Origin of the sequence: Mongoliibacter sp. (genome assembly GCF_007692705.1) — a bacterium.
Classification (GTDB): Bacteria; Bacteroidota; Bacteroidia; order Cytophagales; family Cyclobacteriaceae; genus Mongoliibacter.
Genome location: NZ_REBN01000157.1, coordinates 1 through 53,331 on the forward strand (window position 1 = coordinate 1; position 53,331 = coordinate 53,331).

Genomic DNA, 53,331 nt, shown 5'->3' on the forward strand with positions numbered 1-53,331 from the left:
GGCGACAAAAAATTCTTCCAACTGTTCCAGGCTTAATTTTCTAATGTCCTTCTTCACACTTTCCATTTTGCAAAGGTAGGGAAAACTAAGATATTCCCTGAATTGAATTTTTATTGTTCAATAAAGAAATCCTCATCAAGGTGCTTAAGCTCATATGTTGCTTTAACTTGAACACCAACTTTATATTCTAGCATCAATTCGACTAATTTATTACCATCAATTAAAATAATCTTGTGATGTGCATTTTGAGCCTTCTCTATGGCTCCTTTATCAAAAAGTGATGTTGTAACAAATACACCTTTATTGGTGTCGCCACTCATTGCACCTATAAAATTTCTAATATCTTTTTCTCTGACTTTATTTTCAGTAAATCTTTTAGCCTGAATGTAAATTTTGTCAAGTCCTAATTTATCCTCGTTTATAACTCCGTCAATCCCTCCATCTGCAGATTTGGAAGTTTCAAAAAAATCTCCGTAGCCCATCTTTTTTAGCAAAATCAAAATTACCTTCTCAAAATAATAGGGATCCATAGACTTGAGCTTTAGTAATAATTCATTTTTAACCTCAGCTTCAAACTGACCAAAACCTTTATCAATTAAGTCTTGAGGAGATGCATTTTCTATTTTTTTAAGTTCACTTTGTGGGTTTAGGTTATCGTCTTCAGCAGAATAAAAATCAAAAAAATCAGAAGAATTCTCCACCTTTTCTAAGGTTAAACTACTTTTATGTTTTAATCCCTTCTTCGTAATCTCTACGTATCCCCTTTCGGGGTACTGAATAAAGCCTCCTTTCTTTAAGTATGATTTACCCCAAGCGATTCTATTATGAATAAGTATTTCCCCTGTTTTTGTTTTTTCGTTAAGTAATTCTTTGGGTAATTCAGAATAATATTTTTCGATTACTAATCTTTGAAGCTCTCTAGTATGAATTTTTTCTCCATTACTTAGGATGTCCATAATGGGATTAAATGTCTCATGGAATTTCGGTAACTCTAAATTTTTCATGTTAACTATTTTGTTTTATGAGTATCCGCATCAATGCACATAGCCAGTTATCATTTTTAAATTATTTTTGATGCATAATTCTAACCCGAATTTAATTATAAAGCTACTTTTTCCTTAATGAAAAAGTAGCCAAAAAATCAAGAATTTCGAATCCTATCCGCGCACTTGGCCTACGCTGGCCCGGTCGAAATTCTTCCCGCCCGCAATCTCGAGTTAAAGGTTAGAGAAAAGTTGAAAGTTTGGATATTCGAATCGAGCATGCAAGATTCCGAATACACATTTATGTTTTCGAAAGTTTTTCAACGCTAATTATTTTATCTCGATATACTATCCTCATTGGCAAAGAATCCAATGCATGTTTCATTAAAATTCCCTTCTATTGATCTTATTACCTGATTTTATTAGGTTTATTGGTAGAGACAAAATAAGTTATGCAGTGAGTTTAATTTTTCAAAACCAAAATCCCAATAAATGAGCAACCATAGAAGTAGCTTTTCAAAGAAGTATGTTTTGCCTGTACTCTATTATGGGAAGCGAAATTTTTCGAAAATCAAACTTTGGATTGGCTTAAAAACCGGATTGGTAAGGACTGTAATGATACAGCCTTACAAGGGTTTTGGAAATAAAAATGAATTGTTTTTTGTTGGAAGGGTGCTCCGGGATAGGGGGATAGGGATTTCACAGATAGAAGACAGTCGCTGGAGAAATTTCACCAAGATGTATAAAAGGTTTATGACCTGGGAAATTCCCAGAGTCCGGGTGAAAGCTTCATTTCAAGGTAGGGAGGTAATTGCACTTACTGATGATGAAGGATATTTTGAAGTAAATATCAAGGCACAGGACAAATTTCAGTATGACGAGGCTTGGCAGGAAGTTGAATTGGAACTTCTGGATCAAGTGGTGAAAAATCAAGGGGTGGTCAAAACCAAAGCTGTAGTGATCCTTCCAGCTGGGAACGTAGAATACGGCGTGATATCGGATATTGATGATACCATAGTGCCCACGGGAGCTACAAGGCTATGGGAAATGTTGAAAACCACCTTCTTAGGGAACGCCCATACAAGGCTTCCTTTTTCTGGCGTGGCGGAATTTTATCAAGCTATGGCTAAAGGGACAGATGGTGTAGAAAGCAACCCTTTTTTCTATGTGTCCAGTTCTCCTTGGAATATTTATGATTTTCTAATGGAGTTTTTGGATGTACATGGCATTCCCAAAGGGCCCCTTATGCTTAGGGATATCGGTTTGTCCAGAGAGCAATTCATAGCAGGAAGCCATCAGGCACATAAGCTTTTGCAGGTAGAAAAGATTTTTGATGTTGAGACCCAATTGCGGTTTATTTTGATCGGAGATTCAGGGCAGAAAGATCCTGAAATTTATTTACAAGTAATCAGGGATTATCCCGGTCGTGTAAAGATGGTGTACATCAGGAATGTATCTGAAAGAAGGGAAAAAGAGGTTCTTGACATTGCAGCTGAAATGAAAAAACTGGGAGTGGAGCTGATTATGGTTAAGGATACACTGGAAGCTGCCAAACATGCCTTGGGTATGGGTTGGATAGTTGAGGAAGATATTAATGCTATCATCAGAGGTAAGGAAGAAGACCTTCGGAATTAGGGTACAAGATTGCCGGAATTGACAGATTTAACGCTGGCCTTTTCTTTCATCCCAAAAAGGGGCCTCATCCAGTTCCATCTTCTGATGCCAAATTCATAGATCAACCAGGAAATCCCGAATGTACCCATGACCATCACAAGAAATTTTGGCCAAAAGCCCCAAGGTAAGTGCATTAGATAAAACCCAATAGAAATCGTAATGGTCTGATGAAGAATATAAAATGGATAAACAGCCTCATTCGCATAAGAAAGTGTTTTACTTGCTTGATTGAGGTAGGCAGCAGCATAGCCAAAAAGGGTCAGAATCCAAGCCCATAGGTTGATGACTTTGAACCCTGCTTCTATGAAATGAATCAAGGTAGAATCAGCATATAAAATCCGTAAACCGATCATCAAGGAAAATCCTGCCAAGCCCAAATACAGGTATTTTCTTCTGTTTTCCAGGACGGTTTTCCAAAAGATTTCTTTGACTGAAATCAATAAAAATCCATAAAAGAACAACGTGATATAATTGACCAGGTTGAACCAGTCTCCCAAGAGTGCATGGGTAGAAGGAAAAAAAGGTTCCAAAAGGGATTCCCATAAATAAAGTGGGATAATCAGCCAAAATAATCCATATGTCTGGGATACCAATCCCCTCATTTTTCTGATTAGCCAAGCATGTTGATTTTTTCTGAGATGGAGAAATGCCGGAATCAAAATCAGGGAAAACAAAAGCAGGTAAGGCAAAAACCAAAGGTGATGCCAGGAGAAATTTCCTTCTGGATAAACTCCCATAAAGGCCTGAGAAGGCCAGAATTCAAAAAATCCACCTGTAAATTGCCCTTTATCCAAACGCTCAAAATAAACCTGTGGAGGTACAATGAAAAGCATACCTATTACCAAAGGAAGAAATAAGCGGTGGAATCTTTCTTTGGCAAACTGTCCTCCCGTCCTCCTGGAAAGCGCATAGTAAGTTCCCATCCCAGAGATCACAAAGAGAATGGGCAGTCTCCATTGATTCAAAAATAGCATTGGCCAACGAATTTCGGGGTAAATGATATCATTTTTGATATGGAACCCCCAAGGGACAAAAAACATCCCTACATGGTATAAAATCAGCAACCCAAAGACGATTACCCTAAGCCAGTCTAAGTCGTTTCTACGCATAATGTTTCTTTATTTTCACCAAAAGTACAGCATGCAAAGTTCAGAAAAAGGGCCTTGGGATCAATGTCAAGGGTTTGTGACGAAATGCAAAGTCAATTCTTTTTAAATTTTTTTTCGAATTCGTCTATCATTCCTCTTGAGACTGGAATTGGGTCTGAAAAACCCTTTATTTTCAATTGGTAACCTTGGGCATTTCCTTTTACATGTTCCACTTTTTGAAGATTCACTAAATATGAGCGCTGTGTTTTGAAACATTGAGGAAAGGATTCCAATTGATTTTCGAGTTCTTTCATTGTCATTCGTTTGATGACTTTATTGGCTTGTCCACCATTTTCAAAAAATATCTCAAGGTAATTTCCTTCTGATTTTGCTAAAAGGAAATTCTCCAAGTCCAAGTCAAAGTCATCGCTTTTTTGTTGGGTGACTATGGGCAGAAATGGGGGCTTTTGATGGGCTAGTTGAATAGGCGGGGTTTCGTTGAAAGTTTGTGCCGTTTTTAAATGAGCCTTCATCAACCGAAGGTAATTTAAGGGAACTAAAATAAGTGCGAACAGAAGCCCAACCAAAAATGTATTTCTGACCTCTTCCAGTAAGTATCCAAATGACCAATTGTTTGGGTTGGCATAGATCAGATCCCTTACAAGAAACTGGCAAATACCTATCATCAACAAAACAATTGAAATTAACGCAATTTCATTCCCAACAGTCCATTTATCTTCATTTATCCGAAGATTATTTAAACCAATTACCAGTAAAATGGAAATAAATGCATTCAAGGAATGGATTATAGAAATCCAAAAATAACTGACTTTGTGTTCCGGCTTATAGACCACGAAAGGCTCAAAAAAATAATTGAATCCCAGGCTCATAGTAAATATCACAGCAGCAAGAATCCAAAGATTTTTTCCTTTGAAATAGTAAGGGTAGGGTTGTCTAAGGAATTCTCGGACCTTTGGATGCATCTGACTTTTGTAGGTTTTGAAGACGGAAATTAATCAAAATATTTCTAGCCTGAATGATAGGTGAGTAAGCCATTTTTATCTGTTTTACCAATATCTAACCGTCAGTCCTATCACAGTCGTGTAGAAAAGTTACTTAGCCTTATCTACAACACATGAGATAATTTTTTAAATTAGATTTTGTACCAAAATTAAACTGGACTAAGCAAGTATGGAGATTACGCACAATGCCATCAATTTGAAAGGAATTATCCCTCCCACAGTCACTCCTCTGCTCTCTAGTGGAGAACTTGATAAAAAAGCTACGGAAAGGTTAACCAAACACCTGCTAGATGGAGGAGTGCATGGATTTTTTATTTTGGGAACTACAGGAGAAATATCCAGTCTCAAACCTTCCATAAAGAAAGAACTAATTAGCCTCACCTGCCGCATTGTGGATAGGGCAGTGCCCATCATTGTGGGAATTACCCATACAGCATTGGATTCCAGTCTCAAATTTGCAAAAGTGGCAAAGGACAACGGTGCTGATTATGTAGTGGCTGCACCTCCTTTTTTCTTCCCCTTGGATCAACAGGATATCACGGCCTATTACACAAGACTGGCAGATCTGAGCCCTTTACCTCTCTTTTTATATAACTTTCCGGCAATGACCAAATGCAGTATAGAACCGGATACCGTAGCAGAATTGAGCAAACATAATAATATTGTAGGAATCAAAGACAGCTCTGGTAATGGGGTTTATTTTCAAAAACTACTTTCTGTCAAAAGGTCAAACCCTGAGTTTTCTGTTTTTGTGGGTCCTGAGGAATTATTGGTACAATCGGTGTATTCAGGCGCAGATGGTGCTGTGGCCGGAGGGGCTAATATTTTCCCGAGTCTATATGTGAAACTTTACGAAGCCGCAATGGCAGGAGATCAAGAAACTATAAACAGGATTCAGCCAATCATTATGGAGATTTCCCAAAAAATTTATGGCAATAGCAGCAAAAGCTCCAGTTACCTCTGTGGTATAAAAGAAAGCCTTTATTTTTTAGGCATTTGTGAGTCAAACATCTGCCTTCCATTGGTAACGGTGGATGCAGAAACCAAAGAGAGGATCCGAAATAACCTGGAAAAGATTATTTTTAAAATAAAGTCCTTGGGTTAATAAATACCAATGAATCTTTCAAATCTAGACCTGATCGTATTCCTGCTTTATATTTTGGGGACAATCGGTTTTGGTTTGTCCTTTTATTTCCGGCAACATACTACGGCAGACTATACCACTGGTTCCGGAAAACTCCCTTCTTGGGTTTTAGGAATGTCTATTTTTGCTACTTATGTAAGCAGTATCAGTTTCCTAGCCCTGCCAGGTGCTGCTTATCTTTCTAATTGGAATGGTTTTGTCTTTAGCTTGTCTATTCCTTTGGCAGCTTGGATTGCGGTACGTTATTTCGTGCCGTTATATCGGAGAATCAATAGTCCATCTGCTTATGCTTTTTTGGAGCAAAGGTTTGGATTATGGGCTCGAATATATGCCTCCATTTGTTACCTATTGACCCAGTTGGCCCGTATGGGGGCAATTTTGTACTTGTTAGCATTGCCCATGGAAGCCTTTTTTGGGTGGAGTATTCCAATGGTTATTTCTGTTACTGGACTGGTAGTGATTTGCTATGCCATGCTGGGAGGTATCAAAGCAGTAGTCTGGACTGATGCCATACAGGGTATGGTTTTGATACTGGGAGCCTTGGGGTGTTTTTTCACAATCCTTTACCAAATACCGGAAGGGTGGACTCAGGTGCAGCGTATAGCTGTGGAACAGAATAAATTTTCTTTGGGAAGTTTGGATATAAACCTGCACGAGAGCACGTTTTGGGTGGTTTTGGTCTATGGCTTATTTATCAATCTTCAAAATTTCGGTGTGGATCAAAGTTATATTCAGCGCTATCTCGGAGCGAAAACAGAACTGGAAGCCAAAAAATCAATTTGGCTAGGGAGCCTACTTTATATTCCTATCTCCATGCTGTTTTTTCTGATAGGGACTTCGCTTTTTGTTTATTACCAAGTTTTCGATGGACTGCTTCCTTTAGAACTGGAATCAGTGGAAAGTTCGGATAAAGTCTTTCCCTTTTTTATTGTATCCGCCCTGCCTAGCGGGTTGACAGGGCTGATGATTGCCGCCATTTTCGCAGCCGGGATGAGTACACTTTCCACGAGTATAAACAGTTCTGCTACGGTAATTTTAGAAGATCATTTCAAAAAATACATTTTGAAAGAAACCAATGAAAAAACCTGTTTTCAGGTACTCTATATCTCTTCGTTTCTTATGGGAGTTTTGAGTATTGGGGTAGGGCTGGCATTCAATGGGGTAAACAGTGCTTTGGAAGCGTGGTGGGCTTTGGCTTCAGTTTTCAGTGGTGGGGTTTTAGGATTATTCCTGCTTGGAAACTACAGACCCTCGGTTTCTAAATTTCCTGCGCTTATTGGCGTATTCATAGGTGTTTTGGTGATTGCATTCATCAGTTTGGGGGAATATTTGGAAGTATTTGGATTGAAAAAACTGACAATTCATAAAAATTTAGCCATAGTACTGGGTACCATGGCTATTTTTCTTGTTGGATTTTTTGTAAGGATCATTGTAAAGGAGCCAAAGGACTCTCAGGGAAACTATCAATGACATTTCCATTTTCATCCACTGAAATGAAACTGAAATGGCTACCCTCCAGAGTCAGTAGAGTAAATGCTCTTACAGCTTGCGCTTTTTTGAGGTACCAAGTATCCTCTACTTCATGAATGTCCCTGGGTGCTACACCCCAGGATCCATCTCCTACATAAATGACGCCTGATTGGTCTATTTCCATTTCCTTGATAGGATAGGTTCTTTTATAAGCATGGTCGTGATTTTCAAAGGCTATTTTCACTCCGTTTTTTTCGAAAATAGGAGTCCATTCTTCCCTGACTAAAGTCTGTACCAAATCATCATAATTTCTTACTGAAGGATAACCTGGGACATGATAAATGGGAATCTTGTGCATCACATCTTTTCTGTCCTTGAAAGTCTTATTGAGCCATTTGGTTTGATCCCCTTTAATTGGGTTGCTATGTTCCGAATCCAGGATGATAAGGCTGAGGTATTTTCCAAAATCCAGGACATTGTATCCCGGCTGACCAGGAAATGCAAAGAGGCCATAGAAATAAGGTGCAAGCCTCCTACGAAAATCATCTGTTTGCTTGTAGCCTTCATTGTTTCTGTAATAACCCTGCACCACTTCATGATTCCCTACAGCCACGATACAAGGCAAAATTCTTTTGTCATCTGTCACCAAGGTCTTGGAATAGGCATCAAACCAGGCATAAATGCGCTCAATGTTATCTGCGAGTCCATTTTCGTATGCCATATCTCCTCCGATAATGATAAAATCGGGATCGTAGGAAGTGACAACATGATTTGTTTTTTCAAACCATTCTTTCTGATGCATGGAATCTCCACCTATTGCGATTTTGATACTGCCTGTGCTCAGGTCTTTGGGCATTGTCCTGAAATAATATACTGATTGTCCACCGTCAAAACTGATTTCATATTCTGTAGCAGGTATCAAACCTCTGACAGCCACTCTGTGAACTGTCCTTTCTGAAAATGGGTAGGGGAGCACAGCGCTTTCCAAGCTTCTCCATTCTTCATTTCCCTTTCTCCTGACCTTCAGTTGGAGAGGACTTTCTTCATCCGTGTGCCAATCTACATCTATAGAGGTGGTAGGGTCTTCAGTCCATGTCAAATAAAATGCATGCGGAGATTCTTGGCAAATGGCAGGAGAAAAGCTTAAAAATAAAAAACAAAGCCCAAGGAAAACTTTAGTCTGTATATTCATGGTTATGAGTGGGTTTTAATTTCTTTTAATTTTTCAATCATGGATAAATATACGCCATTTGTCCAGCCAAAGCCATCCTGTACTGGATATTCTCCTCCGCCGGCTTTCAAGCTAAGGTCTTCTACATTGTATTTTTCCATCATTTTGCCTGTTTCCGCAAATACTTTTTCATTGAGATTCGTCCACCTTTTGGCCAGCTCCACAGCGAGGTCTTCACGTCCATAATTCCGGAAGGCCTCAAAACCTATCCATTGTAAAGGTGCCCAACCATTTGGGGCATCCCATTGTTGACCGCTGTTGATGGTAGTCGTTACCAGCCCTCCAGCTTTGAAAAGGTTTTTTTCTACAAACGCAATCACTTTTTCAGCTTGTTCATCAGTTGCTATTTTGGCCCAAAGCGGATAAAGCATAGCCAAGGAGGGCCTGTCCATTTGTTCTTTGAATTTGATATGAAAATCTAGAAATATACCTCTTTCCTCATTCCAACAGTACCTGCTGATGGCTTCGATTCTATTTTGCCTGATTTTTTCAAATTTTCTGAAAAGCTTTTCATCGCCTTCCATTTCGAAGCCCAGAGCAATGATTCTTTCCGTTTCTGTCAAAAGCACATTGAGATCAATGGGGATCAGGGCAATGGTTTGTACACTCTTGAGGTCATCAGAATGGTAAAGCCAACGGCTACTGAAGTCCCAACCTGACTCACATGCCGCTCTTAAATTTCTAAAGAGCTTGTCCGGGTATCTCCGGGTTTTTTCGGAAAGCCCTACATCTTCGACAAATGATTCAGGCCTAGGAGTATCTTCATCATCCCAATAGCGGTTCAGGAAAGAATCTTCATCCTGCATTACCACCCTTTTGTAGCGTTTTCCAGGAAGGTGTATATCTACTTCACCCTCGGTCCAAAAGGCATATTCCATGACGATTTCTGGGAGGTATTCCTTGATGATATTCCTATTGTTTTTTACCTCAGCGAGCAATTCAACCATTTTAGCAAAAAAAGGAGGTTGAGACCTCGAGAGGAAGTAGGTCCTGTTTCCATTAGGGATATGGCCTATAGTATTGATCAGGTAGGCAAAGTTGTCTATCATGGACTCGATCAGCGCAATTTTACCACTGGTTTTCAAGCCCAACATAGTGAAATAAGAATCCCAATAGTAAATTTCGCGAAACCGACCTCCAGGCACTATGTAAGGATGGGGCAACTCCAACAAACTAGAGTGTGGGTCCTCTATGTCCGGTGCTCTGCTTAAACTATCCCAATGCTTGTGCAACCTTTCTTCCAGACTGAGAGCCTCGGGAAGTTCCACTCCATCATTATCCACCGGTATGTGGAAATTCTCTTCAACAAAAGCCTTGAGATCAAAATCCTCGTGTTCAATTAATTTGTAAAAGTCATGCATAATAAGGTCAGGATCCCGCTTGGGAATAGAATCCACGAAAGTTTTGGAATCAGAGAAAATATCGTTCAGCTGAACAGCATCGAAGAGTTCCATGAAGATCTCTTCCGGTGAATTGTATTTATGATGGAACATTTTTCTTGACTTTTCTATTGAGCAAAATTAGGACGAGGCACAGGGCTGTAATAGGGATCAATGAGAAATAAAAGGCATTCGTGCCTCCATATGCTTCAAAGATATGCCCTGTAATGATGGATCCTGTAGTACCTCCAAGTGCTGAAAATACTACAATCAAACCGGACATGGAGCTTTGCATATACCGGGGCAGTGCACTTAGCACCACGGAATTGATAGTAGGATAAATAGGGGCGAGAAATAGCCCCAAAATCGGAAACAGATAAACTACAAAAGGAGCATTGAACCACGTAATGGTTTCAGTAACTTCTGGAAGCTCAGTAGTCAGCGGCAAGGTCAATGCAACACATACTCCAACCAAGACAGTACAGCTTAGTGTAAAAGTCAACCAATGCATTCTTTTGAGAATAATTCCAGCCATAAGCCGACCAATCGCCAAGGCCCCTGCCAGCACTGCTCCGGCTTGGATCCCCATACTGGCGGGAACTTTCAGCACATCCAGGTAAAAGGTAGGCGTCCAGGTCATAAAGCTCTGTTCTATCAATACAAACAGAAAAGCAGAAGCGGCAAATACCAAGACCAGAGGTCTGATGACCAGTTTAAGCATATCCAGAAATTCATCCCAAGCTCTGGTGTTTTCTCTTTTGGATTCTGATTCGTTGATTCTTGCCCAAAATAACAGCAATGCTGCCGCTAGGGTCATGCCTCCTAAATACCAATAAATAGTCAGCCATGACTGAGAAGTCGGATCAGCATCATTGACAAATAGACTAAAAAAAACATTGCCTACCAGCACACCTACCATAAAAAACCCCTCTATAGTACTCATCAGACTGGAATGTTCTTTGGTATTGTCTGTGACCAGTCCTATCATGGCAAAAACTGAAACTTTAATCACTGCAAAGGAAACACCCACCGCAGCAAACAAAAGTTTGAAATACCAAAACTCATTGGCCATGATAGGCATTGCAAAACAAATCGCAGCTACCAAAAATAAAGCTCCGAGCATTCCTTTTTTCAAACCTACTTTAGGTAGAAAGGAAGCTACAATAAAGGAGAATATGGCTATGGGTAAGTCTTTGAACCCTTCCAGGACAGAGGCATCGGCCTTGCTTACATCAAATGTACGCTGTACCTGTAGGATGACAGCGCCAACGGAATTCAGCAAAACAGCGAAGACCATGTAATTGACGATAAGGGATAGTTTGATGAGAACCTTTGGACTCATTTGGAATTTATCTAAAGAGGTATAGAACTATAATCCAATTTGGACAAATAATCTTCAAAACGCTATCCTTTTGGTAAAATTCAATCTTCCAATGCTGCCCTCAGAGAAATCGGATAATCGGTTACCAAAACACTGGGCTTCCTTAGGTCGATAAACTCTTGGTATACTTTTACCCCATCTCTCAGAGCATCTTGATCAGGAGTACCCATGGCATCTGTTACTATCGGAAGTCCCATTTCTGTTGTTTTTTGATACAGTGTTGGAGAAGCATTTTGATTGATGTATGCGATCAAATAATAGGGCTCATCAGTTTTGCATAGGTAAAAATCAAGATCTTCCTCCTTGGTAACCAATACAGAAATAAGAAACTGTTGGGGCAATTCTAAGGCTTCCATAGCCCTTTCTTCATTGAATGTCAGTATCATAATTTGTTCCAACATTCCAAAGCTTTCAACCAAAGAAATGACCTTCTTGAGAGATGCTTCTTTGACATCCAGCATCAGGAAAATTTCATTTTCCTTGGCAAACTCCAAGACATGCTCAAATCTTGGGAGTGTTTCTTCCAAACCTTTAAGTTTGATTTTATCCAATTCCATACTATTCTTCTCAGTGAGAAAGCCCGATCCTTCGGTAGTCCTCTCTAAGGTCTTGTCATGCAAGAGGTAGAGAATACCATCTTTGCTTTCTGCCAAGTCAATTTCATGCATGTCTATTCCTGCTGCTTTTGACCTTTGCATAGAATAAAGGCTATTTTCAGGGATGTCAGGAGACATGGCCGCTCTATGACTGCAGATGATGATCTCCTCCACATCAATTTTCTTCCTGAGACTTTGGGTAAAAGCATCTGGTGTAAAGCTTAAAAGGAGAATAGAAACTAAAAATATTGTTTTTGCCATCAGTCTTTTTTCAATAAATACCAGTTTTTTGGGTCTACTTCAATTAAGGATTCACTTCTTACCAAAACAGGCTTGGAAGAAAGGACATGTCGTTCATATCCATTGGAAGTTTTGATCTCTACAGGCATCTTAAAATCAATGTTTGGAAGACTTACCTGATAGCCTTTTTTTCCTTTTTTCTTTACTTTGACTTTAGGGACATGAATTGTTTTGAGGTACATGTCAAAAAATCCTTGTAGGTCTACGCTGGAATATTTTTGTACGAAATCAGTAAAATCTGAAGTTTCAACAAGGTTTTCATACGTAAATCTTTCATCAGAGGTAAAAGCCTTGAGCATGGGAAAGAATATCTCGTCTCCCAAATAGTAGCGAAGGGAATGGATGATAAAAGCTCCTTTGGTATAAATTTCAGGATGATATGCGAAGTCAGAAGTTGAATTTCTTGGACTGACTACTGGCCTGGCATGTGCAATGGACTTTCTGACAGAGCCTACTTTTTCATGATAGGCAGCTTCGCCTCCATGCTCTAAGTAAAAAAGCCAATCTCCGTAAGCTGTCAATCCCTCGTGTATCCAAAAGTCTGCCCAATCTCGTACTGAAATTTTATTGCCAAACCATTCATGACCAAGTTCATGATGGAGCAACCAATCTGCAGTAACATCACCAATTTTTTCAAATTGGTAGTTGTTTCCATACGCATTGATGGTCTGATGTTCCATGCCTAGATAAGGAGTTTCCACAACAGCAATCTTGTCATTGGGAAAAGGATAAGGACCAAAATATTTTTCATGCGTTTTGGCGGACGTTTCCAACACATCAAGTAGGGCTTTTGCCTTGTCTTTGTTTTCCTGCAATACAAATACAAACATGGGGATTTCTGTTCCATCCCTGCTCTCAAATGTTATGGATTCCTCATGAAAAACCCCAAGGGTGAAATTGATATTGTAATTGTTGATGGGGTATTGCGTGGTCCAATGGTAAGTGATTTTACCATTATTGGATTTGCGTTCGACAAGTCTGCCGTTGGAGGCTACAAAATAAGGTTTAGGGGCTGTGAAAATTAGGTCTACCCCATTCAGCGGTTCACTGGATGGATGGTCAAGGCAAGGCATAAATATTTTTGCCCCTTCATTTTGAGAAGATAATCCCATCCAATGATTATCCAGCTGGTCCATTTCCCATGTAAACCCTCCAGTCCAAGGGGGGTTGATGGCTATCGGAGTTCTACCTCCATAGTAAACCTCTACCTCTTCACAGGTGCAGTCAATGGGGAATATATCCAAAGTGTCACCAAAATGCCGGAAAGTGATTTCCTTACCGTCCATGATTACTTTTTCAACTTGATACTCTTCTATCAGGTTGAGCCGAAGGGTATCAAGCTTTTCTTTGGCGTCAAAAGTGATCCTGTTTTTGCCATGGATTTCCTGCTTTTCCGGGAAAATTTCAAGCTCCAGCTGGTAATGCAGGACTTGGTATTTTTGCTGCAGAGGGTCAATAGGTCCTCCCCAAGCCCAGTCTTTCTGGATTTGAGAAAAAGCACTGATGGAAATCAGAAGGAATACGAGTAATAAAGAGCTAGATTTCATTGATTCAATATTACGGAATTATTTGGTAGAAGGGAATTCTTTCTAGATGATGCGGCTCACCAAAGCTTTCGATTACTCTTGTATGACTTTCAAGGCATTTTTGGCTATAACCTCATCCTCCCCAGGCTCATAAAGTACTTTATCTGCTACCTAAGGAGCCAAAATTTCTGAAGCGGATAATCATAAAAAATATAATCTAATACTTCCGACAGTATAAACTTAGACACGCATCAGGAATAAAAAATGTAAGTTTGTAATAACACCCCGAACTATTAAAACCCTGTTTTATCCTATGAATAATGGTAATCTGAACTCAGAGATATTGCACAAGCTTGAGGTTTTTTTTGATATCTCTCCGGATCTTTTTTGTATTGCAGGGTATGACGGGTACTTCAAGCGCATCAATTCAGCTGTCAGCAAACTATTGGGTTATGATGAAAGCGAACTTTTCAATTCTCCAATCAATGATTTTGTCCATCCCGAGGATAAAGAATTGACAGCCAAAGCCCGAAAAGAGCTTACCAAGAAAAACCCTTTACTCAATTTTGAAAACAGGTATTTGACAAAAACGGGGGAGGTTGTATGGTTGTCATGGACATCAATGTATCTGGAAAAAGAGGAACTGATTTTCGCCATTGCAAAAGATATTACCTACAAGAAAAAACTGGAAAAAGAGCGTAATCTTCTACTTTCAAATCTCTTTTCAATCAACAAAGAATTGGAACATCTGACTTACAGGACTACACATGACTTGAGGTCTCCTGTCAACAATTTCCTCTCGATTTTTAATCTGATTGATCTTAACAAAATTGAAGATAAGGAGAATCTTGAACTGCTTGAGCTTTTGAGGTCCTCAAGCGAAAATTTCAAGAAAACTTTAGATAACTACGTTGATTTGCTTAGCAAAAGAAGTTTGAATGAAAATAAGATAGAATTCATCCGGTTTGAGAAAACACTTGATAAAATAAAAAAATCAATTCATACCCTGATTAAAATGTCAAATGCAAGGATCGATTTTGAATTCAATGAAGCCGAGGGGGTAGTTTTCAATAATGATTATTTGGAAAGTATCTTTCTCAATCTAATTACCAATTCGATTCGGTATGCACAACCTGGTATTTCCCCTCATATTAAAATCAAAACTTTAAGAATTAATGATGATAACATCCAACTAACCGTGGAGGATAATGGGTTGGGATTTGATATGGAAAAAGTAAAGGATAAGATTTTTGGACTTAATCAAAAATTTCATTCCCATGAGGACAGCAAGGGTATAGGCTTATATCTTATCAAAAATCAAATCACCAAACTGAATGGCAGTATAGATGTTGAAAGTGAAGTGAATGTAGGAACCAAGTTTACGATTACCTTCAGGTCTTAATTCTCCACCTGTGTAAGTATTTGATTTTTAGGATAAAAAAAGCCTTCCAGTTTCCCGGAAGGCCAAATCTAAAATCTAAAATCTAAAATCTGACTTTACGCTTCCGCCTCAGCATACTCCTCTACCGGAATACAGCTACACATTAGGTTTCTATCCCCATAAGCGGAATCTATTCTCCTTACCGAAGGCCAGAATTTATTTCCTTTGACAAAAGGAAGAGGATATACTGCCTTTTCGCGGCTATAAGCAAACGCCCAGTCGTCAGCCAAAGCAAGTTGAGCTGTATGCGGTGCGTTTTTCAGAACATTATTTTCTTTATCTGCTCCACCATCATAAATTTCCTGGATTTCGGCTCTGATGGAAATCATCGCATCACAGAACCTATCCAATTCTGCTTTTGTCTCGGACTCAGTAGGTTCTACCATCAAAGTGCCAGCTACAGGGAAAGAAACTGTTGGCGCATGAAATCCATAATCCATCAACCGCTTCGCTATATCCTCAACTTCAATTCCGACTTCTTTGAAGGCTCTACAATCCAAAATCATTTCGTGAGCAGCTCTTCCACCTTTGCCAGTATATAATATCGGGTAATGATCTTCCAATCTGGCTTTGATGTAATTTGCATTTAAGATAGCAATCTTCGTAGCATTTGTCAAACCATCTCCACCCATCATTGCAATGTATGCATATGAAATAGGAAGAATACTTGCACTGCCATATGGCGCTGCTGAGATGGAAGTGATAGCAGAGGTTCCGCCAGTTTGAATCAATGGGTTACCCGGTAAAAAAGGCACCAAATGTTCCGCAACGCAGATTGGTCCCATGCCTGGACCACCACCTCCATGAGGAATACAAAATGTTTTATGCAAATTCAAGTGGCAAACATCTGCTCCGATTCTTCCAGGGCTGGTCAATCCTACCTGGGCGTTCATATTCGCTCCGTCCATATACACTTGACCACCATTATCGTGAATGATCTGGCATATTTCCTGAATTGCTTCTTCAAAAACCCCATGGGTGGATGGATAAGTAACCATCAAAGAAGCCAAATCATTTTTATGTGCCTCAGCTTTTGCCCTGAGGTCTTCTACGTCGATATTGCCACTCTCATCACATTTGACTAAGACCACTTTCATTCCAGCCATTACAGCCGATGCAGGGTTGGTACCATGTGCGGAAGTTGGGATCAACGCTATATTTCTGTGGTGATCACCCCTACTTTGGTGGTAAGCACGAATAACCATCAGGCCGGCATATTCTCCTTGAGCACCGGAATTTGGCTGTAAGGAAGTATCTGCAAACCCGGTGATCTCACTCAACCAGTTTCTAAGATTTTGGAATAATTCATAATATCCTGCGGCCTGATCTTGTGGAGCAAAAGGGTGCAATTGACCAAATTCAGGCCAGGTTACCGGAATCATTTCAGTTGTGGCATTCAATTTCATAGTACAGGAACCAAGAGAGATCATGGAGTGTACCAATGAGAGGTCTTTGTTTTCAAGACGCTTGATATACCTAAGCATTTCATGCTCTGAATGATATTGATTGAATACTGGATGGGTCAAAAATGCTGAGGTCCTGTTTAGTCCTTCAGGATAATTCAGTTCTAGTTGAGAAATCATAGATTCCCAATCAAATTCAACCCTATGGTTTACTGATTTCGAAAAGACTTCCACTACTGCCTTGACATCACTGATGGTTTTGGCCTGATCAAATGCCAATACCACTGCGCCTTCTTCATACCTGAAGTTCATTTCAGCCGATAAGGCAAAAGCCTTGATCTTGGATTGTTGAACAGGGTCAGTCTTGATTTTTATTGTATCAAAAAAGACTTTGTTTTCTTGCTCATAACCTATCAATTTCAGGGCTTGAGCTGTTAGTTGAGCCAAACCATGAGTTCTTGCTGCAATTTCTTTCAGGCTTTTTGGTCCGTGATAAACGGCATACATTCCGGCCATCACTGCCAATAATACCTGAGCTGTACAAATATTTGAAGTTGCTTTTTCTCTCCTGATATGCTGCTCACGGGTTTGAAGTGCCATTCGGTAGGCTTTGTTACCTTCCTTGTCCAATGAGACTCCGATAATTCTTCCTGGAATTAGCCTTTTATAAGCCTCTTTGGTAGCAAAGAAGGCAGCATGAGGGCCTCCATAACCCATAGGAACTCCAAATCTTTGTGATGTGCCCACTACCACATCTGCACCCATTTCCCCTGGCGAAGTCAATAGGGTCAGCGCTAGAAGGTCAGATGCGAAGGCTGTTAATACATTGTTCTCTTTTGCAGAGGCGACCAATTGCCTATGGTCAATTACTTCTCCCTCCAGGTTAGGGTATTGAAGCAAAATACCAAACAATTCGGGATCGGTAAGGTCCAATTCAGAGAGTGGGGCTATGACCAACTCTATTCCAATAGGAGCTGCCCGGGTGACGAGTAGGTCTATGGTTTGGGGGAATGTTTTTTCATCCACAAAAAATTTAGTCGCATTCTTTTTTTCTCGTGGTTTGGAAGCAAAAAGCATGGACATGGCTTCCGCAGCTGCAGTAGCCTCATCCAAGAGAGATGCATTGGCCATTTCCATTCCTGTCAACTCCATGACGGTAGTCTGAAAATTAATCAAAGCCTCTAGTCTTCCTTGTGCAATCTCAGCTTGATAGGGTGTGTAGGCTGTGTACCATCCTGGGTTTTCAAGAATATTTCTCAAAATCACTCCTGGCACAATAGTGTCATAATAACCCAATCCGATAAAGGATTTGAAAATTTTATTTTTTGAAGCCAGCTTCTTGAACTCTTTCAGAAAGGAGGCCTCAGTCTTCGAATGGGGAAGATTTAAAGGCTTTTGGAGCTGAATAGCTTTTGGGATAGTTTGGTCAATAAGTTCTTCCAAAGAGGTTGCGTCGATTCTGTCCAGCATTTCCTGGATTTCTTTTTGTGACGGGCCATTATGCCTTTGTTCAAACTTTGTAGATGGGGTCAGATTAATCTTCATTTCTTAACGTGGATAAAAGACTGATTTGGGTTATATTCTCACCTTTTTATTTGGTTGTGCAAATGTATGAATTATTGGATGATATCATTTTTATAACCCAAAGAAATATACCATCGTAACATTCAAATTTACAAACGGTTCAAATTGAATTGGAATAATTTTTTAAGTTTGCGAACAGTTTTTAAAACCTAAATAATAATTTATGAGAAAGATAACTTGGTTAGCAGGTTTATTTGCCTTAGTACTTACCTGGCAAGTCAATGCTCAAGATGCAACTGCTATCAAATATGCTTCAACAATTACGGCTGAAGATTTAGAAGAATACCTGACTTTTCTGGCGTCTGACGAAATGGAGGGTAGGGATACAGGTGAAAAAGGCCAAAAATTGGCTGCGGAATATTTGGCAAATTTTTATGAAGGACTGGGCCTTGTAGGCCCTGTCGATGGAAGCTATCTCCAGAAGTTCAATCTTTCTTCCGTTTCCTATCCCCAAGTAAGTCTCAATGTTGGAAAGCAGAAACTGATAAACAACGAAGACTTTATATTCATCGGAGATGCAGATATGTCCAAATCAAAAAAGACAGAATTGGTGTTTCTTGGTTTGGCCAATGAAGAAAATATTGCAAAAGTAGACTTGAAGGATAAATTGGTCGGACTTTGGGCCATAGGCTCCCGAGCACAAACCGTAGTACCCGAAGTAATGGAGGCCGGTGCAGCTGGTATTATTATAGTGACTATGGAAGGACAGGCAAATTTTGACCGCATGGCAAATTGGTACAAGTCTTTGAGTGGTAGAGGCAGGCTAGGTTTTGAGCAAGACACAAAGCAGGAGCCGATATTTTTGGTAAGTTCTGACATGATGTCAAAACTGTTTGATACTCCGGTGGAAATTCTAAAGGAAGCAGCTAAAAATAATCCAGAATCCATCAAGTCTCAGAAGGTCAATTATCAGGTGAAGAAAAACAATAAACTGGTTCCTACTGAGAACGTACTTGCATTCCTTGAAGGAACTGATAAAAAGGAAGAAGTTCTTGTTATTTCTTCTCACTATGACCACACAGGGATAGACAGCCAAGGCAGAGTCAACAACGGTGCTGATGATGATGGTTCAGGTACTGTGGCAGTGATGGAGATCGCTCAGGCTTTTGCAAAAGCTGCTCAAGATGGCCATAGGCCTAAAAGAAGCGTACTTTTCCTTAATGTTACAGGGGAGGAAAAAGGCTTGTTGGGTTCTGAGTATTATTCCGACAACCCGATTTTTCCATTGGAAAATACAGTCAATAACCTCAACATTGACATGGTTGGTAGGATTGATTATGAATACCAAGACGCTGAGGACCAAGATTATATTTATGTGATCGGCTCGGAAATGCTTTCTTCCCACTTAAAAATAATCAATGAGTATAATAACATAACCTACACAAATCTGAAATTGGATTACAGGTATGATGCAGAAGATGATCCAAACAGGTTCTATTACAGATCAGACCATTACAATTTTGCCAAGCATAATATTCCGGTAATCTTTTTCTTTAATGGGGTTCATGATGATTACCATCAGCACACAGATACTGTAGATAAGATTGAGTTTCCTCTGATGACCAAAAGAACCAAGTTGATTTTCCATACCGCTTGGGACTTGGCAAATAGGGAAAACAGAACTCCTGTAGATGGAAGTAATACCAGAGGGGAAAGGTAAGAGAAGCGCGAGATTAGAGGCGAGAAGCGGGAGGCAAGAACCAAGAGAGAAGACGAGAGGCTAGATTGACTCTCAAGCAGTGTATTTATAAGCATTTAGCTTCATAAAACTTAAAGATTGATTTTATGAAAACCCTGCCAGATGATTCATCTAGCAGGGTTTTTTTGCTTGGGTTAAAAAATAATCTCAAAAGAAATAGATTTAAAATTTGCGATTTGCGACAAGTGACAGTTTAAAACATAAACTTCAAAGCAAGGCTTGGAGCCAAAAGTTGGAAGGCAGCATTACGTGTGTTGAGGGTAACATTTCCTTGATTATCGTAGCTAGCATCACGACTGGTAAGAAAATCCATCGAACCTGTTTGCACATAATTGACCCTTAATTCAAGGAATAAATCTCCTTCTTTTTCCAATGGCACCATTATACCTGCACCTATCTGAAAAATGTGCGACCAATCATAAACTTCTGTACCAGCAGCTATGGGTTCCGTCAGCCTGTTTTCTCTAACCTTTGAGCGAGTATAGGTGTGGATAGCCCCTATTTGACCCTCTACGAAAGGCCTGATTCCTATATTCAAATCCGGCATTATCCGCAATAGGCCGGAAAGATGAGCTGCATTGTTGTTTCTCCGTATCCTAAATGTTTGCTCAGTACCGTTAAGCACATTATTGTTCCTGTGCATGGCAGTACCATAGAGCATGTATCCTATTTCTCCTCCCACATAGACAGGAGTATTTGAGAGCTGATGGAAAAATCCCAAGTTGATGGATGGAAACCATTGGTTGCCAACTTCTGACCTGAAGTCAGCTACAGGTAGGCCGGAATTTAACCTTAGCCCAGCCATTGTTTCCTGGGCCTGTGTGGACAAAGAAAACAGATAAAAAACCAGAAGAAAAGATAGCTTTGTTTTCATAATGCCTAGTTTACAAAAGATAGTTATGGTTTTTGAAACGAAATATTAAATCATGGGTTGGTTTTTGATTGGTGGATTTGTTTCGAAGGGTCAAAAAAAGACTATTTAAGATTTTTTTTGGCTATGTTGAATCTCCTAGCGTATACAATTTTAAAATTCTTTAGCAGGTTTTTTCCTTTGGGATAAAAATGGTAAATTCATTGAAACTCAAATGACAGAACTATGAAACTTCAAATTACTGCCTTCTTATTTTTGATCTGCACGCAACTTTTTGCACAGCAAATACCCTCTAAGGATATTCAGATTAAAACGGCGCTTATGGCAGCTCCGGATGAATTAAAGGAGGGAGCTGTGGTGTATGGATACAATGAAAAAGGGGATTTTGAAGTCCTTAGAAAAGGAAGTAATGACCTGATTTGCCTGGCAGATGATCCAAATAGTCCAGGTTTTAATGCTTCTTGTTATCACAAGGGTTTGGATGAGTTTATGGAAAGAGGGCGTCAGTTACGAAAAGAAGGAAAAAATGCCAAGGAGATTTTTGATATTCGAGAAGAAGAAGTTAAGTCTGGAAAACTCAAGATTAAAGATGGAGCCACGCTATTTGTGTTGACCGCTGATGATGAAGATTATGATAGACAAAAAGGGGAGGTCAGTAATTCCTACTTAAGGTATGTTGTCTATATCCCATGGGCTACTGCAGAAAGTACTGGGCTTCCACTCCGTCCATCTGGACCAGCCATGCCATGGATCATGGATCCAGGCACTCACAGAGCGCATATAATGATTAATCCGCCGAGAGATTAGGAAGAGAGTTTCCCACCTGACCGGTCATCCATGCGGAAAAGGGGAAAGCTGAGATTTTTTTTTCTATAGATAACAGCATTGAGTTCAGTTATCAGGGATATCATGACAAGCATTGTGGGAGTTGAAATAAATCATGGATCAAGTGTCCATAAATGCCTAAAGTTCTATCGAAAATATCAGGATAGTCTTTACAACACCCTCCTTTGGTTCCTAAGAAGGTTATAAAAACTGATCCAAGGTTGCTCTGATATTTCCTGAGGGTCTTTCTGCAGAAGGATCTATAATCTTTCCTTCTTTATCCAAAATGATAAATCTTGGTATTGAGGAAACAAAAAAATGTTGGGTAATAGCTGATTTCCAGCCATTCTCAGCAAGCCATTGCAAACCTCCCATTTTTTTAAGATCCACCATTTTTTCCCAGGCTTCTTTGTCTTCATCAATTGATATGGTCAGGAACGAAACCGGTTTGTCTTTGTACTCTTCCTTTAATCTATCCCAATGGGGGTGCTCTGCTATGCAAGGTTTACACCAGGTAGCCCAGATGTCAATATAAACCAATGTTCCTCTTAAATCACTGATGTTGATATGCTTACCTGAAACATCCAAAAATGAAAAATCAGGGACTTCTTTACCGGGCATGACCGGTGCCCATTTGTCCATTGCCTTTTTCATTTCCGCTTCCAGTTTAGGGCTTTGGTTTTCAGCCATAAATTTGTCAATGGATGGTTTTACATGAACTGGGCCTCTGTATCCTAGACTTGATTTGACATGTTTAAAGTGAAAATGATCTTTGACAGATTGATTTTTCAACAAGTCTTCCATGGCCAAATATGTAGCCTTTTCAGAACTGTCAGGATCTGATTTGAGGGTGGGATCCGCATTGAGAATTTCCTTTTTTTTCTTATCTATTATTACTTCTAAGATGCCCGTGTAAGATCTGGATTTCAAATAATCACTTCTCCCTAAATCGACCTTAGAAAGCTTGTTATTTGAAGCTTCTGCCGGAAAATCCACATCTTCTGACTGGATATTGTTGGTATATGCATAGTAGTTCGGATAATACAGATCAAGTAGAAGAGGTTCGTATTCAAAATAAGCTATTTCTACTTTCAGAAATTCAGGATTGAGATCATTATCAGATGTTAATTTTTCGAATCTATTTTTCTGTTCAACAAAGAAAGCATCCTTTTTTTCAAAATAAGCCTCTTTACCCAAGCTCATCAAATCCATCATATTGCTTTCATAATAGAAATTTGACTTGTCAAAAAGATAGGTGTTCTCAACCACATGGTTTCCTTCCAGTTTGAAAGAATTGTTAAAGTCATCAGCATTGCCGCTTACATATACACTGTCCCCAGGAATCAGAAACAAAGAAAAACTCTGTTTACCGGATCTGAAAAAATAGGTTTCCGGATCTTCTGAATTGAATTGTATGGAAAAAACCCCATTTTCGTCCAATGGATAGGAGGAAATATCGTCATTGATAAAGACTTCAATTATCTTTTCTTCAGAGTTTGCCAGTTGTCCTGAAACAGTAATTTCAGACTTGAGAGATTCTTTTTGGTTACAGCCAAAAACCAAAATCAATAAAGCTAAAAACAGGTATGATGAATTATTCATGGGGTCAGGATAAAAGGTAATGATTTGTTTGCCCGAAAAATTTAGGAGAAAAAGGGCTCAAATCATAATTCCTTAATAATCTTTAACACACAATTTATCACCCTTTTTTCTTCCATTTGCCCTGAGTTTTCATTTGGTTCCTATTCCTTTTGGCCTTTGAGTTTTTATTCCCTCTTTTTTTCTCTTTGACAAGTGGGTTTGGCTTCGGTCTTGCCTTCTTTTCATGAAATCCACCTTTGAAATCCGGGTTCTCTTTGCGTTTTTGATTATCTATCTCCCTGGCATAAGCCTGACTTTCTTCAAAAGGTGTTTTTGCAATTACAACTTCTGAAGGGATCTGCACTTCAGGGACCTGCATCCTAATGATTTCTTCAATTCTCTCAAAATGGTAGGTTTCGGCGGGATTGACAAAAGTAATGGCTATACCATCGTTTTCTGCCCTTCCGGTTCTACCTATTCTATGAACATAATCCTCATAAATCAAAGGAACATCAAAATTGATCACGTGGCTGACCATGCTGATATCTAACCCTCTTGAGGCCACGTCAGTAGCCACCAGAATCCTTACTTCTCCCGATTTGAAATTCTCCATGGAGTTTATTCGGGTATTTTGGCCTTTATTGGCATGAATTACCCTTATCTCACCAAGTTTTTTCCTTTCTAAGTAGCTGTAGACGGATTCTGCATTCTTCCTGGATTTAGTAAAAACTATAATCCTATTTAAGGATTCATTTTCTAATAATGACTCTAGGAGGTTGATTTTGGTCTTGATGTTTGGAACAGCGTATTTGACCTGATGGATAGTTTCTGCTGTGGTTGCTTGTGGATCTATTTCTATCCGCTCAGGGAATTCGAGAAATTCCTGTGAAAACTTGTCAACTTTAGCTCCGAATGTCGCTGAAAAGAGAAGGTTTTGCCTCTTGCTGGGGATAATTTCCAAAATTGACCTGATCTGAGGCATAAAACCCATATCAAGCATTTTGTCGGCTTCATCCAGTACCATGGTTTTGATTTCCTTGGTGAAGATTTCTCCTTTTTTATAAAGGTCCAAGAATCTGCCTGGGGTGGAAATAATGATGTCTACACCCTTCTTGATATTTTCTATCTGTGTTTTAGGTCCCAAACCACCATAAAGGCATACATACCTTAGGTCAGTGTGTTTTCCGAAGGAAACAACAGCTTCTTCTATCTGCATAACCAACTCCCTTGTTGGAGCAAGTATGATTGCTCTAGGGTGCATTCCCTGGGCATATTTGGTTTTCATCAATATGGGTAAAACATATGCGGCTGTTTTTCCAGTGCCTGTTTGAGCTATACCCAAAACATCATGCCCAGCCAATGCCAGAGGGATTGCTTTTTCCTGAATCGGGGTAGGTTTGGTGTACCCTGCATCAGTGACAGCCTCCAAAAGTTGTTTGTTTAATTTAAAATTTTCAAAAGTTTGGATAGCTTCAGACATGTTTTGTTAATTTTGAGAAAACCCTTAAAGGAAATCAATGAAACCTCAGTGGGTGTAAAAGGATTGTTTTTGACCTATATCCTTATTTAAAGACCATTCAGTGTATTATAGACCATTCAAAAAAACAATTTTATGAAGAGTATATTGATTACCGGTGCAAATATAGTAAATGAAGGCAAGATAACCCGCTCCGATATTTTGATCAAAGAAGGAATCATTTTTAATGTAGGAAAGAACCTTTCTGAATTTGAGGCAGATATGACTATAGATGCCAAGGGAAAGCATATTTTTCCAGGAGTTATTGATGATCAGGTTCATTTTCGAGAGCCAGGTCTCACTCACAAAGCAGATATTTATACAGAAAGCAAAGCTGCTGTGGCGGGAGGAGTTACTTCTTACATGGAAATGCCTAATACGGACCCTCAGGCAGTTACAATTGAACTTCTTGAAGAAAAGTACAGTTTGGCCGCGGAAAAATCACTTGCCAATTATTCTTTCTTCTTTGGGGCTACAAATGACAATATTGAAGAAATTCTCAAAGTAGATCCGGAAAATGTCTGCGGGATTAAGGTCTTTCAAGGTTCTTCTACCGGTAATATGCTGGTCGATAACCAAGAAAGTCTTGAGAAGATTTTCAGAGAATGTAAATTGTTGATCGCTACCCACAGCGAGAATGACGATATTATAAAAGAAAATCTCGCAAAATATAAAGAGGAATACGGGGATGATATTCCGATGAAATATCATCCAAAGATCAGATCTGAAGAGGCCTGCTTTGATGCTTCCAAAAAAGTAGTGGATATGGCCAGAAAGTATGGGACCAAGCTCCATGTGCTCCATATCAGTACAGCAAAAGAAGTTATGCTCTTTGACAATAGACAGCCTTTGGAAGAAAAAAGGATTACCGCGGAGGCATGCATACATCATCTCTGGTTTTCAGAAGAAGATTATGAGGAGAAAGGGACACTCATCAAATGGAATCCAGCTGTCAAAACAGCGCAGGATCGTGAAGGTATCATGGAAGGGGTACTCAATGGCAATATAGATGTGATCGCTACAGACCACGCTCCTCATACTTTGAAAGAAAAGGATAATCCCTACACTTCTGCTCCTTCTGGAGGACCGCTGATTCAGCATAGTTTGGTTGCTATGCTGGACCTTTACCATCAAGGTAAAATAAGGTTGGATCAAGTAGCTGAGAAAATGTGTCATAATCCTTCTATCCTTTTTGAGGTAGAAAAAAGAGGGTACATCAGGCCTGGCTATCATGCAGATTTAGCAATTGTTGACCTCAATGATCCATGGACCGTAAGCAAGGAGAACATCCTGGCTAAATGTGGCTGGTCCCCGTTTGAAGGTCACGAATTTAAATCTAAAGTAACCCATACTATTATTTCCGGTCATTTGGTGTACGATAACGGCACGTTTAATGAAGAGAAAAAAGGAGAACGATTAAAATTTTCCAGAAAAATAGAGTAAGTATATTTGTGTAGTAAAAATCGGAATATTACATTTGCACTCCATTCAGATAAAGATCTGATAATGGATCAAAAATGGTGATTGTAGCTCAGCTGGTTAGAGCGCTGGTTTGTGGATCCAGAGGTCGCCGGTTCGAACCCGGTCTTTCACCCACAGCCCCTCCTTCAAGAGGGGCTTTTTACTTTATTTCATTTTTGATGAACTCAAATGGCATAAATTTTGTCTAATTCAAAAAAAATATAAGGGGTATGTTCACATTATTTAAGCCTTCGCCAAGGTTTCCTCAAATCAAAAGAATAGATATTAAAGCAGTTCATTTATATTTGACAAAGTTCGAAGAGTCCATTAAGAACTTTGAGGAAATGCAAAAAGAAAGAATAGCATCGCATTAAGTGCGAAAAACCAAAGGTTATAGAAATATAACCTTTATTTTTAGCTAGTATAATTTTTCTTTCAAGCTCAAAAGGGTATTTTTATGGAAATCATAAAATAACTTTTACCTGCATGAGTTATATACATTTTGACAAAACCCAACTTATCAACCTTAATTATTCTCTTGATAGAGAAATTATTCGAACCAATCGTGGAGGTTGTTATACCAGCACGACAATTATTGGCTGCAATACCCGGAAGTATCATGGTCTTTTGGTAGCCCCGCAACCGCAAATCAATGAACAACTGCATGTAATGTTGAGCACTGTTCATGAAACTGTAATCCAGCGTGGAGCAAGTTTTAATTTGGGGATTAGCAAATATCCAGGCAATTACTCTCCACGGGGTCATAAATACCTGGAGGATTTTAATTCTGAACCCATACCCAAACTTACTTACAGGGTTGGAGGTGTACTTCTTCAAAAGGAATTAATTTTGGATACGAATAGGGATAGGCTAATGATTAGGTATACCTTGTTGGACGCACATTCTCCGACCAAAATACGCATCAATCCTTTTTTGGCTTTTAGAGGTTATCATGATCTGGCAAAGGCTAACGATCGGGTTAATAATGATTTTAAAAAAGTACCAAATGGTGCTAAATTCCAGCTTTACCCGGAATATAATCCTCTTTACCTTCAGCTTTCAAAAAAAAATAAATTTGTTTCCAAGCCAGAGTGGTACCATAATATTGAATACATTATGGAGAGGGAAAGAGGTTATGATTATCAGGAAGACCTTTTGGTGCCGGGATATTTTGAATTTGATATTGAAAAGGGCGAGTCTGTTATTTTTTCCGCAGGACTTGTTGAAGCAGACCCAAGCACGAGGCAAAAAGCTTTTGAGAAAGAAATCGGCAGAAGGGTTCCTAGAAATAATTTTGAGAACTGTCTGAAGAATTCGGCCGGGCAGTTCATCCAAAGAAGAGACGGAAAAACTCACGTAATTGCCGGCTATCCGTGGTTTGGCTGGTGGGGAAGAGATACCTTCGTAGCTACGCCGGGTTTGACGCTTACACAGGGGGATAAGGACACTTTTCTTGAAATCATGGATACCATGGTGGCAGACTTGCATGGTCCACTTTTCCCAAATGTGGGCAGTGGGGTGATGAGAAATCTGGCTTCTATGGATGCACCATTATGGTTTTTCTGGTCTTTACAGCAGTATATAGAATTTACAGGTGATACCAAAACCGTCAAGAAAAAGTACCTCGAAAAAATGAAAGGTATTATTGAGGGTTTTCAAAAGGGGACTGATTACAATATCCACATGCTGGATAATGGGCTCATCTATGGAGGCGAAGAAGGCTTGGCCCTGACTTGGATGGATGCGATTAACTCTGACGGGCCGGTCACGCCAAGGATAGGCTGTCCTGTAGAAATCAATGCGCTCTGGTACAATGCGCTATGTTTTTATGGAGAGTTGGCGGGAAGTGAAGAAACGAAGCAGCTTGCCGAAAAAGTGAAATCCTCATTCGTAGAGCATTTTTGGGATGAAGAGAGAGGGTACCTTGCTGATTATGTGGATGGTTTTTATAAGGATTGGTCCATCCGGCCAAATATGCTGTTTGCAACATCTTTGCCCTATTCGCCCTTGGAAGAAAGCCAAATGGAATCTATATTGGAAATAGTGAAGTCAAAGTTAGTGACCAACAGAGGACTGAGGTCTCTGTCTCCGGATGATCCAGGGTATAAAGGATACTATCAAGGTAACCAATATTTTAGAGATATTGCATACCATAATGGTACAGTTTGGACATGGTTACTCGGGCATTTTGTGGAAGGATATTTAAAACTCCATGGTAAATCAGGGAAGCATTTTGTAAACAAAATCATTCAGGGATTTGACGGGGTGATGACCCAGTATGGTGTGGGGACTGTGGCAGAGATTTATGATGGAGATGCACCTCATAGGCCTAAAGGAGCTATCTCTCAAGCTTGGAGTATTGGGGAATTGTTGAGAATGATGTATTTAGTAAATAAAGTTTAAATAGATTTTTATGAAGGTTTTAATGTTTGGGTGGGAGTTTCCTCCCCACATTTCTGGAGGCTTGGGTACTGCCTGTTATGGATTGATCAAGGGATTAAACCACCATAATCAGGAGGTCATTTTTGTGGTTCCCAAATTGTATGGGGATGAAGAGCCTATGGCAGATTTTGTCAACGCCAGTGATGTGGAAGTGGATTATAGAGAAAGGAACTTTATAGATACCTGGCAGAACCTCACCTACCTAGAAATCAATAGTTACCTGGTTCCTTATTTGGGTCCTGAGGAATTTGAAAAGTATACTGATTATACCATGCATCACAGGCTAGACCTGGAAGATTCCGTTTTTTCCAACAAGTATGCATTTTCCGGAAAGTATGGGAAGAACCTTATGGAAGAGGTAGCAAGGTACGCTTTGGTTGCCACACAAGTAGCCAAAATGAAAGACCATGACGTGATCCATGCCCATGATTGGTTGGCTTATCCGGCAGGCATAGCAGCAAAAGAAATAAGTGGAAAGCCGCTGGTGGCACATATCCACGCCACTCAATATGATAGGGCAGGGAAAGGTGGTGATCAGGGACCTGTTTATGAAATGGAAAAGGCGGGTCTCCTAGCAGCAGACCATGTGGTGGCTGTAAGTCATCTCACCAGAAAAATTGTGATTGAAAAATACGGTGTACATCCTGATAAGGTAAGTGTACTGCATAATGCTGTGCTCGATGCGAGTATTATAGAATCAAAAATCAAGAAAAAAGTACCAGAAAAAATAGTCACTTTCTTAGGAAGGATTACTTACCAAAAGGGACCTGAATATTTTGTGGAGGCTGCCAAAAAAGTGTTGGATAGAGATCCCAATGTAAGGTTTGTCATGGCAGGTAACGGGGATTTACTCAACAGGATGATCGAACGTGTGGCTGAGCTGGGAATGGGAACAAAGTTCCATTTTACAGGGTTTTTAAAAGGACAGGATGTGGATGATATGTATGCCATGTCAGATGTATACGTCATGCCCTCTGTTTCTGAACCTTTCGGAATTGCGCCTCTTGAGGCAGTTCGGCACAATACACCAGTAATCATTTCCAAACAATCTGGAGTTGGTGAAGTGTTGCGCAATGCCATCAAAATTGACTTTTGGGATGTAGACGCCATGGCTGACGCCGTTTTTGCCCTTTTGCATTACGAGAGTATTTCCAGGATGTTCAAAGAACTGGGTAGTCAAGAACTGAAAGAATTAAAATGGGAGCATGTCGCTGCCAAACTAGTAACTGTTTACGAAAAATTACACCAAAAACAACCATGAGAACCATCTGCTTTTACTTTCAAGTACATCAACCTTTTAGGATAAAGCCATATCGTTTTTTTGACATGGGCGAAGATCATTACTATTGGGATGATTACCTCAACAAATCCGTTATCAGGAAAGTAGCACAAAAATGCTACCTGCCTATGAATGAACTTCTTCTTGAACTTATCAAGCAGCATCAGGGGAAATTTAAGGTGGCTTTTTCTATTTCCGGAGTTTGTCTGGACCAATTTGAGGCCTATGCACCAGATGTACTGGAAAGTTTTCAAAGGCTGGTTGCGACGGGACATGTTGAACTGCTCAACGAAACGGATGCGCATGCGCTCTGTTCTCTGAGAAGTAAATCAGAGTTCAAGAGGATGGTGGAAAACCATAAAGCCAAAATCAAGAGACTTTTCAATGGCTATGAACCGAAAGTTTTCAGAAATACAGAGTTGGTATATTCTGATAAAATAGGTGAAATGGTAGCAGAAATGGGTTATACGGGAATGTTGACAGAAGGTGCGAAACATATACTGGGTTGGAAGTCTCCAAACTTTGTGTATCAAAATGCCATCAACCCGGATTTTAAAATACTATTGAAAAATTTTCAGCTCAGTGATGACATAGCCTTTAGGTTTAGCGATAAATCCTGGTCTGAGCATCCACTGACTATTGAAAAATTTACAGCTTGGATCAATAATGTCCCCAAAGACCATCAGGTAGTCAATCTCTTTATGGATTATGAAACCTTCGGGGAACATCAATGGGCTGAAACAGGTATTTTTCAGTTTATGAAAGTCTTACCGAGTGCTATTCTGAACCATACCGGATTTACTTTCTCTACTCCTTCGGAAGTTTTGGGAAATTCCAAGCCTATTTCTCCAATTCAGGTTCCTACGCCTATTTCCTGGGCAGATGAAGAAAGGGATTTGACAGCTTGGTTGGGGAACGACCTTCAAAATGAAGCCTTTACCAAACTTTATGATCTTGAATCAAGGGTAAACAAAATTGATGATGCTGAGATTCAGAGGGACTGGAATTACCTGCAAACATCTGATCATTTCTATTATATGAGTACAAAATTCTTCTCTGATGGAGCTGTGCATGCTTATTTCAGTCCCTATGAGACTCCTTATGATGCATTTATCAATTACATGAACGTCTTGAGTGATTTCATTATCCGGGTTACCAGAAAGGAAAAAGAAATGCAGGAAGTAGGTTGATATTCATCAACCTAATTCTTGTATTTCGAATGGAATCTTTTCCTACGTGAAACTTTCCGGATATACATAATATTTAAACATGAATGAGGGGCTTGTATAATCTACAAGCCTCTTTTTGTCTCAATAAAAATACACTGTCTATGAAATACGTATCACTGATTTACCTAATGTTGTTTTGTTTGTTTATTTCCTGTACAAACAGTCCATCTGAAACTAATGAGAAAAGCGAAAGTGAAAAAGAAGAATTTATCGTCCGCTACGACAGACCCGATGCCAGTATATTGAGGGGCGTTTATATTCCAAAAGGGAAAGAATATTTTTATACATCAGGATTGGTGGCTCCGGTAAAGGATGAAAATGCAGTTCCCGGAACTTATGGTAGGTATGGCAATACCTATGAGCAGAGTATTGGGATTTTGGAAAGGATAAAAGAAACCATTGGCGAGGCAGGATTTGGGATGGAAGATGTCTATTTCCTCAGGGTTTACCTTGCCCCTGATAAGGATGGTAATATCGATTGGGATGCTTGGTTCAAAGCTTATGGGGAGTATTTCAACAATGATGAAAACCCCAATAAAGTAGCCCGATCTACTATTGCGGTATATGCTTTAGCCAACCCCGAACTATTGATTGAAATAGAGGCGGTGGCCGCCAAATAATTTATTGATGATGAAAAGGTTTTTTTTCTTTCCACTGATCCTGTTGATATTGGGTTCATGTTCCTGTGATCCTGAAAAAATGATGAAGGGTATGGTTTGGGGATTGAACAAAATGGCAGGTGAAGGGTATTTTCCCTCTGAGGAAATTCTGGAATTCGGAGAATTCGAAAGGGTGGAAGTGAATATGAACCGGACCAATGTTGATGGAAAGAATTACAGTTATGTACAACTCAGATTTTTCAATGGTAAGAATCCAAACCTACAATACAACCAAGAAAATATTGCTTTGCGCTGTGCAGAACTGTATGCTCAAGAGTACAGTAAAATCAAAAATTACAAAGAAATACAAATCGTGTTCATTCAGTCAGACCCTATCAACCCGGACAATTTTGCCATGAATGAGTATAGCTTTAATGTACAAGATCTGTTGAAAACCGAAAATCCAACACTATGAATTTTGACCAAAGTTTTAAGCATCCATCCGTGAATACCGGAGATTGGTTGATCACTATATTGATAACCAATATACCTATTGTGGGATTTATTATGTTGATCGTATGGGCTTTTGACAAGGAAGGCAACCCGAGTAAGGCCAATTGGGCAAAAGCAAAATTGATATGGTATTTGATTGGTTTTGGCTTAGTAATTCTGGTTTTGATGATGGTAGGTTTTGGAGCAATTACCGGTGTTTTTGAAAATTTTGCTCTTTAGGAATTGGTTGAAGGAAAGTAAAATTCCCGATAAAGACATTAACCACTAAGAGGATAAAACTCCAAATGAAAACAATGAAATCGGTTGTTTGCACGAAATACGGGACACCTGATGTTTTGCAAATACAAGAAATTAAAAAACCTATTCCAAAAGACAATGAAATTCTTGTCCGAATCATTTCTACAGCAGTAAATTCTGGAGACACTAGGGTTAGAGGACTTGCAGTTGAAGGCTTTATGAAAATCATAATGCAATTAGTATTGGGATTTTCAAAACCAAGAAAACCGATATTAGGAACAGTTTATGCTGGCATTGTAGAAGAGGTGGGTGCCAAAGTTTTAAAGTTTAAGAAGGGAGATAGCGTATTTGGAATGACAGGCTTTAATTTTGGCACATATGCTGAGTATATCGCTATTAAAGAAAAGGGCAATATTTCATTGATGCCGGTAAATGCAACTTATGACGAAGCTGTTTCACTGATTTTTGGTGGACAAACTGCAATCTATTTCATTGAAAAGGCAAAGTTATCAAAAAAGAAATCACAAAAGGTGTTAGTTATTGGTGCAACAGGTTCTGTGGGAGCTGCTGCCCTTCAAATTGCTCAATACTACAGCGCAGATGTAACAGTTGTTTGTAGTTCAGATGGGAAGGATTTTGTAGAAAATTTAGGCATTTCAAAAATTATCCTGTATGATAAAGAGGATTTTACCAAACATAACAATCAATATGATTTTATCTTTGATGCTGTTGGTAAAACAACGAAAAAACAATGTCAGCACCTCTTGAAAACGGAAGGGGTTTATAAAACAGTTGGAGGTTTAGAATATGCTAGTGAATCTCACCAACAATTAGAATTTCTTAAAATGTTATTTGAAAACGGGAAATTAAAAGCCACTATTGACAGAATCTATTCATTTGAGAGCGTAGTTGAAGCTCATGAGTATGTTGATACAGGGAGAAAAAAAGGTAACGTAATTTTAAAAGTGAGTGAATGATAAGAACAGCTTTACTAATAGCCACCGTTTCAAAACAGCAAACCCATAAAAGTTAATGCAGATTAAAGCCATTTGTACTGATATAGACGGTACATTACTCAATGGGGACAGGGTCTTGTCTCAAAGATTACTTCAGGCAATTGCCAAATTATCCAAGGAATTCCCTATCATTCTTGCCTCTTCCAGGATGCCAGATGCCATGAGACATCTGCAACAAGATATGGGGCGTATAGGGGAACCTTTGATTTGCTACAATGGCGGTTTCGTTATTCACGATGAGCAAAAACAAATCCTTGACGATGTTTCTATTCCCTTGGATTATTGTGAGGCCTTGGTGAAAATAGCAAAAGGGACTCAAGTTCATGTGAGCTTATATCAAGGGGAAGACTGGTTTGAACCCTTATATGATTCTTGGGCAGAGCGTGAGGCAAAAAACACCAGAGTAAAGCCTACAATTCAGCCTTCAGATCAAGTCCTTTCTATGTGGAAATCTGGGGAAAAAGGAGCGCACAAAGTCATGTGTATGGGTCCTCCCGAGGAAATTGAATTTTTCTTTCGTAATGCTGAGCAACAAATGGGGACGGACTTGCATCTCTACAGGTCAAAGGATACCTACATTGAAATTGCACCTAAATCTATTTCCAAAGCTTCGGCATTAGCCCTGTTGTTAGAAAAAAAGTATGGTTTTGGAATGGAATCGGTGATGGCTTTTGGAGACAATTATAATGACATAGAAATGCTTGAAGCCGTGGGCATGGGTGTAGCTGTAGGTAATGCCAGAGAAGAAGTCAAAGCTATTGCGGACCGCCTCACCTTGAGCAATAAAGAAGATGGAGTGGCAGTGATGATTGAAGAGATTCTGTTAGGGTAGATTTTAATTTCAAACCACAACTGTCATCAGTGTTGAAAGTTGTAACAGCCTGCTATGGTGAATTTTAAAATTGTAATTTATCGAATAGTAACATTACTTGTTATTTATTTCGGATTTGCATTAGATGGAATCTGTCAAATAAAACCATTATCAACAAACTTCGAAAAGGCGAATCATAGTAGTTATTATAAACGGACTAACCCTCAAGATACTGTACTTATTATTTTTAATACTGAGCATAGGGACGTTGAAAAAAGTCTTAGGAATTGGACATTTAATGATGAATTACTCAATGATGAAATTTTCAAAAAGAAATATCCTTTATTAAAAGATCCATGTATAGAATTAAAATTTATCCATCACCCAGGCCCTCCAATGTATAATGACATTTATTGTATAGATAAGGATAGGCTTCGTTTAGATACGATTGTTGTTTTAGAGGAAATAGAAATACCATTTATCTATTGGTTTGAAAACGATTCAAATCTATTTGAAAAAACATTAATTTTAGTGGATAGTACTGATTGGTCAAGTAAAAATAAGAAAATTAAAGGCATAGGTGTACAGATTTATACAACAGGTTCTTGTAGAGATTTGATAGAGAAAAATTAAGTGATAAGTATATACAAGGAGCATCCCCAGAATTCCTTTTGGAGGATGCTTATTTCACAACAACCCCTCCCCACTTTCAGCTTCATCCACTGCCTTATGAAGGAAATCGTGGAAGGGTTTCATCATACGGAAAGATTCAAGAGTTTTGGTTTTGAAATCACCGGATAGGATGTCTTTGTCGGACAGGGGAGTGGAGACGATAAAACTCTTGTATCGCAACAAATCGATGTAAGGATGCTCAGCATCGTAATCCCTCGGGCTGGTTTTGAGTTTTTCGCCTTCTAAATTCGAAAAGTGCTTTTTGAAAGTTTTTTCGTTCAGGATATTCATTAACTCCTGGCCAGAATAATCAATTTCTTGCCGTATTTTTTTTAATATCTCAGCTGGTGGCATCCATATCCCTCCTGCAATAAAACTACCCCCCGGCTGAATATGTAGATAATAACCTGGATCGTTGGATTTTTTTCCTCCAACAGAGAAGTAAGCCGCCAAGTTGGTTTTGTACGGGTCCTTGTTGGCTGAAAAGCGCACATCTCTGTTTTGTCGGAATACACAGTCTTTAGGTTTGAAAGCACTCAAGTCAGGCTCCCATTTGCTGATTTCAGCCAAAAGTCCAGCCACATCTTCCAAAAAAGAAGCCCTGACTTCTTGGTACCAATCACGGTTGGCATCCATCCAGTCTTTGTGGTTGTTTTTGGATAGCTCGGTTAAAAATTGAAGGTAGTTTGCGTTCATGCTTTAATAAATGTTCTAGACCTTAGATTGTTTAATAATTATAAGATTTCAATTCTTCAGTATAAAATTCATTTGAAGGTATTAATAAAATGGCATTTGATTGGAAGGCTAGATTTCCTTTAACCTTAAAATCTGACGTTTGCACCCAGTGAGGTCAATAGGAACCTTTAAATAATCGGTTTTTTTATGGAATTCTTATTTGTCACCATAATGCCCATATGCGCCTAGAACAGTTACAATGATTTTTTCTCCATCTATTAAATATACAAGCCTATGCTTTCTATCTATCCTTCTCGACCAAGTGTTTTGCTGAAAATATTTGAGTCTTTCAGGTTTTCCAGTACCTGTTTCAGGATGTTCTTTGAGTTCTTGGATGAGAGAGAAAAGTTATTTCAATAATGTCTTATTACCAGTCTTCTTTAGCTTCTCAATATCTTCCAATGCATCAATTGTAAATTCAATTTCAAATGTCATATCCCAAGGAGATCTTTCAATTGATCGTCTGACAATTTCACGGTTTTTCCTTCAGAATAAGATCGAATGCTTTTTGCCAATCGTTCTTGAACTATTGGGTCATCAAAGAACCGGTCATTTTTCACTTCATTTGAAATTTCGTAAACCTTTCCTTTTCCTCGCTTTATTATTACTCTCTCATTTTGATCGATCAGGTCTAAGTATTTTTTAAGATTTTGGCGAAATTCCCTGGTGCTAATTACTATCATGATAATTGATTTTGTGTACACATTATGGTACTTTAAACTACATGAAAAAGTTCAGGGTTCAAATAAAATCCACCAAACCTTCCAACTTCATGCCTCTACTTCCTTTGATCAGGATCAAGTGGTCTTCGAATCGAGAGTCCTGAAGCCAGTTGCGAAAAGAAAAAGGATCAGGGAAATACAACGCCCTCATTGGAGCCTTGGCCAAGGCTGCTTGCACGTGTTTTCCTGTAAAACAGATTTTGTCAAATTCAAATTTGGAGACGATTTCCCCCAGTTTTGCATGTTCTTCTTCGGTACTGTCTCCCAATTCATACATGTCTCCCAAAATGACCATTTTATGTTTTTTGCCTGTCATTTTCCCAAAAGTATCAATAGCGACTTCCATGCTGGAGGGATTGGCATTATAAGCATCCAAGATGATGAGGTTGCTTCGTTTTTCTACCAATTGGGAACGCATATTGGATGGGTTGTAAGCTTTGACTGCTTCTACGGCTCCTTCCATAGGCACATCGAAAAATTTGCCTATGGTAATGGCATTCGCAATATTTCCGAAGTTGTAAGCACCTATCATATGGGATGTATGGATAGCAGAATCGCCTTCCACCCTGAATTGTACAAATGGATTGGCATCTTCAAAAATCACTTCGCAAAAATCTCCCTTGGCCGGATACATCACAGGATTTTCAAATCGCTTGGCCATATTGGAAAGTATGGGGTCTTGGGAATTGATAAAGACAGTTCCTTTATTTTCCCTGAGATGCTGAAAGAGTTCTGTTTTTGTTTTCAGTACACCCTCAGGGCCTCCCATGCCTTCGAGATGGGCTTTTCCGATATTGGTGATAAATCCATGAGTTGGATCTGCAATATCACAAAGCTCTTTGATGTCTCCCTGTTTGTTGGCCCCCATTTCAATGATGGCTATTTCCGTATTATCCGGTATAGCTAATAGGGTCAAAGGAACACCGATATGGTTGTTGAGGTTACCGATAGTAGCCGAAGTTTTGTATTTGGTTTTCAGGACAGCATGAAGCAATTCTTTGGAAGTGGTTTTGCCATTACTTCCTGTAAGCCCAATGATGGGGATGGAGAGTTGTTTTCTTCGGTAATTGGCCAGTTGCTGTAAGGCAGTCAAGGCATCATCCACCAAAAAATAGCGCTCGTCTCCTGAAACAGCGAACGCTTCCTCATCGATGACGACAAGACTTGCGCCCGCTTCCAAGGCTTTCGGGGCAAATTCATTGGCGTTGAAATTAGGGCCTTTCAATGCGAAAAACACATTCCCATCTTTGATATTTCTGGTATCTGTACTGACTCCTGTGGAGGATCTGTAAAGCTTGTAAAGTCTCTCTATTTCCATGGTCTGAATTAATTCTTTAAAATTAGCGGTTTCCTTATATCCTATATCATTTGGAATCGTTTAATTTTAAGTCCATATCGATCGGGTTTAAATGAAGTATATCGTAACCGCTTTCTTTTTAGTTTATTCTTTTTTGTCACTGGGACAGCAAAGTTACACATTTGACCAATCCATTTCCATCATTTCCGGAGGAGTGAACGTTCCCATTCCATTCAGTCCAGGTATCAATGCAGCCCAATTTCAGGAAATGGATACCAATGGTGATGGGCAGGAAGAACTGGTGATTTGGGATATCAATTCTCGTAGAATTTTGGTTTTTGCGGTGGAAGAGGAAGGTTTTAGGTATCTGCCCGAAATGGCTTTCTACTTTCCTTCTGACGTCAATGGATTTTTGGTGTTGGCTGATTTTGACGGAAATGGGAAAAAGGATCTTTTCACTTCCAGTCCTTTTGGGATCAAAGCTTATAGAAATATCACGCCATCTGGAGCGCGTTTTCCCCAATGGGAAGTAGCCCAGAATTTTCTCCGCCTGGACAACGGATCCAATGTCACCGCCAACAATTTGGATACACCTCTTTTTATTGACATTGATGGGGATGGGGATTTGGATATCCTCACTTTCAATTTTGCGGTGGGCGACTACATAGAGTTTTACCGCAACACCAGCATGGAGCGCAAAGGTATTGCTGATATTGATGGTTTTGCCTTTCCCGAGGCGAGGTGGGGAGGTTTTGAATTCTGTGATTGTGGCACGTTCAGTTTCGGGGTTACCTGTGCTGGGATGCCGATTGGTACGGTTGAAGAAGAAATGCCCCAAGGAAGGATAGAACATGCCGGAGGGCATTCTCTGCTCTATGCGGACTTTGATGGAGATGGGAAGAAAGATCTGTTGATGGGACAGGATGAGTGCAATACCCTTTATTTTCTGCCTAATAAAGGAACAAACGACAGGCCGATATTCGATGAATTTTCTTTGGAAGTACCGGGTTTTGGTGACCTTCCCGAATTCCCCGTTTTTCACGCTTCCTACCTTTGGAAAGGGAATTTGCTTGTCAGTTCCTTGGCTTCTGGAACGGCAGGAACCTTTCAGGCAGATTATGCACAAAATATTTTTCGAAGTGAAGGTCAAAATGGCTTTGCACCTTTCCTTCAGGAAAGCCTTTTGGATTTGGGAGAAAACAGCAGGCCCTTTTTCAAGGGATTTGCTTCAGATGGGGAGCTGGTCGTTACAGCCAACTCATTTTTCAATGGTAAGGTAGTGGGTAAAGCCTATAGATTCATAATCAATGAAAATGAATGGATTTTGGAAGAGGATGATTTTCTAAACCTATCAGAGTTGGACCTATTGGATTTAAGGTATCAGGAATTCCAAACGCCCCAGGGAAAGACTACCTATTGGGTGACGGGAACGGATACCCTTAATTTTGCCTTGGTCAGGAGATTTTTTTACAGCGAAAGGGCAGATTTTTCGGAAAGGAAAGAAATTCAGCTTCCCTCCATTCAGGTTTTCCCCTTAGATCAGATTGAGCTATTTTCTTTTGAAGGAAGGAATTACATCTTATTGGCCAGACAAACCGGTGAATTGATTTTACTTAGTATTGATTTTGGCAGTGGAGAAGTAAGCTTAGAAGAAAAGCAATTTTTGGGCTTTTCGGATAATCCGGCCAACAGAAACCTGAATGTACATGTAATTCCGGGTAATAGTCCTTCTTTGTATGCGGTGGACCAAAGAGGGGTGTTGATCTATATTGCTGATTTTATGAATCAAAATCAAAGGGAAACTGTACAAATCAAAGGTCTTGGAGAAGGGGAGTTAAGACAAAGTAGGTTGGGAAGGATTACCAGTATTACTTCAGTCCCTAGACCTTTTGAAGATTCCAGAGATCTTATATTGGGTTCTTCGGGAGGAGGTTTGGAATATTTGAAGAATGAGGTTTCCCAGTTGATTCCCGGTGAAGAAATTCAGCTTAGGGTTTTTCCCAATCCATCCAATGGAATTTTTTCAGTACTCAGTTCCAAAAGATTGAGTATGCGGATGATTACCAGTATGGGACAGGTAATCACAGAATATCGGGAGATTCCCGCCAATAGCAATGTCACTTTCCAATTTGGGTTTTTAGCTCCCGGGGTCTATATCCTGGATTTTGTTTCCCAGGAGGGTGATCGGTTGACTAAAAAACTGATTGTCAAGAGGTGAATTTCTTAGGGTTTTTGGGATCAGAATAACGTACCCGATCAATCTTTCATTGGTAGCAAGAAGAAAGTTGGGATATCGACCACACATGAAGGCAAGGGTCAGAAAAGATAAATACCCAGCTTTAATTAAAATACCCCGCGCTATTGTTTCCTTTTGTCAATTTCGTGATTCATGGAAATGAGAACTTTCCTATCAATAGCTTTCATTTTCATTAGGAAATGACCTACTTTTCACATCTGAGATATAATTCTGCACAGCATTGGTCATAACCTCCTGAAGGTTGGCATACTGTCTGAGAAAGCGAGGTTTAAACTCCTGATTGATGCCTAGCATATCGTGGACTACCAAAACCTGCCCGTCTACGTCTCCTCCTGCACCGATTCCAATAACTGGAATAGTAACTGTTTCTGCCACCTTTTTAGCCAAAGAAGCTGGGATTTTTTCCAGAATGATGGCAAAGCAGCCACATTCCTCTAAAAGTTTGGCATCTTCAATCAGTTTATTTGCCTCTTCTTCTTCTTTTGCCCTTACGGTATAAGTTCCGAACTTATAAATACTCTGTGGGGTCAAACCTAAATGTCCCATCACTGGTACTCCAGCGCTGAGGATTCGAACAACAGACTCCTTGATTTCAGAACCACCTTCTACTTTGACAGCATGAGCACCTGACTCTTTCATGATTCGGATGGTGGAGCGCAGGGCTTCTGATGAGTTTCCCTGATAAGAACCGAATGGTATATCTACTACCACAAATGCACGCTTCACTGCTCTCACGACTGATGTTGCATGGTATATCATTTGATCCAAAGTGATAGGAAGGGTGGTCTCATGTCCTGCCATGACATTGGAAGCTGAATCCCCTACCAATATGATATCTATACCTGCTGCGTCCACGATACCTGCCATTGAAAAGTCATAGGCCGTAAGCATTGAGATTTTTTCCCCACGATTTTTCATTTCCTGGAGAATGTGGGTGGTAATTCTTTTGATATTGGATGATTGGTGTACAGACATTGGAAATCAGTGAAGGTGAACAGTTTTGTTTTTTGGGGATAAATCCACAGTTATGTGATCGTTGAGCGTGGTGGCAAGCTCTAAGCCGGTGTAATCAGGGGTGACAGGGAATAATTTGTGACTTCTGTTGACCAATACAGCCACTTCCATTTTTTTGATGGGTAGGTCTAGAAATGGCTTCAGTGCATAAACCAAAGTTTTCCCTGTATTGAGCACATCATCCACAATGATGATGCAGCGGTTAGTGAGGTCTATCTTTTCAGAGAGCATGACCTCTCCTCTGTAGACATCTTTTTTATCCAGATTGATTTCAAGAACCTTGGTTTGAATAGGAGAAATTTTCTCTAAAGACTCGGCCAAAAAACCTGCAAGCAGATGGCCCATTCCTGTAATTCCTGCAAAGACAATATTGTCCTCAGCGGCATTTCTTTCGTAGATTTCAAATGCCATCCTGGTGATCTTTTGCTTGATTTTGTTTTGGTCCAAGACCAAGGTTTTGTCGCTGCTCATATGGATAAATTGAAATCTGAATTTGTGGTCTGAAAATTAAGTTAATTGAAAATGGATTCAAAACATTGCATCCAAAGTTCTCTTCCTACCTGTGACTGTCTTCTTCATGTAGGATATTGACATAGCTCTCGTAACGGTAAGGGTGAATATATCCTTCTTCCATTTTTTCCAGAACTTTACAACCAGGCTCGTTGAGGTGCCTGCAGTTGTTGTATTTGCATTGCCCCAGGTATTGGCGCATTTCCACGAAATAATGTGAAAGTTCATATTGGTCAATGTCAAGGATACCGAACTCTTTGATTCCTGGAGTGTCTATTAGAAAACCACCTTCAGGAATTTCAAACATTTCTGCGAAAGTAGTGGTATGGACTCCTTTTGCACTGAATTTGGAAATCTCTTTGGTAGTCTGAACAGCAGAGGGTACCAGTTTATTCAAAATAGTGGATTTACCTACACCTGAATGCCCCGAAAGTAATGTGGTTTTGCCCTTGAGCATATCAGAAAGAGAAAGCTTGATGTCCTCATCTTCCAAAGCTGAAATTTCCAACACGGGATAGCCCAATGTGTCATAAATATCATGTATGTCTTGAAGAAAATCCAAATCCTTTGGTTTGTACTCCAGGTCCATTTTATTGACTATTATGCAAGCAGGAATCCTGAAACTTTCTGTACTTACCAAAAACCTATCGATAAAGCCTAGGGAAGTCCTCGGACTTCTGAGGGTGACAATCAAAAAAGCCTGGTCAATATTAGATGCGATGATATGTGAATGGTGTGCTTTTCGGGTTGATTTTCGGATGATATAATTCTCCCGGGGAAGTATGTCTCTGATGACAGTAGATTCATGATCTGCTTCATTTTCTAAAAGTACAATGTCACCCACGGCAATGGGATTGGTCAATTTGAGGTCTTCCTGTTTGAATTTCCCCCTGAGTCTGGCATTTTTGATGCCTTCGTCTGTTTGGACCACGTACCAGCTGCCGGTGGATTTGATGACTCTTCCTTGCATCTTTATTTATTGATTTCCAGTTTTAATAACATATTGCTCACCTGAGGTTATTTTGGATATTCCTGATTCATAATCCTATAACCTGGCTAAGTTTTCCAAAGTATGCATTACAGGCCAAGATTCTTCCAAAGCCATTCTTTTAATTTCTTCTGATTTTCCTCACTGCAAAGTTCAAGACTTTGGATATTTATAAACAACAATTTACTGTTCGACTCGCATCGATTGAGTTTTTTTTCAATATACCCATCCCATCTGTTGAATGGATGCAAAGATATAAAAGATGGCCTAGCAAAGTTTGTATTCCCGCTTTTGATCTCAAGATGATAGAAAAATGAAGCACAATTAAACTGTGAATTGTGCCGGAACTTATATTTGACTTGATTAGTAAGGATATCAGGATGTTTGTCGAAGTAATTTTTTAGGGTATTTTTATTGACCGCGTGAGGAGTATGGCTTGAAAAGAAATAACTCCATTTAAACCCAAGCGCTTTGGCACTGTTCCATTGGCCAATATGAAAAGAGGGTTTTGGCTGAAATGCTTTATTTTTCAAAAGCTTATGTTGCATCTTGGTATTCAATGCATTCCATAAGTTTCTCAGTACAGGCCGGACTAGCCACTTTCCTCGCATAACAGGTCTTCCCTCTAAGAATAAATCTTGTGGCTTAAGTGGTCTGATGACAAACATGTCATCACTGAGGTATATAAAGTTTTCCGACAAGTCTTTTATTTTCCAGAGTAAGGCTTCTATGGAACGGCTGTTGAAGGTGGGTAAAAATTCCAGGTGATCTCTGAAAATCTCTTTATGGTCAATTACCTGTACATCATTAACACGATCGGGGAAGGTTTTTTCAATATCATCTTGAATGTTGGGGTACTGACTGTCTGTAACAATAAAAATTTTCCTGATAAAAGGAGCAAATTTTAGTAGAGAAAGTGTGCTGTATTTCAATTCATTGGCGTTTCCAAATCTGGTCTTTTCAGCCCCTGGAATATACTTTCTGGTCTTACCCTTCAAGGCATTGTCCATTTTGGATTGATGAATAGGGTCATTTCCATCCACCCATGTAATTACAGCATCTATCGGTTGTTTACGTGTTGAATATGTCATGAGTACTAGACTATCCCTTTAAATCTATCGGGTATTTTGACAACTAGTTTCCATTTTAACATGGTGGGCTTATTCCATGCATAAATTGGTCTGGCGACACTTTGGAGCTTTCTAGCAATAGATAGCCATTTCTCCTCAGTTTTGGGTTTTGAATGAGTGATGATATCTATGGTTTTTGCCCTTTTTTTGATATGCCCTTCTCTTCCTGTAGCCATCCTGTCTTTGTCCAGGAACCTGTCCTGAATCATTTTATAATCTACAGATCCAAAGTGGAATAAGTACAAGTTGGGATCGATTCTGAAATTATGACCTTTGACCCGATGGAAGCCGGAACCCCAGTTAACAGGTTTGGCTATAACAGAAGGTTTGGTATACCTAGAAGAAATCAAGGCATAGGATCTCTGACCTAAAAAAGCCGCTGATTTGTCCAAAGTAGCTTCTTTATTCAAATCCTGACCGACATCGATGCCTAGTCCAGACACTGAGGGTTCAATAGGGATTTCGCTTAAGTATTGAGCGAGAGATTTACCATAGTTAGGGTCGACTAATAAAAATTCATCTGCATCTACACCAATGATCACATCATAAGTATTCAATAGTTTTTTGGCGACATCCGATAAGAAACCAAGTCTTCTTTTTTCCGCAGAAACGACATGTTCTACAACCCTTTTTTCATGAAAGACATTGACTTTACCTGCATTTTTGGGAACTGGCTGGTCTTCTCCATCCAAATAGATGTATAAGTTTTCTTTTCCTAGTTCTCTCCCATAATATTCTATCCAGCGGGTCAAAAAGAAATCATCATTTCTTGCCATGGTGATCGCAGCGATCTTTTTTTGAGGATTTATAGTGTCTGCCGGCATTAAAACTTAGTACTTTAGTCAACAAATGTAGCTTTTAATAAGCATTTTTTGAAACGCTTTGCAGCTTATTGGAATGTGCGGGATTGTATTTCGAATTGAGCGATTTCCAATCTGCTTTTTGGAATTCCATAAAAATTTAATTATCCTATAAGTTACTTGAATCTGATTAAGAGTTTTACAAAAAATATTATGAATGTAAAAAGCTTTTTTAAAAAGCATTACAACCGGATAAGATTTTACCTCTGTGCCTCAGAAAACCCTTTGTATATGGGTTTTTACAAATTTATCTACAGGCCACCATCAGGTACCCTTTCAGAGTTTCTGGATGTTTATTCAAAAAAGAATTCTCCTATCAAATTTATTCAGGTAGGTGCAAATGATGGTTTCATTCATGATCCGATCCAAAAATTCATAAAAAGAGATAATTGGTCAGGAGTCATGTTAGAACCTCAACCTGAGGTATATGAAGGCTGGTTAAAAAGAATCCATAAGCTTAGGCCAGAAGTAAAAACTGTAAATGCTGCCCTTTCTAATACAGAAGGCAAGGAAATCCTTTATACTGTTTCTTTTAGTTCAGATAGATGGGCGACAGGGCTTTCTAGTTTTAATAAAAATCAACTGATTCAAAAAATAGAGGATGGTACTATAGAAAATAAAGCTAGAAAAGCAGGGGTAGAACCCCCTAAGGACAAGTCAACGTGGATTGCAGAAAAGCAAATCAATACGGTCACGGCAGAAAAGGTTTATGAAATGCTAGATGGGGAAGATTTGGACCTGCTTGCAATTGATACTGAAGGTTTTGATTTCGAGATTTTAAAAATGTTTGATTTGTCAAAAATAATGCCTGATGTGATCATTTATGAGGAGGAACATTTTGATCAAGCCACAAAAGAAAGCTGTAAAAACTATTTGACAGAACATGAATATGTTTATCATCAGGTGGGGAGGGATGCATATGCGGTAAAGAAAGGTTTAAAAATATAAATGCCCTGAAGGCAACTCCAGGGCATTTGAAAATTGAAATTAATTCAATCAGTTTTTGCTTAAGTATTCAGCAACGCCTTCTCTTGTAGCAGACATTGCTTCTTTGCCTTCTGCCCAATTAGCTGGACATACTTCACCGAATTTTTCAACATGGTGCAATGCATCTACCAACCTGATCATTTCATCGATATTTCTTCCTAGTGGAAGATCATTGATGGTTTCTTGTCTTACCACACCTGCTTTATCAATCAAGAATGTTCCTCTGTATGCTACAGGGGCACCTTCGAATGTAAGGTTACCTTCTTCATCGTAGTTCCACTCACCTGCCAACACACCGAAGTTGTGCGCAACTGTTTTGGAAGCATCAGCTACAAGTGGATAAGTAACGCCTTCTATACCGCCGTTTGCTTTTGGTGTCATCAACCAAGCTAAGTGCGTTTCTTCAGTATCTGTTGAAGCGCCTACTACAGCAACGCCTCTTTTTTCGAATTCAGCAAGCTTTTCTTGGAATGCAAGAATCTCAGTTGGACACACGAAAGTGAAATCTTTCGGATAGAAAAAGAAGACAACTTCTTTGTTTCCTATATACTGGTCTAGAGAGAATCCTTCAACGATCTCTTCGCCATTGATAACGGCAGGAACTGAGAATAAGGGTGCTTTTTTACCTACTAGTGACATAATGTAATTTATTTATTTGAATTAAATTTTTATTGTTTTTTTCTTCCTTTGAATACGATAGAGACATCTTCAATCTCAAAATCATTAAGTCTTTGTTTAGAAATAAAGTTTTGAAGCATTTTCTCCAACTCCTCATTTCTAAAGTCTCTGATTTCATGTGTTTCTTTGCAATAGAGATGGCTATGTGCATCTATAATGGCATCAAAGCGCATAACTCCATTCTGATCCATAAATTTCTGGATCAATCCATTTTGAACAAAACTGTCAAGTGTTTTGTAAACAGTCCCTAGAGAAAGACTTGGATTAGCCAACTTAATGATCTCAAAAACTTGATCAGCAGTAGGGTGAGAATCCGCCTGATATAAGGCATCATAGATCACCCATCGTTGATGAGTGAATTTCAACCCGCTGTTCGTGATTTTGTTTTTGATGAATTCAGTCGTCATACTTTTTAAATAAGAATGATTCTTATTTGATAATTACTCTACAAAGATAATTATTGGCTTTTGTCTTATCAAACATTTTTAAGAATTTTATTTCGTAATCGATTGCATTTAATATTATAATCAATTTATTATTTTTTAATATAGCGTATATGATTAAAATAATTCTGATAAAATAACTTTAATCAAGTGTTTAGGTGTGTAAAATCTCTAAAAATCAGTTATAAGTTTTTCTCAATGGAAAGTATTCTGGGAATTTTTTATTTAAATTAGTAAGCAAAATGTCAATCTCCCGAATTCAGTAATATCCTCATGATTAAAGTGTTATTTGTTTGCCTTGGCAATATATGCAGGTCACCTCTTGCGGAAGCTATTTTCAACCATAAAGTGAAAAACCTCGGACTGCAACAAAAATTAATATGCGATAGCTGTGGAACTTCAGACTATCATATTGGAGAGTTGCCAGACGAGAGGACTCTTGCATGTCTTGAAAATCATAAAATAGCGATCAATCATAGAGCAAGAAAATTAAATAGAGTTGATATCAGGGAGTTCGACTATCTTATTGCTATGGATCAATCCAATAAGGAAAACATTGAACAATTGATTTTCAAAAATTCCCTAAAACATAATAATGTATACTTAATCAGAGAATTCCAACCTGATACAGATAACCTGGATGTTCCAGATCCTTATTATGGCGGACAAGATGGCTTTGAAAATGTGTATCAGATTTTGGATGATTCCATTGATCGCTTTTTAGAGCATATCAAAGTGGAGCATCAGGAATATGTTTGATAATTCAGAATTTTTTGAGAAAGTAGTTTTTTTAAGTTTGGGGAAAAGAGTTCCCATCAGTCAAGCAAAACTCATTGCTGCTGGAAATATCAATCAAGGAGTATTGTTGGAAGCCAGAGATGCCAAGTTTTTTCTGAAAATCAACTTCGAATCCAGTGAAGATATTTTTGAAAAAGAGGCGGAGGGTCTGAAGTCTCTCAGTCTAAATACACCACTACAGGTCCCTAAAGTACATGGTTCTGGCAGAATTGGAGATCAAAATTTTCTGTTAATGGATTGGGTGAAATCTGACAATACCAGTCCAAGCTATTGGAAGGAATTAGGTATGGGCTTAGCACAACTGCACATGGCGACAAGATCTGAATTTGGATACCATACTGACAATTATATCGCCTCCTTGGTCCAAACTAACAGTTATAAGGCTTCCTGGACTGATTTTTTTGTTGAGAATAGACTGGAGCCAATGATGGGAAAAGCTTATTATGAAGGTTTGGTTTCTTTGGAGTATTATAAAAGATTTCAGCAGATTTATCCCTTGCTGCAGTCTATTTTTCCAAATGAAAAGCCTTCGTTATTACATGGTGACCTCTGGTCGGGAAATGTCATGAGAGGTTTAAAAGGAAGTCCTGTATTGATTGATCCGGCAGTTTACTATGGACATAGAGAAATGGACTTGGCATTTTCGAAATTATTTGGGGGTTTTGATGATGAATTTTATGAGGCTTACAACACTTTATTTCCTCTAGAGCCGGATTTTGAAGAGAGGGTGCCGATTTATAACCTTTATCCACTTTTGGTCCACTTACTTTTATTTGGAAAAAGCTACCTGGCAGGAATTGAAAAGACTGTAAATAGACTTTTAGGATAAAGGTGTCATGACCGTTTGGAATGTAGCCCTGGTAACTTGTTCCAAAAGTACATTTCTGTTTTTGATGCAATCCTCCACCAGTGCGGAGTGAGGATTTTTGATAGTAAGGAGCTGTAATCCCTCATTGTACCGAATTTCAAAGTCATCTTGAAGTTTTTCGATCAGTTTTTCGAGTTTGAATACTTCTTTGTCTATGACAATAGAGATGCTGATTGCCGAGTTTTGTAAAAGGTTTACCCTGAGTTTAAGTTTTTCTAACTCAGCAAAGACTTTGTGGATATGGGATTCATTGATAAATGTAAAATCTGTCACTTTAAAACTGACCAGTATTTGTTCGTCTTTTACCACCAGGCAGGGAATTTTATTTATTACAGGCACATGATGGATTTTAGTTCCACTGGCCTCCGGATCAAGAAATGACTTGACGAAAAGTGGGATAGAATGATTGGCTAGGGGCTTGATAGTTTTGGGGTGTATTACAGATGCACCGTAATATGTAAGTTCGGCGGCCTCTCTGTAGTCCAGTTCATCAAATTTCACTGTATTGTTGAATCTTTTGGGATCGGCATTCAAGACTCCTGCCACATCTTTCCAAATGGTAACGGAATTGGACTTCAGGCAGGTGGCAAAAATCGCAGCAGAGAAATCAGAGCCTTCGCGCCCCAAAGTGGTAGTTTTCCCTGTATTACTTTGACCGATGAAACCCTGTGTTAAAACCGGAAACTGCATCAACTTGGGTAAAAGGTATTTTTGGATCTTCTGCTTGGTCTTCTCCCAGTCTAATTTTGCAAAGCGGAAATCCTCATTGGTCACAATCAATTCCCTGGCGTCTTGCCAAAGACAAAACAGCCCTTGGTCACATAGGTATTCTTGAATAATACGCGATGCAATGAGCTCTCCAAAGCTAATGATGCCATCATAAGCTTCATCGTAGTTATCTTTGTTGATTTGTCGGTCCAAGGTCCGTGTAAGCTTCAGGAATAAATTCTCAATCCCGGAAAAAATAGGATGAGACTGTGCGAATAAACCATTACAGATGTTCAGATGGTAATTTTTTAAAATTGTAATATTCGAAGAATAGTCTTCATGGATGAGCTTTTTGTTAAGTATGACTTCTAAGGCATTTGTGGTTTTTCCCATGGCCGAAACCACAATTACAGTATGATTTCGCAATCGATTGTGCAAAATTTTGGATAAGTTTTTAACTGAATCCGCATCTTTGGTCGAAGCCCCTCCAAATTTGAAAATAAAAGTTTTTGCCATAAAAATTAATTTGTAATTTTCGAAAGATATAAATCCTAAATATAATTTTTCTAATATTCATGAAAATTAAACAATACACTCCGGACAAGTCTGGTCTTGCCTATTCAGTGGGAGTCACTTTGGACAGATTCATTAAGATCAAACAAGAAGATTTTCCATTTGCCTCAGGCGAATTGTCGCAATTGCTCAGAGATATTGCGTTGGCATCAAAGATAGTAAATCGTGAAACCAATCGCGCAGGACTTGCCAATATAGGAGGTGCATTTGGTCAGACAAACGTACAGGGAGAAGAACAGCAGAAGTTGGATGTCATTGCGAATATCCGTTTTATGCGCGCCTTGTCAAAAGGCGGTGAAGTCTGTGCCATTGTTTCCGAAGAAGATGATGAGGTGATTGACCTGCAAAATAAGTCGGGAAAATATGTTGTGGCTATAGACCCTTTGGATGGTTCCTCTAATATTGATGTGAACATTTCTATAGGAACCATATTTTCCATTTACAGAAGGGTGACACCAGTGGGTAGCCCTATTCAAATTGAAGATATTATGCAGGCAGGGGCCAATCAGGTGGCTTCAGGATATGTGCTGTATGGATCGTCTACCATGTTGGTATACACTACAGGGCACGGTGTGAATGGCTTTACCTATGAGCCTTCATTGGGGGAGTTCTTCCTTTCCCATCCTGACATGAAAGCACCCAAAGATGGTAAGATTTACAGTATCAATGAGGGTGCTTATAATCACTTTGACGATGGTTTGAAATCATATATCACCGAATGTAAAAAAAGAGAATACAGTGCAAGGTATATTGGCAGTTTGGTTGCAGATTTTCATAGAAACCTTCTGAAAGGAGGGATTTACATCTATCCAGGCACCAATAAAGCGCCTAATGGAAAGCTTAGGCTTTTGTATGAAGCGAACGCACTCGCTTTCATCGCCGAGCAGGCAGGTGCTAAGGCTACAGACGGTAAACAAAGGATTTTGGAAATTGAACCTAGCTCGCTGCATCAAAGGACTCCTCTATATATAGGGTCAAATGTAATGGTGGATGAAGTTGAGTTTTTTCAGAAAAAAGCACTATCAACTGTCACTCAATAAATCAAAAAGGCTGTCAATTCTGTTGACAGCCTGTTGTTTTTTTACTTACTATATTTCTTCCGAATTTCTATTTTTTGGACTTGTCGGTCAATCATAGCTCTTGTCAGTTCCTCAGCCATATTTTCTGGAGGAGACTCATGGAGGATTTTTTTCAGTTTTTCCTCACCAATGTCTATACGATAGCAAATTTGTAACAAACGTTCAAATTCTCTGTCCAACATCCGGTGCACAATGGGAACTAAAAGACGGAAAAGGGAATCCTCATCAGCCACTTTAGTCTCTACAGGTAAATCAAAATCCTTTTTAAGAATACTGAGTACTTCTTCCGCTACCATGTGATTTCAAGATCAAATAATTCCTTTTATTCGGAGGAATTATCTTCTTTCTGATTTTCTTCTGAATCTTCCGTTTCTTGGAGTGCTTCAGGAGCATGTGTTCGTATGATTTTGTACCATGCTACCAGTTTTTTGATGTCTGAGGGATACACTTTGCTTTCATCATATTCTGGAAGAACGTGCTTCAAAAATGACCTTAGCTCTTCAGCATCGGCTCCGTTTTCAAGCCCAAGGTCTCCTTCAAACTCCTTTTCAATAGTAGCCATCACATCTTTAAGTGCTGTGGCTCCTTCTTCATTCATGGTATAAATGGAAATCTCGGCAAGAATACTTACCCTATGGCTGGCACCTACTACGAGTTTGGACTTCTTTTCGTCAAGACTTTCCAGAATGACCCCACCTTTGGTAGGTTTTAATATTTTGTACAATCCAGGCTTGCCGGATACAGTTGCTATTTCATTAAAATTCATAAACTATGCTGTTTTGCGGCTACAAATATAGAACATACCTTTTAATGCCCAAGGTTTACTAGAGGCTATCATAATATTCAGTGACTTCATTTTCTATAAACTCCAAGACATCCTCCTTACCTTCAGCATTTTGTGCGGAAGTGATAAAATACTGGGGAGCCTCACCGAAAATTCTGACACATTCTTCCAAAAACTTATGAACAGACTGGTTGGTTTTCGATTTTCCTTGCTTATCGGATTTTGTAAAGATGATAACAAACGGAATTTCATTTTGTCCACACCAAGTAATAAATTCCAAATCTATTTTTTGCGGTTCCAATCTACTGTCTACCAAAACACAAAGCGCTACCAGATTATCCCGATTCGTCAGGTAGTCACTGATCATTTTTTCCCAGGTATTTTTAATGCCTTTGCTGACTTTTGCAAATCCATAGCCAGGTAAATCTACCATATACCATTTGTCATTGATGTCAAAATGGTTAATCAATTGGGTTTTTCCTGGTCTACCGGAAATCTTCGCCAAGCTTTTATGGTTGGTCAGCATATTGATCAAAGAGCTTTTTCCAACATTAGACCTGCCTATAAAGGCAAATTCAGGTTTGGTCGGAGCTGGGCATTTTTTATAATCTGTGTTGCTAATGACAAATTTTGCGTACTTGATCATGATCTATATATTTTTTGTAAAGGTAAGTCTTTTGTTTCAATTACAGATTGTGTTGATGTCTAGTCTTCTGCTTACTTTAGGGCGACTTTAATTCATTACTTATCAACATTTTTCATATGCTCGGGTTTACTTAGTAATATTGCACAATTAAATAAAGACCAATGTCAGTAGTACCGTATAAAGACAAGCAAGAAGGAAAGAAGGAGCAGGTTGCTGAAATGTTCAATAACATCAGTAAGAAATATGATTTTTTAAATCATTTACTTAGCCTTGGAATAGATATTATCTGGAGAAAAAAGGCCATTAAACACCTGAAAAAAGATCAACCTAAGTTGATTTTGGACATTGCCACAGGAACGGGTGACTTTGCTATAGAGGCACTTGCCCTTAATCCGGATAAGGTTATTGGTGTGGATATTTCTGAAGGAATGCTCAATGAGGGGAGAAAAAAAATGAAGAAGCGAAAGCTGGACCACATCATTGATATGCAGCTGGGCGATTCTGAGAAGTTGTTGTTTGAGGATAATAAGTTCGATGCTGTCATCGTTTCTTTTGGAGTTAGAAACTTCGAAAATCTTGAAAAGGGATTGGCAGATATGTATAGGGTACTACGTCCAGGTGGTAAGACAGTGATCGTGGAATTTTCCAAACCAAAGAAATTCCCGATGAAGCAAGGATATAATTTTTATTTCAAATATATTTTGCCTCAAATCGGTAAACTTGTATCCAAGGACAATTCAGCCTATACTTACCTTCCAGAATCCGTACAGGCATTTCCGGATGGAGATAATTTCCTGGCAATTTTGGAGAAAGTTGGCTTTAAACACACAAAATGCAAACCATTAACATTCGGTATAAGCTCAATTTACATTGGAGAAAAGTAGTCCTTTTTGCAATAGGGATTACACTTCTTGGCAGTGAAGGTTTTGCTCAGGCAAGATTTAATACTATCAGTAGGGCAGGCCAAGATGACAAATTATTGTCTTATGGTTTCTTCCTTGCAGGTCATACCAATTATTACCAAATGAAGTACTCTGATGCTTTTTTGGATCCTAATAATGCTTCAGCTTCAAGAGTGAGAAGTATTGTTCCTGTATTTTCTCCAGGATTTTCACTGGGTTTCTTGGCGGTATTTCGTGTTCATGATCAGTTCAATATCATGCTGACCCCTAAAATTGGGTTTTACGAGTTTAGGACGGATATAAATTATTTCACTGATAGTGCAGTTCCCGAGCCTGGAAATGGTCAAGCTACTCCTTTTGTGCCAACCAATGATGTAGC

At 39.2% G+C, this 53,331-nt stretch carries 49 protein-coding genes, 1 tRNA gene and 1 pseudogene; 24 read left to right on the forward strand and 27 right to left on the reverse strand.

The window, feature by feature from the left end; all coding sequences use genetic code 11:
• Positions 1 to 110: 110 nt before the first annotated feature.
• A complete protein-coding gene (locus tag EA341_RS09720) occupies positions 111 to 1,004 on the reverse strand; it encodes a restriction endonuclease (protein ID WP_293013500.1) in 894 nt (297 codons plus the stop codon).
• Positions 1,005 to 1,475: 471 nt separating this feature from the next.
• Between EA341_RS09720 and EA341_RS09725 the strand changes: the two genes are divergently transcribed.
• Positions 1,476 to 2,618, forward strand: coding sequence for an App1 family protein (locus EA341_RS09725; RefSeq protein ID WP_293013503.1), 1,143 nt, complete (start codon positions 1,476 to 1,478; stop codon positions 2,616 to 2,618).
• Here EA341_RS09725 and EA341_RS09730 read toward each other — a convergent pair.
• Together EA341_RS09730 and EA341_RS09735 are read right to left on the reverse strand one after the other, a co-directional pair.
• Positions 2,615 to 3,766: an acyltransferase family protein gene (locus EA341_RS09730; RefSeq protein WP_293013505.1), complete on the reverse strand. Its 1,152-nt coding sequence runs from the start codon at positions 3,764 to 3,766 to the stop codon at positions 2,615 to 2,617. The two genes, EA341_RS09725 and EA341_RS09730, sit on opposite strands and share 4 nt — an antisense overlap.
• A gap of 92 nt (positions 3,767 to 3,858) precedes the next feature.
• Positions 3,859 to 4,728, reverse strand: coding sequence for a LytTR family DNA-binding domain-containing protein (locus EA341_RS09735; RefSeq protein WP_293013507.1), 870 nt, complete (start codon positions 4,726 to 4,728; stop codon positions 3,859 to 3,861).
• 208 nt (positions 4,729 to 4,936) lie between these two features.
• Here EA341_RS09735 and EA341_RS09740 point away from each other — a divergent pair, with 208 nt between their 5' ends.
• Entirely contained in the window at positions 4,937 to 5,872 is a 936-nt protein-coding gene (locus tag EA341_RS09740; RefSeq protein ID WP_293013510.1) for a dihydrodipicolinate synthase family protein, read from the forward strand.
• Positions 5,873 to 5,881: 9 nt separating this feature from the next.
• A complete protein-coding gene (locus tag EA341_RS09745) occupies positions 5,882 to 7,381 on the forward strand; it encodes a sodium:solute symporter (protein ID WP_293013512.1) in 1,500 nt (499 codons plus the stop codon).
• Here the strand turns inward: EA341_RS09745 and EA341_RS09750 are convergent.
• The 5 genes from EA341_RS09750 to EA341_RS09770 all read right to left on the reverse strand — a co-directional run bounded on the left by EA341_RS09750 (position 7,338) and on the right by EA341_RS09770 (position 13,815).
• Positions 7,338 to 8,573 (reverse strand): metallophosphoesterase family protein, encoded by a 1,236-nt coding sequence (locus EA341_RS09750; RefSeq protein ID WP_293013515.1) that lies wholly within the window; start codon positions 8,571 to 8,573, stop codon positions 7,338 to 7,340. The genes EA341_RS09745 and EA341_RS09750 overlap by 44 nt on opposite strands.
• 2 nt (positions 8,574 to 8,575) lie before the next feature.
• Positions 8,576 to 10,105, reverse strand: a complete 1,530-nt coding sequence (treF, locus tag EA341_RS09755; protein ID WP_293013517.1) for an alpha,alpha-trehalase TreF — start codon at positions 10,103 to 10,105, stop codon at positions 8,576 to 8,578.
• Positions 10,092 to 11,333 (reverse strand): sugar MFS transporter, encoded by a 1,242-nt coding sequence (locus EA341_RS09760; protein ID WP_293013519.1) that lies wholly within the window; start codon positions 11,331 to 11,333, stop codon positions 10,092 to 10,094. The genes treF and EA341_RS09760 overlap by 14 nt, the downstream gene beginning before the upstream one ends.
• Before the next feature lie 80 nt (positions 11,334 to 11,413).
• Positions 11,414 to 12,229, reverse strand: a complete 816-nt coding sequence (locus EA341_RS09765) for a glycerophosphodiester phosphodiesterase family protein (protein WP_293013521.1) — start codon at positions 12,227 to 12,229, stop codon at positions 11,414 to 11,416.
• Positions 12,229 to 13,815: a M1 family metallopeptidase gene (locus tag EA341_RS09770; RefSeq protein WP_293013523.1), complete on the reverse strand. Its 1,587-nt coding sequence runs from the start codon at positions 13,813 to 13,815 to the stop codon at positions 12,229 to 12,231. The genes EA341_RS09765 and EA341_RS09770 overlap by 1 nt, the downstream gene beginning before the upstream one ends.
• A 292-nt stretch (positions 13,816 to 14,107) precedes the next feature.
• Here EA341_RS09770 and EA341_RS09775 point away from each other — a divergent pair, with 292 nt between their 5' ends.
• The gene (locus EA341_RS09775) at positions 14,108 to 15,196 is read left to right on the forward strand and encodes a PAS domain-containing sensor histidine kinase (RefSeq protein WP_293013526.1); all 1,089 of its coding nucleotides are present in this window, start codon (positions 14,108 to 14,110) and stop codon (positions 15,194 to 15,196) included.
• A 95-nt stretch (positions 15,197 to 15,291) separates the two neighbouring features.
• Here the strand turns inward: EA341_RS09775 and gcvP are convergent, their stop codons facing one another.
• Positions 15,292 to 18,183, reverse strand: a complete 2,892-nt coding sequence (gene gcvP / locus EA341_RS09780) for an aminomethyl-transferring glycine dehydrogenase (protein WP_293013529.1) — start codon at positions 18,181 to 18,183, stop codon at positions 15,292 to 15,294.
• A gap of 202 nt (positions 18,184 to 18,385) precedes the next feature.
• Between gcvP and EA341_RS09785 the strand changes: the two genes are divergently transcribed.
• The gene (locus EA341_RS09785) at positions 18,386 to 19,882 is read left to right on the forward strand and encodes a M28 family peptidase (protein WP_293013532.1); all 1,497 of its coding nucleotides are present in this window, start codon (positions 18,386 to 18,388) and stop codon (positions 19,880 to 19,882) included.
• A 232-nt stretch (positions 19,883 to 20,114) separates the two neighbouring features.
• Here the strand turns inward: EA341_RS09785 and EA341_RS09790 are convergent, their stop codons facing one another.
• Entirely contained in the window at positions 20,115 to 20,795 is a 681-nt protein-coding gene (locus EA341_RS09790; RefSeq protein ID WP_293013535.1) for a hypothetical protein, read from the reverse strand.
• Between the two features lie 222 nt (positions 20,796 to 21,017).
• On the opposite strand from EA341_RS09790, the gene EA341_RS09795 reads away from it, so the two are divergent.
• Complete coding sequence (locus tag EA341_RS09795; RefSeq protein ID WP_293013536.1) at positions 21,018 to 21,599, forward strand: hypothetical protein; 582 nt, start codon at positions 21,018 to 21,020, stop codon at positions 21,597 to 21,599.
• 219 nt (positions 21,600 to 21,818) lie between these two features.
• Here the strand turns inward: EA341_RS09795 and EA341_RS09800 are convergent, their stop codons facing one another.
• Positions 21,819 to 23,219: a TlpA disulfide reductase family protein gene (locus EA341_RS09800; RefSeq protein WP_293013538.1), complete on the reverse strand. Its 1,401-nt coding sequence runs from the start codon at positions 23,217 to 23,219 to the stop codon at positions 21,819 to 21,821.
• A 97-nt stretch (positions 23,220 to 23,316) separates the two neighbouring features.
• Positions 23,317 to 24,678, reverse strand: coding sequence for a DEAD/DEAH box helicase (locus tag EA341_RS09805; protein WP_293013540.1), 1,362 nt, complete (start codon positions 24,676 to 24,678; stop codon positions 23,317 to 23,319).
• Positions 24,679 to 24,810: 132 nt separating this feature from the next.
• On the opposite strand from EA341_RS09805, the gene EA341_RS09810 reads away from it, so the two are divergent.
• From EA341_RS09810 to EA341_RS09860, 11 genes are all read left to right on the forward strand, one after another.
• Positions 24,811 to 26,157, forward strand: a complete 1,347-nt coding sequence (locus EA341_RS09810) for a dihydroorotase (RefSeq protein WP_293013542.1) — start codon at positions 24,811 to 24,813, stop codon at positions 26,155 to 26,157.
• Positions 26,158 to 26,233: 76 nt separating this feature from the next.
• Positions 26,234 to 26,309: transfer RNA gene (locus EA341_RS09815), tRNA-His, on the forward strand.
• 352 nt (positions 26,310 to 26,661) lie between these two features.
• On the forward strand, positions 26,662 to 28,578 hold the full coding sequence (locus EA341_RS09820) for an amylo-alpha-1,6-glucosidase (RefSeq protein ID WP_293013544.1): 1,917 nt from the start codon (positions 26,662 to 26,664) through the stop codon (positions 28,576 to 28,578).
• Positions 28,579 to 28,588: 10 nt separating this feature from the next.
• Positions 28,589 to 29,878, forward strand: coding sequence for a glycosyltransferase (locus EA341_RS09825; protein WP_293013546.1), 1,290 nt, complete (start codon positions 28,589 to 28,591; stop codon positions 29,876 to 29,878).
• On the forward strand, positions 29,875 to 31,086 hold the full coding sequence (locus EA341_RS09830; protein WP_293013549.1) for a glycoside hydrolase family 57 protein: 1,212 nt from the start codon (positions 29,875 to 29,877) through the stop codon (positions 31,084 to 31,086). The genes EA341_RS09825 and EA341_RS09830 overlap by 4 nt, the downstream gene beginning before the upstream one ends.
• Positions 31,087 to 31,226: 140 nt before the next feature.
• On the forward strand, positions 31,227 to 31,745 hold the full coding sequence (locus EA341_RS09835) for a RidA family protein (protein WP_293013552.1): 519 nt from the start codon (positions 31,227 to 31,229) through the stop codon (positions 31,743 to 31,745).
• 7 nt (positions 31,746 to 31,752) lie between these two features.
• Entirely contained in the window at positions 31,753 to 32,199 is a 447-nt protein-coding gene (locus EA341_RS09840; RefSeq protein ID WP_293013554.1) for a hypothetical protein, read from the forward strand.
• Entirely contained in the window at positions 32,196 to 32,456 is a 261-nt protein-coding gene (locus tag EA341_RS09845; RefSeq protein ID WP_293013557.1) for a hypothetical protein, read from the forward strand. The genes EA341_RS09840 and EA341_RS09845 overlap by 4 nt, the downstream gene beginning before the upstream one ends.
• A gap of 65 nt (positions 32,457 to 32,521) precedes the next feature.
• The gene (locus EA341_RS09850) at positions 32,522 to 33,451 is read left to right on the forward strand and encodes an NAD(P)-dependent alcohol dehydrogenase (RefSeq protein WP_293013559.1); all 930 of its coding nucleotides are present in this window, start codon (positions 32,522 to 32,524) and stop codon (positions 33,449 to 33,451) included.
• A gap of 55 nt (positions 33,452 to 33,506) precedes the next feature.
• Positions 33,507 to 34,322, forward strand: coding sequence for a Cof-type HAD-IIB family hydrolase (locus EA341_RS09855; protein ID WP_293013561.1), 816 nt, complete (start codon positions 33,507 to 33,509; stop codon positions 34,320 to 34,322).
• 54 nt (positions 34,323 to 34,376) lie between these two features.
• Positions 34,377 to 34,934 carry a hypothetical protein gene (locus EA341_RS09860; protein ID WP_293013563.1) on the forward strand — a complete coding sequence of 186 codons (558 nt, stop codon included), beginning with the start codon at positions 34,377 to 34,379 and terminating at the stop codon, positions 34,932 to 34,934.
• 54 nt (positions 34,935 to 34,988) lie between these two features.
• On the opposite strand, the gene EA341_RS09865 is transcribed toward EA341_RS09860, so the two are convergent.
• The 4 genes from EA341_RS09865 to murF all read right to left on the reverse strand — a co-directional run bounded on the left by EA341_RS09865 (position 34,989) and on the right by murF (position 37,748).
• Positions 34,989 to 35,669 (reverse strand): DUF2461 domain-containing protein, encoded by a 681-nt coding sequence (locus EA341_RS09865; protein WP_293013565.1) that lies wholly within the window; start codon positions 35,667 to 35,669, stop codon positions 34,989 to 34,991.
• Positions 35,670 to 35,864: 195 nt separating this feature from the next.
• On the reverse strand, positions 35,865 to 36,044 hold the full coding sequence (locus tag EA341_RS09870; protein ID WP_293013617.1) for a Txe/YoeB family addiction module toxin: 180 nt from the start codon (positions 36,042 to 36,044) through the stop codon (positions 35,865 to 35,867).
• Between the two features lie 95 nt (positions 36,045 to 36,139).
• Entirely contained in the window at positions 36,140 to 36,391 is a 252-nt protein-coding gene (locus EA341_RS09875; protein ID WP_293013567.1) for a type II toxin-antitoxin system Phd/YefM family antitoxin, read from the reverse strand.
• A gap of 58 nt (positions 36,392 to 36,449) precedes the next feature.
• Complete coding sequence (gene murF, locus EA341_RS09880; RefSeq protein WP_293013569.1) at positions 36,450 to 37,748, reverse strand: UDP-N-acetylmuramoyl-tripeptide--D-alanyl-D-alanine ligase; 1,299 nt, start codon at positions 37,746 to 37,748, stop codon at positions 36,450 to 36,452.
• A gap of 91 nt (positions 37,749 to 37,839) precedes the next feature.
• On the opposite strand from murF, the gene EA341_RS09885 reads away from it, so the two are divergent.
• The gene (locus EA341_RS09885; protein ID WP_293013572.1) at positions 37,840 to 39,945 is read left to right on the forward strand and encodes a T9SS type A sorting domain-containing protein; all 2,106 of its coding nucleotides are present in this window, start codon (positions 37,840 to 37,842) and stop codon (positions 39,943 to 39,945) included.
• Positions 39,946 to 40,137: 192 nt separating this feature from the next.
• Here the strand turns inward: EA341_RS09885 and panB are convergent, their stop codons facing one another.
• From panB to EA341_RS09910, 5 genes are all read right to left on the reverse strand, one after another.
• Positions 40,138 to 40,959 carry a 3-methyl-2-oxobutanoate hydroxymethyltransferase gene (panB, locus tag EA341_RS09890; protein WP_293013574.1) on the reverse strand — a complete coding sequence of 274 codons (822 nt, stop codon included), beginning with the start codon at positions 40,957 to 40,959 and terminating at the stop codon, positions 40,138 to 40,140.
• Positions 40,960 to 40,965: 6 nt separating this feature from the next.
• Positions 40,966 to 41,469, reverse strand: coding sequence for a phosphoribosyltransferase family protein (locus tag EA341_RS09895; RefSeq protein ID WP_293013576.1), 504 nt, complete (start codon positions 41,467 to 41,469; stop codon positions 40,966 to 40,968).
• A gap of 85 nt (positions 41,470 to 41,554) precedes the next feature.
• Complete coding sequence (gene rsgA, locus EA341_RS09900; protein WP_293013578.1) at positions 41,555 to 42,478, reverse strand: ribosome small subunit-dependent GTPase A; 924 nt, start codon at positions 42,476 to 42,478, stop codon at positions 41,555 to 41,557.
• A gap of 107 nt (positions 42,479 to 42,585) precedes the next feature.
• Positions 42,586 to 43,587 (reverse strand): Stealth CR1 domain-containing protein, encoded by a 1,002-nt coding sequence (locus tag EA341_RS09905; RefSeq protein ID WP_293013580.1) that lies wholly within the window; start codon positions 43,585 to 43,587, stop codon positions 42,586 to 42,588.
• Between the two features lie 5 nt (positions 43,588 to 43,592).
• A complete protein-coding gene (locus EA341_RS09910; RefSeq protein ID WP_293013583.1) occupies positions 43,593 to 44,450 on the reverse strand; it encodes a glycosyltransferase family 2 protein in 858 nt (285 codons plus the stop codon).
• Between the two features lie 267 nt (positions 44,451 to 44,717).
• Between EA341_RS09910 and EA341_RS09915 the strand changes: the two genes are divergently transcribed.
• Positions 44,718 to 45,434: an FkbM family methyltransferase gene (locus EA341_RS09915; protein WP_293013585.1), complete on the forward strand. Its 717-nt coding sequence runs from the start codon at positions 44,718 to 44,720 to the stop codon at positions 45,432 to 45,434.
• 48 nt (positions 45,435 to 45,482) lie between these two features.
• Here the strand turns inward: EA341_RS09915 and EA341_RS09920 are convergent, their stop codons facing one another.
• A complete protein-coding gene (locus EA341_RS09920; RefSeq protein ID WP_293013588.1) occupies positions 45,483 to 46,112 on the reverse strand; it encodes a peroxiredoxin in 630 nt (209 codons plus the stop codon).
• Between the two features lie 29 nt (positions 46,113 to 46,141).
• The gene (locus EA341_RS09925) at positions 46,142 to 46,558 is read right to left on the reverse strand and encodes a Fur family transcriptional regulator (RefSeq protein WP_293013591.1); all 417 of its coding nucleotides are present in this window, start codon (positions 46,556 to 46,558) and stop codon (positions 46,142 to 46,144) included.
• A 309-nt stretch (positions 46,559 to 46,867) separates the two neighbouring features.
• Here EA341_RS09925 and EA341_RS09930 point away from each other — a divergent pair, with 309 nt between their 5' ends.
• Together EA341_RS09930 and EA341_RS09935 are read left to right on the forward strand one after the other, a co-directional pair.
• Positions 46,868 to 47,353 carry a low molecular weight protein-tyrosine-phosphatase gene (locus EA341_RS09930; protein WP_293013593.1) on the forward strand — a complete coding sequence of 162 codons (486 nt, stop codon included), beginning with the start codon at positions 46,868 to 46,870 and terminating at the stop codon, positions 47,351 to 47,353.
• Positions 47,346 to 48,221 carry a fructosamine kinase family protein gene (locus tag EA341_RS09935; RefSeq protein WP_293013597.1) on the forward strand — a complete coding sequence of 292 codons (876 nt, stop codon included), beginning with the start codon at positions 47,346 to 47,348 and terminating at the stop codon, positions 48,219 to 48,221. Before EA341_RS09930 ends, EA341_RS09935 begins: the two co-directional genes overlap by 8 nt.
• Here EA341_RS09935 and EA341_RS09940 read toward each other — a convergent pair.
• On the reverse strand, positions 48,213 to 49,484 hold the full coding sequence (locus tag EA341_RS09940; protein ID WP_293013600.1) for an aspartate kinase: 1,272 nt from the start codon (positions 49,482 to 49,484) through the stop codon (positions 48,213 to 48,215). The two genes, EA341_RS09935 and EA341_RS09940, sit on opposite strands and share 9 nt — an antisense overlap.
• A 59-nt stretch (positions 49,485 to 49,543) precedes the next feature.
• On the opposite strand from EA341_RS09940, the gene fbp reads away from it, so the two are divergent.
• On the forward strand, positions 49,544 to 50,581 hold the full coding sequence (fbp, locus tag EA341_RS09945) for a class 1 fructose-bisphosphatase (RefSeq protein WP_293013603.1): 1,038 nt from the start codon (positions 49,544 to 49,546) through the stop codon (positions 50,579 to 50,581).
• 41 nt (positions 50,582 to 50,622) lie between these two features.
• On the opposite strand, the gene EA341_RS09950 is transcribed toward fbp, so the two are convergent.
• From EA341_RS09950 to yihA, 3 genes are read right to left on the reverse strand one after another with little or no spacing between them, the layout of a single operon-like run.
• Positions 50,623 to 50,916, reverse strand: a complete 294-nt coding sequence (locus tag EA341_RS09950) for a hypothetical protein (protein ID WP_293013606.1) — start codon at positions 50,914 to 50,916, stop codon at positions 50,623 to 50,625.
• Positions 50,917 to 50,942: 26 nt separating this feature from the next.
• A complete protein-coding gene (locus tag EA341_RS09955) occupies positions 50,943 to 51,386 on the reverse strand; it encodes a DUF5606 domain-containing protein (protein WP_293013609.1) in 444 nt (147 codons plus the stop codon).
• 58 nt (positions 51,387 to 51,444) lie between these two features.
• Complete coding sequence (gene yihA, locus EA341_RS09960) at positions 51,445 to 52,050, reverse strand: ribosome biogenesis GTP-binding protein YihA/YsxC (RefSeq protein ID WP_293013612.1); 606 nt, start codon at positions 52,048 to 52,050, stop codon at positions 51,445 to 51,447.
• A gap of 161 nt (positions 52,051 to 52,211) precedes the next feature.
• On the opposite strand from yihA, the gene ubiE reads away from it, so the two are divergent.
• Together ubiE and EA341_RS09970 are read left to right on the forward strand one after the other, a co-directional pair.
• Positions 52,212 to 52,934, forward strand: a complete 723-nt coding sequence (ubiE, locus tag EA341_RS09965) for a bifunctional demethylmenaquinone methyltransferase/2-methoxy-6-polyprenyl-1,4-benzoquinol methylase UbiE (protein WP_293013614.1) — start codon at positions 52,212 to 52,214, stop codon at positions 52,932 to 52,934.
• Positions 52,883 to 53,331, forward strand: a pseudogene (locus tag EA341_RS09970) (PorT family protein); the annotation flags it as partial. The gene ubiE and the pseudogene EA341_RS09970, both read left to right, overlap by 52 nt.

Bases quoted from the DNA above. Each gene is read 5' to 3' on its own strand.
- EA341_RS09720 (WP_293013500.1), bottom strand. From the start codon at position 1,004: ATGAAAAATTTAGAGTTACCGAAATTCCATGAGACATTTAATCCCATT.
- EA341_RS09725 (WP_293013503.1), top strand. From the start codon at position 1,476: ATGAGCAACCATAGAAGTAGCTTTTCAAAGAAGTATGTTTTGCCTGTA.
- EA341_RS09730 (WP_293013505.1), bottom strand. From the start codon at position 3,766: ATGCGTAGAAACGACTTAGACTGGCTTAGGGTAATCGTCTTTGGGTTG.
- EA341_RS09735 (WP_293013507.1), bottom strand. From the start codon at position 4,728: ATGCATCCAAAGGTCCGAGAATTCCTTAGACAACCCTACCCTTACTAT.
- EA341_RS09740 (WP_293013510.1), top strand. From the start codon at position 4,937: ATGGAGATTACGCACAATGCCATCAATTTGAAAGGAATTATCCCTCCC.
- EA341_RS09745 (WP_293013512.1), top strand. From the start codon at position 5,882: ATGAATCTTTCAAATCTAGACCTGATCGTATTCCTGCTTTATATTTTG.
- EA341_RS09750 (WP_293013515.1), bottom strand. From the start codon at position 8,573: ATGAATATACAGACTAAAGTTTTCCTTGGGCTTTGTTTTTTATTTTTA.
- treF (WP_293013517.1), bottom strand. From the start codon at position 10,105: ATGTTCCATCATAAATACAATTCACCGGAAGAGATCTTCATGGAACTC.
- EA341_RS09760 (WP_293013519.1), bottom strand. From the start codon at position 11,333: ATGAGTCCAAAGGTTCTCATCAAACTATCCCTTATCGTCAATTACATG.
- EA341_RS09765 (WP_293013521.1), bottom strand. From the start codon at position 12,229: ATGGCAAAAACAATATTTTTAGTTTCTATTCTCCTTTTAAGCTTTACA.
- EA341_RS09770 (WP_293013523.1), bottom strand. From the start codon at position 13,815: ATGAAATCTAGCTCTTTATTACTCGTATTCCTTCTGATTTCCATCAGT.
- EA341_RS09775 (WP_293013526.1), top strand. From the start codon at position 14,108: ATGAATAATGGTAATCTGAACTCAGAGATATTGCACAAGCTTGAGGTT.
- gcvP (WP_293013529.1), bottom strand. From the start codon at position 18,183: ATGAAGATTAATCTGACCCCATCTACAAAGTTTGAACAAAGGCATAAT.
- EA341_RS09785 (WP_293013532.1), top strand. From the start codon at position 18,386: ATGAGAAAGATAACTTGGTTAGCAGGTTTATTTGCCTTAGTACTTACC.
- EA341_RS09790 (WP_293013535.1), bottom strand. From the start codon at position 20,795: ATGAAAACAAAGCTATCTTTTCTTCTGGTTTTTTATCTGTTTTCTTTG.
- EA341_RS09795 (WP_293013536.1), top strand. From the start codon at position 21,018: ATGAAACTTCAAATTACTGCCTTCTTATTTTTGATCTGCACGCAACTT.
- EA341_RS09800 (WP_293013538.1), bottom strand. From the start codon at position 23,219: ATGAATAATTCATCATACCTGTTTTTAGCTTTATTGATTTTGGTTTTT.
- EA341_RS09805 (WP_293013540.1), bottom strand. From the start codon at position 24,678: ATGTCTGAAGCTATCCAAACTTTTGAAAATTTTAAATTAAACAAACAA.
- EA341_RS09810 (WP_293013542.1), top strand. From the start codon at position 24,811: ATGAAGAGTATATTGATTACCGGTGCAAATATAGTAAATGAAGGCAAG.
- EA341_RS09820 (WP_293013544.1), top strand. From the start codon at position 26,662: ATGAGTTATATACATTTTGACAAAACCCAACTTATCAACCTTAATTAT.
- EA341_RS09825 (WP_293013546.1), top strand. From the start codon at position 28,589: ATGAAGGTTTTAATGTTTGGGTGGGAGTTTCCTCCCCACATTTCTGGA.
- EA341_RS09830 (WP_293013549.1), top strand. From the start codon at position 29,875: ATGAGAACCATCTGCTTTTACTTTCAAGTACATCAACCTTTTAGGATA.
- EA341_RS09835 (WP_293013552.1), top strand. From the start codon at position 31,227: ATGAAATACGTATCACTGATTTACCTAATGTTGTTTTGTTTGTTTATT.
- EA341_RS09840 (WP_293013554.1), top strand. From the start codon at position 31,753: ATGATGAAAAGGTTTTTTTTCTTTCCACTGATCCTGTTGATATTGGGT.
- EA341_RS09845 (WP_293013557.1), top strand. From the start codon at position 32,196: ATGAATTTTGACCAAAGTTTTAAGCATCCATCCGTGAATACCGGAGAT.
- EA341_RS09850 (WP_293013559.1), top strand. From the start codon at position 32,522: ATGAAAACAATGAAATCGGTTGTTTGCACGAAATACGGGACACCTGAT.
- EA341_RS09855 (WP_293013561.1), top strand. From the start codon at position 33,507: ATGCAGATTAAAGCCATTTGTACTGATATAGACGGTACATTACTCAAT.
- EA341_RS09860 (WP_293013563.1), top strand. From the start codon at position 34,377: ATGGTGAATTTTAAAATTGTAATTTATCGAATAGTAACATTACTTGTT.
- EA341_RS09865 (WP_293013565.1), bottom strand. From the start codon at position 35,669: ATGAACGCAAACTACCTTCAATTTTTAACCGAGCTATCCAAAAACAAC.
- EA341_RS09875 (WP_293013567.1), bottom strand. From the start codon at position 36,391: ATGATAGTAATTAGCACCAGGGAATTTCGCCAAAATCTTAAAAAATAC.
- murF (WP_293013569.1), bottom strand. From the start codon at position 37,748: ATGGAAATAGAGAGACTTTACAAGCTTTACAGATCCTCCACAGGAGTC.
- EA341_RS09885 (WP_293013572.1), top strand. From the start codon at position 37,840: ATGAAGTATATCGTAACCGCTTTCTTTTTAGTTTATTCTTTTTTGTCA.
- panB (WP_293013574.1), bottom strand. From the start codon at position 40,959: ATGTCTGTACACCAATCATCCAATATCAAAAGAATTACCACCCACATT.
- EA341_RS09895 (WP_293013576.1), bottom strand. From the start codon at position 41,469: ATGAGCAGCGACAAAACCTTGGTCTTGGACCAAAACAAAATCAAGCAA.
- rsgA (WP_293013578.1), bottom strand. From the start codon at position 42,478: ATGCAAGGAAGAGTCATCAAATCCACCGGCAGCTGGTACGTGGTCCAA.
- EA341_RS09905 (WP_293013580.1), bottom strand. From the start codon at position 43,587: ATGACATATTCAACACGTAAACAACCGATAGATGCTGTAATTACATGG.
- EA341_RS09910 (WP_293013583.1), bottom strand. From the start codon at position 44,450: ATGCCGGCAGACACTATAAATCCTCAAAAAAAGATCGCTGCGATCACC.
- EA341_RS09915 (WP_293013585.1), top strand. From the start codon at position 44,718: ATGGGTTTTTACAAATTTATCTACAGGCCACCATCAGGTACCCTTTCA.
- EA341_RS09920 (WP_293013588.1), bottom strand. From the start codon at position 46,112: ATGTCACTAGTAGGTAAAAAAGCACCCTTATTCTCAGTTCCTGCCGTT.
- EA341_RS09925 (WP_293013591.1), bottom strand. From the start codon at position 46,558: ATGACGACTGAATTCATCAAAAACAAAATCACGAACAGCGGGTTGAAA.
- EA341_RS09930 (WP_293013593.1), top strand. From the start codon at position 46,868: ATGATTAAAGTGTTATTTGTTTGCCTTGGCAATATATGCAGGTCACCT.
- EA341_RS09935 (WP_293013597.1), top strand. From the start codon at position 47,346: ATGTTTGATAATTCAGAATTTTTTGAGAAAGTAGTTTTTTTAAGTTTG.
- EA341_RS09940 (WP_293013600.1), bottom strand. From the start codon at position 49,484: ATGGCAAAAACTTTTATTTTCAAATTTGGAGGGGCTTCGACCAAAGAT.
- fbp (WP_293013603.1), top strand. From the start codon at position 49,544: ATGAAAATTAAACAATACACTCCGGACAAGTCTGGTCTTGCCTATTCA.
- EA341_RS09950 (WP_293013606.1), bottom strand. From the start codon at position 50,916: ATGGTAGCGGAAGAAGTACTCAGTATTCTTAAAAAGGATTTTGATTTA.
- EA341_RS09955 (WP_293013609.1), bottom strand. From the start codon at position 51,386: ATGAATTTTAATGAAATAGCAACTGTATCCGGCAAGCCTGGATTGTAC.
- yihA (WP_293013612.1), bottom strand. From the start codon at position 52,050: ATGATCAAGTACGCAAAATTTGTCATTAGCAACACAGATTATAAAAAA.
- ubiE (WP_293013614.1), top strand. From the start codon at position 52,212: ATGTCAGTAGTACCGTATAAAGACAAGCAAGAAGGAAAGAAGGAGCAG.